General features: G+C 38.2%; 53 protein-coding genes, 2 rRNA genes and 2 pseudogenes (1 of these 57 cut by a window edge). 29 read left to right on the top strand and 28 right to left on the bottom strand.

The genetic code is table 11. The features are described from left to right. Both F960_RS03390 and rrf read left to right on the top strand, forming a co-directional pair. Window positions 1–2,430 (top strand): 23S ribosomal RNA (locus tag F960_RS03390); the annotation flags it as partial. 170 nt (window positions 2,431–2,600) lie between these two features. Continuing rightward, window positions 2,601–2,715, top strand: a 5S ribosomal RNA gene (rrf, locus tag F960_RS03385). A gap of 271 nt (window positions 2,716–2,986) precedes the next feature. On the opposite strand, the gene F960_RS03380 is transcribed toward rrf, so the two are convergent. Then, window positions 2,987–3,949: an IS30 family transposase gene (locus F960_RS03380; protein ID WP_004854881.1), complete on the bottom strand. Its 963-nt coding sequence runs from the start codon at window positions 3,947–3,949 to the stop codon at window positions 2,987–2,989. A gap of 317 nt (window positions 3,950–4,266) precedes the next feature. Here F960_RS03380 and F960_RS03375 point away from each other — a divergent pair. The 5 genes and pseudogenes from F960_RS03375 to F960_RS03355 form a co-directional block, all read left to right on the top strand. Continuing rightward, window positions 4,267–5,145 (top strand): annotated as a pseudogene (locus F960_RS03375) (MFS transporter); the annotation flags it as partial. Window positions 5,146–5,199: 54 nt separating this feature from the next. Beyond that, window positions 5,200–6,132 (top strand): IS5-like element ISAha3 family transposase, encoded by a 933-nt coding sequence (locus F960_RS03370; protein WP_004812228.1) that lies wholly within the window; start codon window positions 5,200–5,202, stop codon window positions 6,130–6,132. Between the two features lie 48 nt (window positions 6,133–6,180). Then, a pseudogene (locus tag F960_RS03365) lies at window positions 6,181–6,684 on the top strand (MFS transporter); the annotation flags it as partial. A 287-nt stretch (window positions 6,685–6,971) separates the two neighbouring features. Continuing rightward, entirely contained in the window at window positions 6,972–8,135 is a 1,164-nt protein-coding gene (locus F960_RS03360) for an acyl-CoA dehydrogenase family protein (RefSeq protein ID WP_004857497.1), read from the top strand. Between the two features lie 202 nt (window positions 8,136–8,337). Further along, complete coding sequence (locus F960_RS03355) at window positions 8,338–9,378, top strand: IS481 family transposase (protein WP_004857494.1); 1,041 nt, start codon at window positions 8,338–8,340, stop codon at window positions 9,376–9,378. Window positions 9,379–9,449: 71 nt separating this feature from the next. Here the strand turns inward: F960_RS03355 and F960_RS03350 are convergent, their stop codons facing one another. Next, window positions 9,450–9,893, bottom strand: coding sequence for a ribonuclease E inhibitor RraB (locus F960_RS03350; RefSeq protein WP_004857493.1), 444 nt, complete (start codon window positions 9,891–9,893; stop codon window positions 9,450–9,452). Window positions 9,894–10,083: 190 nt separating this feature from the next. Further along, entirely contained in the window at window positions 10,084–10,689 is a 606-nt protein-coding gene (locus F960_RS03345) for a TetR/AcrR family transcriptional regulator (RefSeq protein ID WP_004857490.1), read from the bottom strand. Window positions 10,690–10,909: 220 nt separating this feature from the next. Here F960_RS03345 and F960_RS03340 point away from each other — a divergent pair, with 220 nt between their 5' ends. The 7 genes from F960_RS03340 (at window position 10,910) to F960_RS03310 (ending at window position 20,135) form a co-directional block, all read left to right on the top strand. Then, window positions 10,910–12,706: an acyclic terpene utilization AtuA family protein gene (locus tag F960_RS03340; RefSeq protein ID WP_004857487.1), complete on the top strand. Its 1,797-nt coding sequence runs from the start codon at window positions 10,910–10,912 to the stop codon at window positions 12,704–12,706. 109 nt (window positions 12,707–12,815) lie between these two features. After that, window positions 12,816–13,739, top strand: coding sequence for an SDR family oxidoreductase (locus F960_RS03335; RefSeq protein WP_004857484.1), 924 nt, complete (start codon window positions 12,816–12,818; stop codon window positions 13,737–13,739). Next, window positions 13,736–15,349 carry an acyl-CoA carboxylase subunit beta gene (locus tag F960_RS03330; protein WP_004857482.1) on the top strand — a complete coding sequence of 538 codons (1,614 nt, stop codon included), beginning with the start codon at window positions 13,736–13,738 and terminating at the stop codon, window positions 15,347–15,349. Before F960_RS03335 ends, F960_RS03330 begins: the two co-directional genes overlap by 4 nt. Before the next feature lie 105 nt (window positions 15,350–15,454). Beyond that, complete coding sequence (locus F960_RS03325) at window positions 15,455–16,615, top strand: acyl-CoA dehydrogenase family protein (RefSeq protein ID WP_004857479.1); 1,161 nt, start codon at window positions 15,455–15,457, stop codon at window positions 16,613–16,615. 39 nt (window positions 16,616–16,654) lie between these two features. After that, window positions 16,655–17,482 carry an enoyl-CoA hydratase/isomerase family protein gene (locus tag F960_RS03320; protein WP_004857476.1) on the top strand — a complete coding sequence of 276 codons (828 nt, stop codon included), beginning with the start codon at window positions 16,655–16,657 and terminating at the stop codon, window positions 17,480–17,482. A 64-nt stretch (window positions 17,483–17,546) separates the two neighbouring features. After that, entirely contained in the window at window positions 17,547–19,499 is a 1,953-nt protein-coding gene (locus tag F960_RS03315) for an acetyl/propionyl/methylcrotonyl-CoA carboxylase subunit alpha (protein WP_004857474.1), read from the top strand. Between the two features lie 204 nt (window positions 19,500–19,703). Then, window positions 19,704–20,135, top strand: a complete 432-nt coding sequence (locus F960_RS03310; protein WP_004857472.1) for a GIY-YIG nuclease family protein — start codon at window positions 19,704–19,706, stop codon at window positions 20,133–20,135. 82 nt (window positions 20,136–20,217) lie between these two features. Here F960_RS03310 and F960_RS03305 read toward each other — a convergent pair whose 3' ends face one another. The 7 genes from F960_RS03305 to F960_RS03275 all read right to left on the bottom strand — a co-directional run bounded on the left by F960_RS03305 (window position 20,218) and on the right by F960_RS03275 (window position 24,912). After that, a complete protein-coding gene (locus F960_RS03305) occupies window positions 20,218–20,649 on the bottom strand; it encodes a hypothetical protein (RefSeq protein WP_004857469.1) in 432 nt (143 codons plus the stop codon). Window positions 20,650–20,902: 253 nt separating this feature from the next. After that, a complete protein-coding gene (locus F960_RS23285) occupies window positions 20,903–21,145 on the bottom strand; it encodes a DUF7079 family protein (protein ID WP_051069876.1) in 243 nt (80 codons plus the stop codon). 804 nt (window positions 21,146–21,949) lie between these two features. Continuing rightward, entirely contained in the window at window positions 21,950–22,201 is a 252-nt protein-coding gene (locus F960_RS03295) for a hypothetical protein (RefSeq protein ID WP_004857465.1), read from the bottom strand. 245 nt (window positions 22,202–22,446) lie between these two features. Next, window positions 22,447–22,971 carry a hypothetical protein gene (locus F960_RS03290; RefSeq protein WP_004857464.1) on the bottom strand — a complete coding sequence of 175 codons (525 nt, stop codon included), beginning with the start codon at window positions 22,969–22,971 and terminating at the stop codon, window positions 22,447–22,449. Continuing rightward, window positions 22,971–23,648, bottom strand: coding sequence for a hypothetical protein (locus F960_RS03285; RefSeq protein WP_004857463.1), 678 nt, complete (start codon window positions 23,646–23,648; stop codon window positions 22,971–22,973). Before F960_RS03285 ends, F960_RS03290 begins: the two co-directional genes overlap by 1 nt. 8 nt (window positions 23,649–23,656) lie before the next feature. Continuing rightward, on the bottom strand, window positions 23,657–24,586 hold the full coding sequence (locus F960_RS03280) for a hypothetical protein (RefSeq protein ID WP_004857460.1): 930 nt from the start codon (window positions 24,584–24,586) through the stop codon (window positions 23,657–23,659). A gap of 2 nt (window positions 24,587–24,588) precedes the next feature. After that, window positions 24,589–24,912 (bottom strand): hypothetical protein, encoded by a 324-nt coding sequence (locus tag F960_RS03275; RefSeq protein ID WP_004857457.1) that lies wholly within the window; start codon window positions 24,910–24,912, stop codon window positions 24,589–24,591. An 84-nt stretch (window positions 24,913–24,996) separates the two neighbouring features. Between F960_RS03275 and F960_RS03270 the strand changes: the two genes are divergently transcribed. Further along, window positions 24,997–25,701, top strand: a complete 705-nt coding sequence (locus F960_RS03270; protein WP_004857454.1) for a hypothetical protein — start codon at window positions 24,997–24,999, stop codon at window positions 25,699–25,701. Between the two features lie 174 nt (window positions 25,702–25,875). Here the strand turns inward: F960_RS03270 and F960_RS03265 are convergent, their stop codons facing one another. Genes F960_RS03265 through F960_RS03255 form a run of 3 tightly spaced genes read right to left on the bottom strand, consistent with a single transcriptional unit; the run spans window position 25,876 to window position 27,660 of the window. Then, window positions 25,876–26,538 carry a hypothetical protein gene (locus F960_RS03265; protein ID WP_004857451.1) on the bottom strand — a complete coding sequence of 221 codons (663 nt, stop codon included), beginning with the start codon at window positions 26,536–26,538 and terminating at the stop codon, window positions 25,876–25,878. 17 nt (window positions 26,539–26,555) lie between these two features. After that, window positions 26,556–26,984, bottom strand: coding sequence for a ClpXP protease specificity-enhancing factor (locus F960_RS03260; RefSeq protein ID WP_004857449.1), 429 nt, complete (start codon window positions 26,982–26,984; stop codon window positions 26,556–26,558). 22 nt (window positions 26,985–27,006) lie between these two features. Next, window positions 27,007–27,660: a glutathione S-transferase N-terminal domain-containing protein gene (locus F960_RS03255; protein WP_004857447.1), complete on the bottom strand. Its 654-nt coding sequence runs from the start codon at window positions 27,658–27,660 to the stop codon at window positions 27,007–27,009. A gap of 131 nt (window positions 27,661–27,791) precedes the next feature. Between F960_RS03255 and F960_RS03250 the strand changes: the two genes are divergently transcribed. After that, window positions 27,792–28,028 carry a hypothetical protein gene (locus tag F960_RS03250; protein WP_004857444.1) on the top strand — a complete coding sequence of 79 codons (237 nt, stop codon included), beginning with the start codon at window positions 27,792–27,794 and terminating at the stop codon, window positions 28,026–28,028. A 156-nt stretch (window positions 28,029–28,184) separates the two neighbouring features. Here the strand turns inward: F960_RS03250 and rpsI are convergent, their stop codons facing one another. Both rpsI and rplM read right to left on the bottom strand, forming a co-directional pair. Further along, window positions 28,185–28,571: a 30S ribosomal protein S9 gene (gene rpsI, locus F960_RS03245; protein WP_004857443.1), complete on the bottom strand. Its 387-nt coding sequence runs from the start codon at window positions 28,569–28,571 to the stop codon at window positions 28,185–28,187. 12 nt (window positions 28,572–28,583) lie between these two features. Continuing rightward, a complete protein-coding gene (gene rplM / locus F960_RS03240; RefSeq protein ID WP_004857442.1) occupies window positions 28,584–29,012 on the bottom strand; it encodes a 50S ribosomal protein L13 in 429 nt (142 codons plus the stop codon). A 252-nt stretch (window positions 29,013–29,264) separates the two neighbouring features. Here rplM and F960_RS22220 point away from each other — a divergent pair, with 252 nt between their 5' ends. The 6 genes from F960_RS22220 to F960_RS03215 all read left to right on the top strand — a co-directional run bounded on the left by F960_RS22220 (window position 29,265) and on the right by F960_RS03215 (window position 33,441). After that, window positions 29,265–29,438: a hypothetical protein gene (locus F960_RS22220; protein WP_004857440.1), complete on the top strand. Its 174-nt coding sequence runs from the start codon at window positions 29,265–29,267 to the stop codon at window positions 29,436–29,438. A gap of 96 nt (window positions 29,439–29,534) precedes the next feature. Next, window positions 29,535–29,693 carry a hypothetical protein gene (locus F960_RS03235; protein WP_154650720.1) on the top strand — a complete coding sequence of 53 codons (159 nt, stop codon included), beginning with the start codon at window positions 29,535–29,537 and terminating at the stop codon, window positions 29,691–29,693. A 60-nt stretch (window positions 29,694–29,753) separates the two neighbouring features. After that, window positions 29,754–30,722 carry a 4-hydroxythreonine-4-phosphate dehydrogenase PdxA gene (pdxA, locus tag F960_RS03230; protein WP_004857439.1) on the top strand — a complete coding sequence of 323 codons (969 nt, stop codon included), beginning with the start codon at window positions 29,754–29,756 and terminating at the stop codon, window positions 30,720–30,722. Window positions 30,723–30,785: 63 nt separating this feature from the next. Further along, on the top strand, window positions 30,786–31,598 hold the full coding sequence (gene rsmA, locus F960_RS03225) for a 16S rRNA (adenine(1518)-N(6)/adenine(1519)-N(6))-dimethyltransferase RsmA (RefSeq protein ID WP_004857438.1): 813 nt from the start codon (window positions 30,786–30,788) through the stop codon (window positions 31,596–31,598). Then, window positions 31,599–32,444, top strand: a complete 846-nt coding sequence (locus F960_RS03220; protein ID WP_004857436.1) for a symmetrical bis(5'-nucleosyl)-tetraphosphatase — start codon at window positions 31,599–31,601, stop codon at window positions 32,442–32,444. 136 nt (window positions 32,445–32,580) lie between these two features. Next, complete coding sequence (locus F960_RS03215) at window positions 32,581–33,441, top strand: hypothetical protein (RefSeq protein WP_004857433.1); 861 nt, start codon at window positions 32,581–32,583, stop codon at window positions 33,439–33,441. Window positions 33,442–33,604: 163 nt separating this feature from the next. Here the strand turns inward: F960_RS03215 and F960_RS03210 are convergent, their stop codons facing one another. Genes F960_RS03210 through hflX form a run of 3 tightly spaced genes read right to left on the bottom strand, consistent with a single transcriptional unit; the run spans window position 33,605 to window position 36,035 of the window. Then, window positions 33,605–34,273 (bottom strand): LrgB family protein, encoded by a 669-nt coding sequence (locus F960_RS03210; protein ID WP_004857431.1) that lies wholly within the window; start codon window positions 34,271–34,273, stop codon window positions 33,605–33,607. 9 nt (window positions 34,274–34,282) lie between these two features. Then, the gene (locus tag F960_RS03205) at window positions 34,283–34,654 is read right to left on the bottom strand and encodes a hypothetical protein (protein ID WP_004857428.1); all 372 of its coding nucleotides are present in this window, start codon (window positions 34,652–34,654) and stop codon (window positions 34,283–34,285) included. Window positions 34,655–34,703: 49 nt separating this feature from the next. After that, entirely contained in the window at window positions 34,704–36,035 is a 1,332-nt protein-coding gene (gene hflX / locus F960_RS03200; RefSeq protein ID WP_004857426.1) for a ribosome rescue GTPase HflX, read from the bottom strand. A 407-nt stretch (window positions 36,036–36,442) separates the two neighbouring features. Between hflX and F960_RS03195 the strand changes: the two genes are divergently transcribed. Next, a complete protein-coding gene (locus tag F960_RS03195; RefSeq protein ID WP_020847012.1) occupies window positions 36,443–37,246 on the top strand; it encodes a lysophospholipid acyltransferase family protein in 804 nt (267 codons plus the stop codon). 259 nt (window positions 37,247–37,505) lie between these two features. Here the strand turns inward: F960_RS03195 and F960_RS03190 are convergent, their stop codons facing one another. Then, window positions 37,506–39,083 (bottom strand): phospholipase D family protein, encoded by a 1,578-nt coding sequence (locus F960_RS03190; protein ID WP_373854964.1) that lies wholly within the window; start codon window positions 39,081–39,083, stop codon window positions 37,506–37,508. A gap of 155 nt (window positions 39,084–39,238) precedes the next feature. Here F960_RS03190 and F960_RS03185 point away from each other — a divergent pair, with 155 nt between their 5' ends. Beyond that, complete coding sequence (locus F960_RS03185; protein WP_004857417.1) at window positions 39,239–40,249, top strand: metallophosphoesterase; 1,011 nt, start codon at window positions 39,239–39,241, stop codon at window positions 40,247–40,249. A gap of 39 nt (window positions 40,250–40,288) precedes the next feature. On the opposite strand, the gene F960_RS03180 is transcribed toward F960_RS03185, so the two are convergent. The 3 genes from F960_RS03180 to trhA all read right to left on the bottom strand — a co-directional run bounded on the left by F960_RS03180 (window position 40,289) and on the right by trhA (window position 43,371). Further along, entirely contained in the window at window positions 40,289–41,155 is an 867-nt protein-coding gene (locus F960_RS03180) for a ribosomal protein L7/L12 (RefSeq protein WP_004857415.1), read from the bottom strand. A gap of 118 nt (window positions 41,156–41,273) precedes the next feature. Further along, window positions 41,274–42,587, bottom strand: coding sequence for an MFS transporter (locus tag F960_RS03175; RefSeq protein WP_004857411.1), 1,314 nt, complete (start codon window positions 42,585–42,587; stop codon window positions 41,274–41,276). Between the two features lie 142 nt (window positions 42,588–42,729). Beyond that, entirely contained in the window at window positions 42,730–43,371 is a 642-nt protein-coding gene (gene trhA / locus F960_RS03170; protein WP_004857407.1) for a PAQR family membrane homeostasis protein TrhA, read from the bottom strand. Window positions 43,372–43,473: 102 nt separating this feature from the next. On the opposite strand from trhA, the gene F960_RS03165 reads away from it, so the two are divergent. After that, complete coding sequence (locus F960_RS03165) at window positions 43,474–44,709, top strand: class I SAM-dependent methyltransferase (RefSeq protein ID WP_004857404.1); 1,236 nt, start codon at window positions 43,474–43,476, stop codon at window positions 44,707–44,709. Window positions 44,710–44,831: 122 nt separating this feature from the next. Here F960_RS03165 and F960_RS03160 read toward each other — a convergent pair whose 3' ends face one another. The 5 genes from F960_RS03160 to F960_RS03140 all read right to left on the bottom strand — a co-directional run bounded on the left by F960_RS03160 (window position 44,832) and on the right by F960_RS03140 (window position 50,508). Continuing rightward, window positions 44,832–45,536 (bottom strand): hypothetical protein, encoded by a 705-nt coding sequence (locus F960_RS03160; RefSeq protein ID WP_154650719.1) that lies wholly within the window; start codon window positions 45,534–45,536, stop codon window positions 44,832–44,834. Window positions 45,537–45,733: 197 nt separating this feature from the next. Continuing rightward, window positions 45,734–46,585: a patatin-like phospholipase family protein gene (locus F960_RS03155; RefSeq protein WP_020847013.1), complete on the bottom strand. Its 852-nt coding sequence runs from the start codon at window positions 46,583–46,585 to the stop codon at window positions 45,734–45,736. A 6-nt stretch (window positions 46,586–46,591) separates the two neighbouring features. Further along, entirely contained in the window at window positions 46,592–46,846 is a 255-nt protein-coding gene (locus tag F960_RS03150; RefSeq protein WP_004857397.1) for a hypothetical protein, read from the bottom strand. 309 nt (window positions 46,847–47,155) lie between these two features. Then, window positions 47,156–49,291: a 3-hydroxyacyl-CoA dehydrogenase NAD-binding domain-containing protein gene (locus F960_RS03145; RefSeq protein WP_004857394.1), complete on the bottom strand. Its 2,136-nt coding sequence runs from the start codon at window positions 49,289–49,291 to the stop codon at window positions 47,156–47,158. Window positions 49,292–49,302: 11 nt separating this feature from the next. Next, on the bottom strand, window positions 49,303–50,508 hold the full coding sequence (locus tag F960_RS03140; protein ID WP_004857391.1) for an acetyl-CoA C-acetyltransferase: 1,206 nt from the start codon (window positions 50,506–50,508) through the stop codon (window positions 49,303–49,305). A gap of 312 nt (window positions 50,509–50,820) precedes the next feature. Between F960_RS03140 and F960_RS03135 the strand changes: the two genes are divergently transcribed. Together F960_RS03135 and F960_RS03130 are read left to right on the top strand one after the other, a co-directional pair. After that, window positions 50,821–51,429 (top strand): M17 family peptidase N-terminal domain-containing protein, encoded by a 609-nt coding sequence (locus tag F960_RS03135; protein WP_004857388.1) that lies wholly within the window; start codon window positions 50,821–50,823, stop codon window positions 51,427–51,429. Window positions 51,430–51,457: 28 nt separating this feature from the next. Continuing rightward, the gene (locus tag F960_RS03130; RefSeq protein WP_004857387.1) at window positions 51,458–51,853 is read left to right on the top strand and encodes a hypothetical protein; all 396 of its coding nucleotides are present in this window, start codon (window positions 51,458–51,460) and stop codon (window positions 51,851–51,853) included. Between the two features lie 45 nt (window positions 51,854–51,898). Here the strand turns inward: F960_RS03130 and F960_RS03125 are convergent, their stop codons facing one another. After that, complete coding sequence (locus tag F960_RS03125; RefSeq protein ID WP_004857384.1) at window positions 51,899–52,909, bottom strand: AraC family transcriptional regulator; 1,011 nt, start codon at window positions 52,907–52,909, stop codon at window positions 51,899–51,901. A 210-nt stretch (window positions 52,910–53,119) separates the two neighbouring features. Between F960_RS03125 and F960_RS03120 the strand changes: the two genes are divergently transcribed. Then, window positions 53,120–54,238, top strand: coding sequence for a CaiB/BaiF CoA transferase family protein (locus F960_RS03120; protein ID WP_020847014.1), 1,119 nt, complete (start codon window positions 53,120–53,122; stop codon window positions 54,236–54,238). Between the two features lie 125 nt (window positions 54,239–54,363). Then, window positions 54,364–54,479 carry the beginning of a carbohydrate porin gene (locus tag F960_RS03115; protein ID WP_004857378.1) on the top strand. 1,129 nt of this gene lie beyond the right edge of the window, so only the first 116 of its 1,245 coding nucleotides appear in the window; its start codon is at window positions 54,364–54,366; the stop codon falls past the right edge of the window.

Raw genomic sequence — 54,479 nt, 5'->3', positions numbered from 1 at the left:
AAAGGCGAAAAGAACCCCTGTGAGGGGAGTGAAATAGATCCTGAAACCGCATGCATACAAGCAGTGGGAGCCGACTTGTTCGGTGACTGCGTACCTTTTGTATAATGGGTCAGCGACTTATATTCAGTAGCAAGGTTAACCGCATAGGGGAGCCGTAGAGAAATCGAGTCTTAATAGGGCGTATAGTTGCTGGGTATAGACCCGAAACCGGGTGATCTATCCATGAGCAGGTTGAAGGTTGGGTAACACTAACTGGAGGACCGAACCCACTGTCGTTGAAAAGCCAGGGGATGACTTGTGGATAGGGGTGAAAGGCTAATCAAACTCGGTGATAGCTGGTTCTCCCCGAAAGCTATTTAGGTAGCGCCTCGGACGAATACCATAGGGGGTAGAGCACTGTTTCGGCTAGGGGGTCATCCCGACTTACCAAACCGATGCAAACTCCGAATACCTATGAGTACTATCCGGGAGACAGACTGCGGGTGCTAACGTCCGTAGTCAAGAGGAAAACAATCCAGACCGCCAGCTAAGGCCCCAAAATCATAGTTAAGTGGGAAACGATGTGGGAAGGCATAGACAGCTAGGAGGTTGGCTTAGAAGCAGCCACCCTTTAAAGAAAGCGTAATAGCTCACTAGTCGAGTCGGCCTGCGCGGAAGATGTAACGGGGCTAAAACTATGTGCCGAAGCTGCGGATTTGACTTTAAGTCAAGTGGTAGGGGAGCGTTCTGTAAGCCGATGAAGGTGTATTGAGAAGTATGCTGGAGGTATCAGAAGTGCGAATGCTGACGTGAGTAACGACAAAACGGGTGAAAAACCCGTTCGCTGAAAGACCAAGGGTTCCAGTCCAACGTTAATCGGGGCTGGGTGAGTCGACCCCTAAGGCGAGGCCGAAAGGCGTAGTCGATGGGAAATTGGTTAATATTCCAATACTTCTGTTTAATGCGATGAGAGGACGGAGAAGGTTAAGTCAGCCTGGCGTTGGTTGTCCAGGTGGAAGGAAGTAGGCATGCATCTTAGGCAAATCCGGGGTGCTCTATGCTGAGATCTGATAGCAAGCTAGTTTACTAGCGAAGTGGCTGATACCAAGCTTCCAGGAAAAGTCTCTAAGCTTCAGTTAAACAGGAATCGTACCCTAAACCGACACAGGTGGTCAGGTCGAGTAGACCAAAGCGCTTGAGAGAACTCTGCTGAAGGAACTAGGCAAAATGGTACCGTAACTTCGGGAGAAGGTACGCTGTTGTTGGTGATAGGACTTGCTCCTTGAGCTGATGACAGCCACAGAAACCAGGCCGCTGCAACTGTTTATTAAAAACATAGCACTCTGCAAACACGAAAGTGGACGTATAGGGTGTGATGCCTGCCCGGTGCTGGAAGGTTAATTGATGGGGTTAGCGTAAGCGAAGCTCTTGATCGAAGCCCCAGTAAACGGCGGCCGTAACTATAACGGTCCTAAGGTAGCGAAATTCCTTGTCGGGTAAGTTCCGACCTGCACGAATGGCATAATGATGGCGGCGCTGTCTCCAGCAGAGGCTCAGTGAAATCGAAATCGCTGTGAAGATGCAGTGTACCCGCGGCTAGACGGAAAGACCCCGTGAACCTTTACTGCAGCTTGACATTGAACTTTGACCTTACTTGTGTAGGATAGGTGGGAGGCTTTGAAGTGGTGACGCCAGTTGCCATGGAGCCATCCTTGAAATACCACCCTGGTAATGTTGAGGTTCTAACTCTGCTCCCTAATCGGGAGCGAGGACCATGTCTGGTGGGTAGTTTGACTGGGGCGGTCTCCTCCTAAAGAGTAACGGAGGAGTACGAAGGTGCGCTCAGCGTGGTCGGAAATCACGCGTAGAGTATAAAGGCAAAAGCGCGCTTAACTGCGAGACCCACAAGTCGAGCAGGTACGAAAGTAGGTCTTAGTGATCCGGTGGTTCTGTATGGAAGGGCCATCGCTCAACGGATAAAAGGTACTCTGGGGATAACAGGCTGATACCGCCCAAGAGTTCATATCGACGGCGGTGTTTGGCACCTCGATGTCGGCTCATCTCATCCTGGGGCTGAAGCAGGTCCCAAGGGTATGGCTGTTCGCCATTTAAAGAGGTACGCGAGCTGGGTTTAGAACGTCGTGAGACAGTTCGGTCCCTATCTACCGTGGGCGCTGGAAATTTGAGAGGATCTGCTCCTAGTACGAGAGGACCAGAGTGGACGAACCTCTGGTGTACCGGTTGTGACGCCAGTCGCATCGCCGGGTAGCTATGTTCGGAAGGGATAACCGCTGAAAGCATCTAAGCGGGAAGCCTACCTCAAGATAAGATTTCCCTAGGACTTTATGTCCTCTAAAGATCCGTTCGAGACTAGGACGTTGATAGGTTGGATGTGGAAGCACGGTGACATGTGAAGCTGACCAATACTAATTGATCGTGAGGCTTGACTATACAACACCCAAACAGTTGTATGTTTCAATAAATTCAATGCAAAATGCTTGATTTAGTTAATGCTAAAACTTAAAATTCAGACTTAAACAGCCCTCTGTTAATAACTCATTTGGATAGAGAGTAAGGAAGTAGCAAGACTACGTAAAACCCGAAATCACCATAACAGTTGTGCTGGCGACAATAGCAAGAGTGAACCACCTGATCCCTTCCCGAACTCAGAAGTGAAACCTCTTCGCGCTGATGGTAGTGTGGGGTTACCCATGTGAGAGTAAGTCATCGCCAGCTCATTATTCTAAAATCCCTCATCTAAATAGATGGGGGATTTTTTTATGGAAAAGTGCTAAAGAGCATTTTAAAAATTATAGAAAAATTTAAAATATAGTATTCGTTCAATTATTGAATCAAATATGAGTGAATTTTTATGTGAAATATTTCCATGTTTATTACAAAATAAGACTAAAGTTTTTGTATAAAAACCTATCAAAATTAAAATCAAGCTGTCTTTGGTCGTATTGTGGGTTGTTATTTTGTTAATCAATTGTTTTAATTGGCGGATTCAAGCAGCAAGTGCAACAGTATAAAAACCAGCCATAACTTCACTTGGCGTATACCAGCCTAGTGTTTTTCTAGGACGATGGTTGAGTGAAAATTCTATCTGCTCTATTTCATCGTTTGACACGTCATCAAACGATGATGATTTTGGCAGATATTGCCGGATTAAACCATTCGTATTTTCATTTCTAGCTCGCTGAATAGACTTGTAAGGATCAGCAAAATAAGTATCTATGCCGACATCAGTAATTCTTTTGTGTTCGGCAAATTCCTTTCCATTATCAAATGTTACACTATAAGCATGGCTCATTCGTAAACGATCTAATGCACAAGTAATCGTTTTAGAGGATGCTCTCGTTGACCCTAAATGAACAATATGTACGTACAGGCTCTTTCGATCAACGAGGGTTAATAAAGCTCCTTTATGATGTTTACCAATCACCGTATCACCTTCGAAATCTCCTAAACGTTGTCGCTGATCAATGACCTGGTCTCGGCAATGAATACTTGTTTTATCAATGATTTGCCCTCTACGATCCGTGTTTTTGTAACCTCGTTTTCGATATTTCTTCTGATGCCTTAAGTGTAGATGGAGGTTACCTCCTTGTGATTTATCTTGATAAATGTGCTGGTAAATCCACTCATGTGAAGGTACATCCAGCCAACCGCGTTGTGTTAAAGCACCTGAAATTTGTTCTGGTGACCAGTCTAAGCCAATTAAGTAATCAATATAAGCGAAGGCAAATGCTGTCATGGATGATGAAGGATGGTACCGTCTTTGACTTGCAAATTTCGCTGCCTGTTGAGCTCTATATCCACGTTGCCCAGTATTTCTTTTTAACTCACGGTAGATGGTTGATCGTGAACGCCCTAACTCCCGAGCAAGGCTAGCGATTGAACTTTTACTTTTCAAAGTAGCATAAATTTCGTATCTTTCATCTTGAGAAAGTTGGGTGTATTTCTTCATTGTGTGCTTTCCAATTGCGAGTTGAAAAAGTCTAATGATTCTATGAATACACCTAACTTTTTCAACTAACTACAAGTGTGTTGCACTTGGGATTTGAATCTGCGATTTAAAAAAATATATTCTATGAAATATTATTCTAAAAAATATGAGTTCATTGTAATGATCTAATGAGAAATACGTATACAAAATAATCCAAAAAACAATATTTATGCCCTAAAGGTATAAAAATATACCTTAATGGTTTTGGACAAAAACTGAACCTTAATTCATTTTTCATATTGTGAATTCTAAAAATCTCACAATTGGAGGTGAGAAAAATGTCAGCGAAGACAATAAATGTAAATTCGGTCATTGACCATTCTAAAGTCAAACCTTTCCACATGATCGTTGTTTTGTGGTGTTTATTTATCGTGATTTTTGATGGCTATGACTTAGCCATCAATGGTGTAGCTTTACCGTTATTGATGAAAGAGTGGGGATTAACAGCAGTTCAGGCAGGTATGCTCGCAAGTACAGCTTTGTGTGGCATGATGATCGGTGCGATTTCCTTTGGAATGTTGGCAGATAAAATAGGACGAAAAAAGGTCATTATTATTTGTGTCACATTATTTAGTGCATTTACTTTTTTGGGGGGATTTGCATCTAATCCAACTGAATTCGGTCTTTTACGCTTTATCGCTGGGCTTGGTATTGGTGGTGTATTGCCTAATCTAGTGGCTTTAACAGCTGAATATGCACCAAAAAAATTACGCAGTACATTGGTTACAGGTATGTTTAGTGGTTATGCTATGGGCGGGATCATGGCAGCACTTTTGGGGAAATGGTTGGCTGTCGATTATGGCTGGCAAATCATGTTTTTTATCGCTGGGGTGCCATTTCTATTTTTACCTTTAGTTTGGAAGTTTTTACCTGAAAGTGTAACTTTTTTGGTTAAGGCGGAACGTAATGAACAAGCCAAAGTTTTACTGAAGAGAGTCGCTCCTGAGCAAAATATTGATCAAAATACCACACTGATTTTAGATGAAGTGCAAGTGTCTGATGCTTCTTTGAAAGTTCTATTTCAAAACGGACGTAGCATGAGCACCTTACTTTTTTGGTGTAGCTTTTTTATGTGCCTATTGATGCTTTATGCATTAGGTAGTTGGTTGCCAAAATTGATGATTGCAGCTGGTTATTCAATGGGTACAAGTTTGATGGGCTTTGTTGCACAAAGCTATTCTTGAAGGCTTCTTCAGTAATATAATTTCCAGATGAAGAAGCCTACACCTAAAATCTATCGTACAACCAATTGGTCCTCGTATAACCAAGCTTTAATCAAGCGAGGAAATATTTCAATCTGGTTTGATCCTAAGACGCAATGGTATGCACAACCACAAGGCAAGCAAGGACGAAATCAAACTTATTCCGATACAGCGATTCAATGCTGTTTAATGATCAAATCTCTATTCCGTCTTTCTTTACGTATGGTTACTGGCTTTGTTCAAAGCCTGATTAAACTCTGTGGCTTGAATTGGACAGCACCAGATTACTCCACCCTTTGTAGACGACAAAAGCATATTGATATTGCGATAAGCTATCAGAAAAGTCATGATGGGTTACACCTACTTGTCGACTCTACGGGTTTAAAGTTTTTAGGTGAAGGCGAATGGAAGCGTAAAAAACATCAGCCTGAATACCGTCGGCAATGGCGTAAACTGCATATTGGTATAGATGCTGAAACACTGCAAATACGTGCCGTTCAGCTTACTACAAATAATGTCAGTGATTCACAAGTACTAGGTGATTTACTGGATCAAATTCCACTAGATGAGCGAATAGATTCTGTCTATACCGATGGCGCGTACGACACGAAGTGCTGCAGAAAAGTGATTTCAGATCGTCAAGCACATGCAGTAATTCCACCCAGAAAGAATGCCAAGCCCTGGAAAGATTCTAAAATAAGTTCAATAGAACGAAATGAGTTACTTCAAACGGTTAAACATTTAGGCAGAACCCTATGGAAAAAATGGTCGGGTTATCACCGTCGTAGTTTGGTGGAAACCAAGATGCATTGCATCAAATTATTAGGTGATAGGCTGACGGCAAGACATTTTCAAAGTCAGGTCAATGAAATTCATGCGCGTGTGGCAGTTCTGAATAGATTTACGGAATTAGGTAGACCTCGCACCCAAGTTGTGTCTTAAATTTGAATGGATTGGGGAGAACTCAGCTTTTGAATGTTTATGCAACAAAGCCGTTTGATGTTCTTATTGGCACTCAATATTGGTGCAGTGATTGGTACAGCTGGTGGCGGGATGTTGGCAGACAAGTTTGGTCTAAAATCAGTCATTATTTCCATGTTGGTCGTAGGTGCTTTGGCGCTGGTTGGATTGGGTTTCAATTCACCACAAATCGTATTGTATTTCCTGGTTTCATTGGCTGGTGCAGCATCAGTCGGTTGCAGTATCTTACTGTATAGCTATGTTGCTCAATATTATCCTTTGGCGGTTCGATCAACTGCAATTGGTACGGCTTCAGGTGTTGGGCGAATTGGCGCGATTGTAGGTCCAATTATGATCGGTTTCCTTTTGGGAATGGAGCTACCGCACAAATTGAACTTCTTGGCAGTCGCGGTTCCGGCAATTATTGGGGCAATTGCAATCGCCTTGATTCGTAAGCCGAAAGAAGAGATAGAAGCTGAAAAACAATTATCTAAAGATAAAAAGAATTTAGATCTAGAAGGTAGTTTAAGTTAATCATTTAAAATAAAAATCCCCAAGTTTTAGCTTGGGGAATTTTTTTATTTAAAGATCGAAAATGGGAAATAAGACATATTTAAAAGACGATTAGGTATTTTGCAGCTTTAAAAATGATTGCCAGTACAAGAGATCGCTCAACGCTTAATTTTGTATTTTCTAAAATGCGGCTTTAAATGGATCTTTGATCATTTAAGCAATTTATTTGAACGATTCTGCAAACTGATTTTAAAATTATTCTGTCAATATAAAGCCGAGAATATAAAAAATGATATGGAAATGTAATCATGCAAGCCAACCCAATTTACTATACAGAACAACATTTTGCATTTGCTGATTCAGTACGAAAATTTGTTGAAAAAGAAATTAATCCTTACATCAATGAATGGGATGAAGCAGAAACATTTCCACGTGAACTTTATCAAAAAGCTGCCGCAATTGGGCTTATCGGCATGGGTTTTGATGAAAAATATGGGGGCATTGCTGATACTGATGCCTTTCATGTGCTTTTGGCCTCAATAGAGTTAGCAAAATGTGGCTCAGGTGGTTTAGGGGCATCTTTGTTATCTCACTCGATAGGTGCCCCACCGATTAATCATTTTGCCTCAGAAGAAATTAAGCAAAATGTACTGACTAAAATACTGGCTGGAGAAAAAATTTCTGCACTGGCGATCACTGAACCAGGTGGGGGATCTGATGTCGCAACATTGCAGACTAAAGCGGTTAAAGAGGGTGATGATTATATCGTGACTGGTGAAAAAACCTTTATCACCAGTGGAATGCGTGCAGATTATTATACTGTGGCAGTACGAACTGACCCTGAAGCCAAAGGCGCAAATGGGATATCCATGCTACTTATTGATGCAAAGAGTGAAGGAATTACAAAATCAAAACTCGATAAAATGGGGTGGTGGTGTTCTGATACAGCGCATTTACATTTTGATCAAGTCCGTGTGCCTGTAAAAAATATGTTGGGTGCTGAAAATATGGGATTTTTGGTCATTATGAATAATTTTAATATGGAGCGTTTTTTCTTAGCGGCGAGTAGCTATGGTTTTGCCTTGACTTGCTATGAAGAGGCTTTGGAATGGTCACGTGAACGTAGAACTTTTGGCAAACGCTTAGTTGATCATCAAGTGGTTCGACATAAATTGGTTGATATGGCGACTCGTTTAACCACAACACGTGCTTTACTTGAAGATACAGCTTATCGTTTAGGTAAACCAGAACTTCAAGGCAATGAATTGATTGCTCAGATTTGCATGCTTAAAAATGTTGCGACGCAAACCATGCAATTTTGTGCCGATGCAGCAGTACAAACTTTAGGTGGGATGGGCTTTATGCGAGGAACGAAATCTGAACGTATCTATCGTGAAGTGAAAGTAAATATGATTGGCGGTGGGGCCGAAGAGATCATGAAGGATTTGGCTAGTCGTCAATTGGGGTATTGATTTTTATACCAATAAAGCTATTGAATTTACCAAATCAAAAAGTAATTCAATAGCATCATTTACTGAGGTGGATTGCTAGTTTGTGAATTAAATATAGTTTAGCTGTATTAGTTCCGACTTGATCTGACACAGGTCTTGAAAAAGAGAAAGTTACCCGTTTTGATAAAGGTGTCGAATCTAAACAAAACAAAGGTAACTTTCTATGATGCATACTAGCAATCAAATCATTAAACACAAAGTGGGCTTACTCAATTTAGCTGAAGAACTTCAAAATGTTTCCAGAGCTTGTAAAGTGATGGGCGTATCTAGAGATACATTCTATCGCTATCAAGAACTCACCGAATCAGGTGATATGGATGCATTGATCAATAAATCCAAACGTGTACCTAATTTAAAAAATCGAGTTGATGATCATATCGAAAAAGCCGTTATTGATTATGCCATTCAATACCCTGCATACGGACAACACAGAACAAGTAATGAACTACGTAAACAAGGTGTTTTTGTATCAGGCAGTGGAGTTCGATCTATTTGGCTTCGCCATGATCTAGAGAACTTTAAAAAGCGACTCAAGGCATTAGCAGCTAAAGTTGCTCAAGAAGGTATTCAGCTGAATGATCAGCAAATAGCTGCATTGGAGCGTAAACATGAAGATGATATTGCATGTGGTGAAATTGAAACAGCTCATCCAGGCTATTTAGGTTCACAAGACACTTTCTATGTCGGTAATTTAAAGGGCGTGGGGCGTATCTACCAACAGACATTTATTGATACTTATAGCAAGATCGTACACTGCAAACTTTACACAACAAAGACACCAATTACTTGCGCTGATTTATTAAATGATCGTGTCCTGCCTTTTTATCAGTCACAAGGTTTACCAATGCTTCGAATTCTGACAGATAGAGGAACGGAATATTGCGGAAAGATAGAACATCATGATTATGAATTATATTTAGCAGTCAATGATATAGACCATACAAAGACGAAAGCTGCATCCCCACAAACCAATGGTATATGTGAACGCTTCCATAAAACAATTTTACAGGAGTTTTATCAAATCACCTTCAGGAAGAAACTTTATAGTTCGCTGGAAGATTTACAAATAGACCTAGACGAATGGTTAAAGTTTTATAATACTGAACGAACCCATCAGGGCAAAATGTGCAATGGTCGAACACCATTTGAAACATTGCTTGATGGAAAACGAATTTGGGCTGAGAAGAATTTAGCTCAAATTTAAACTGACAGTCACTATTAAAAATGGGTAACTGTCAGATCAGGTCTGAGCTAGTACAGTTTAGCTACACATTTTTAATGTGTAGTCTGCACATCAGATACTAGTCCAACATCCATTCCATCATAAGATTCAATATTATTATTTTCCGCGAGTTGATAGAGATATATATTACGGTTATACAGGCTTTTAGGTGTATGAATTTCGACTTTTTCTACATGTAACCACCACAAATCAGGTTCATTAGGTGTATCTTTATCACTGAGATATATATCTACAATATCGTATCCATTCTTTTTTAATATTTGAGCTAAGTCTTCAAGCTTCTCTTTATGGTTATCTGTAAAGAAATAACCCCACAGCATTGGTTTCGACATATCCCAATCAGTATTTTTCTTAATATTATTAAACATTACAATCAGTGATTTTTTGGTTATTGGGTATTCTTGTGCTGTAGAAATTGTAGAAAATAATAAAGTAAATATGATAAGAAACTTATTGAAAAATCTTAAATTCATCATAATAAAACCTCTTTTTTTGTTTTAATTAGCGCTAAGTATTCTTTATATTCATTTATAAAGTGAATAAATGAGCTAAAAACATCATATTCAATTTACTCAAATAAATTGAATTTAATATTTTGTTGAATTCTATATTTTATACAAAACGAAAGGCGAAATAATTGTGGATAAAACTTAATTTGTCTCCATTCTACTTTTTGTTCATCGCCATATCCCAAACGGTATTGGTCAATTCATCCAAGGTCATTTTCCCATTTGGATTATACCAAGTCACTGTCCAAGCAATTGCACCACCTAATAACCTACGCCAAATAAATGCATCATATCGAATCTTGCCCAAATCACACAATTTTTGGATTACATTCAGCCAAATATCTTCATAATTTTTACGTAATTTTAATAGTTCTTTTTGCTTTTCCTCAGATAAAGAAAACCATTCATGAACCAGTACTGCCATAGCTGAGCCTGTATCTCCAGTGATAGAAATAAGCTCAGCTTGAATGAGTGATTTGAGTTGTAATTCAGGATCATCAAATTGATGAAGTGCCTCTTCTAAACGGGCATGATGGTAAATAATGGTTTCTTCCATGACATGTGCAAGGATGTCATCTTTACTTTTAAAATGGTGAAATAGGCTTCCAGACTGAATGCCAATAAACTGTGCCAACTCACGTACAGTGGTTTTATCATAGCCTTGTTTATGAAATAAATAAGCTGCACCTTGCAGTAGGCGACCACGTGCAGTGTCACTAAAGCAGGCGATATGTTCTATTTCTTCTATTGATTTTGCAATCATCTTGTCAAAATTTTCCGTCAAAGTAATATGAAGTTTCAAACAATTCTATTTTCTTTACTTTTCATTATTATTTGAAAATTAAAGGGATTATTATCCAGTTATTGCTAGATTTAATGACAATAACAGTTTTGCCAATTCAGCATAACATTTTGCACTTTACAAACCAAGCGCTTGCTTGGTATTTTAAGTTTATAAATTAAGCAAAATAATGAGAATAGAAATGGGTCAGGAAGAGAGCCGAGTAGTCAAGATTGGGTGTGCCTCTGGATTTTGGGGTGATACCAATACTGCTGCATTTCAGTTAGTACATTTATCTGACATTGATTATTTAGTTTTTGATTATTTATCTGAAATCACCATGTCTATCATGGCTAAAGCAATGATGCTCGATCCAAACCATGGATATGCACTCGATTTTGTGAGTCGGGTGATGACACCATTGCTTAAGAAAATTGCTGCAAAAAAAATTAAAGTGGTTAGCAATGCTGGGGGAGTCAATCCTTTGGCGTGCAAAGCTGCGCTCGAAAAAGTGATTCAAGATCAAGGCTTAGATTTAAAAGTTGCTGTGGTTTTGGGTGATGATCTCATGCCTAAACAAACTGAGTTGCAGCAACAAAAGATTAAAGAAATGTTTAGTGGTGAAGCTTTACCTGCACATTTAGCCAGTTGTAATGCGTACTTGGGGGCAATCCCGATTGGTGATGCATTAGACCAAGGCGCTGATATTGTGATCACAGGACGGGTGGTCGATTCAGCTGTGGTGCTCGGACCACTTTTACATGAATATCAATGGGCTATCGATGATTATGATAAGTTGGCGCAAGGCTCACTGGCAGGGCATATCATCGAATGTGGTGCACAGTGCACAGGCGGAAACTTCACCGATTGGCTATTGGTACAAGGCTTTGACAATATGGGCTTTCCAATCGTTGAAGTTGCTGAAGATGCTTCATTTATCGTGACTAAGCCAAATGGTACAGGTGGTTTGGTTTCAACAGCTACAGTTGCAGAACAAATTGTTTATGAAATTGCAGATCCGCAAGCCTATTTACTTCCCGATGTAACAGCAGATTTTAGCAATGTGGTTCTTGAGCAAGTCGCAGAGCACCGTGTCAAAGTCACTGGTGCTAAAGGCTGTGCACCAAAAGATCAGTATAAGGTGAGTGCAACTTATCCTGATGGCTATCGCGTGCAAGTGAGTTTTTTGATCGCAGGACGTGAAGCTGTTGAAAAAGCCAAAGTCATTTCAGATGCAATATTAAGTAAATGTGAACGTGTTTTAGCACTTCGTTCAGTTCCAGCTTTTAGTGAAAAATCAGTTGAAATATTGGGTATTGAAAGTACCTATGGAGCGCATGCACAAGACTTTAACCATAGCCGTGAAGTTGTGGTGAAAATAGCGGTTAAGCATTTATTTAAAGAAGCCTGCATGTTCTTTGCTTCGGAAATTGCACAAGCATCTACAGGCATGGCACCTGCACTGGCAGGGATTGTGGGGGGGCGTCCGAAAGCTTCTCCTGTGATTAAGTTATTTTCATTTTTGATCGATAAAGATCAAATTCAAGTTGAAACTGAGCTCAACGATCAACGTCAAGCGATTGATATTCTACGTGGAACGTCTGATCTATCTATACAAAAACATCCAATCGGTGAAGTTGCCAAATTTCAAGGCAATGAAATTGAAGTTGCATTGATCGAACTCGCACATGCACGTAGTGGTGATAAAGGTAATGCCAGTAATATCGGCGTGATTGCCCGTAAAGCCGAATATTTACCTTGGATACGTGCCAATTTAACGGAAGAAAATGTCGCGGCATATATGCAACATGTTTTGGATCCTGTACATGGAAAAGTGATCCGATATGAAATGCCTGCTTTAAATGCGCTTAATTTTGTCCTTGAAAATGCACTAGGTGGTGGTGGCGTTGCGAGTTTGCGTATCGACCCACAAGGCAAAGCCTACGCACAGCAGTTATTGGATATGAAAGTGAAAATACCTGAAGGATTACTCAAGTAAATGCTATTTGGGTGAATCTAAAAAGCATTTATTTCACTTAAAACTATATGGCAAAACAAACACTGCAAAATCAGTACGGAAAAACCAGAAAATAAATCGGAAATAACAAATGAAATATAACTCAATATTTAGATCAGATGCCTTTCAAGACCAAGTGATTATTATCACAGGTGGTGGCTCAGGGATTGGACGATGTACTGCTCACGAATTGGCATCTTTAGGTGCGCAAGTGGTGATTACGGGTCGAAAAATAGAAAAGTTAGAACATGTTTCCAAGGAAATCCTAGAGGATGGAGGCAAAGTTCATTTTATCGTTTGTGACAATCGGGAAGAACAACAAGTCAAGGATATGATTGCAGAAGTGATTGAAAAATTTGGAAAATTGGATGGGCTTGTAAATAATGCTGGCGGTCAATTTCCATCAAATTTAGAAAGTATTTCAGCCAATGGTTTTGATGCGGTTGTCCGAAATAATCTGCATTCTACATTTTATTTAATGCGTGAAGCTTATAACCAATGGATGGCAAAGCATGGTGGTAGCATCGTCAATATGACTGCCGATATGTGGGGCGGTATGCCAGGAATGGGACATTCTGGAGCTGCACGTTCAGGCGTGGACAACCTCACCAAAACAGCTTCTGTAGAATGGGGGCGTTCAGGTGTTCGAGTCAATGCAGTATCACCGGGGTGGATTGTTTCATCTGGAATGGACAATTATTCAGGTGATTTTGCCAAATTTATTATCCCAAGCTTAGCCAGTAATGTTCCGCTAAAACGTATGGGAACAGAATCAGAAGTTTCATCGGCAATCGTTTATTTACTTTCCGAGGCAGCAGGATTTATTTCTGGAGTTACGCTACGTATTGATGGCGCAGCTTCTCAAGGTACACGGATGTATCCACTCGCTGATGCAACCAATAGTTATTCATTCAATGGTTTCCATCGTGCATTTATTCCCGATGTATTAAAAGATGAGCTTGGAAAAGCAGAAAAAGAGAATGATAAATCAAATAAAAAAGGAGAATCAACATGAGTATTCTCCAATCAGAAATAGCAGTTGGGAGCGAACTTTTTGAGGAAAATAAACAAGCACTCTTAACTCAGTTAGATGAAATTCGGGCTGTGCAAAATAAAAGTATCGAGAAATCTTATGCAGCAAAGCCGAAATTTGATAAGCGTGGCAAAATTTTGCCCCATGAGCGCATTCGTCTAGTCCTAGATGCAGATTCGCCTTTTGTTGAATTATGTGGCTTGGTCGGCTTCAACATGCATGATGATAAAGATGGTTCTGAAGCAGGTGGAGGTATCATTGCTGGCATTGGCTTTGTCAGTGGTGTTCGTTGTTTGGTGAGTGCAAGTAATAGTGCAATCAAAGGCGGTACGATGTCGCCAATGGGTGTGCATAAATCACTTAGGCTTCAGCAAATTGCGCTTGAACAAAAACTTCCTATCGTGACCTTGGCTGAAAGTGGAGGGGCAAACCTCAATTATGCTGCCGAAGTGTTTACTTTGGGTGGTACGACATTTGCCAATCAAGCACGACTTTCAGCCGCAGGTATTCCTCAGCTTTCGGTTGTACATGGTAATGCGACCGCAGGTGGTGCGTATCAGCCGGGACTTTCAGATTATGTGATCACTGTTCGTAAACAAACGGAAATGCTGCTCGCAGGACCACCGTTATTGTTTGCTGCCACAGGTGAGGTTGCAACAGCAGAAGAATTGGGCGGGGCAGAGATGCATGCGCAAATCGCAGGAACAGCTGAATATTTGGCTGAAAATGATGCTGATGCAATTCGTTTGGCTCGGGAAATTTTTGATCATTTAAATTGGAAAGAACAAACTCATCCAATCATTGAAAATTATAAAGAACCACGTTATCCAGCCGATGAATTATTGGGAATTATTCCTGCAAATCCCAAACAGCCATTTGACATGAAAGAGATCATAGCTCGTTTGGTGGATGATTCTGATTTTCTAGAATTTAAGCAAGAATATGATGATTTAACAGTATGTGGTTGGGCAAAATTGGGCGCGATGCATGTGGGAATCATCACCAATAATGGACCAATTACCCCACAAGGTGCGGCAAAAACTGCGCAATTTATTCAGCTTTGTGAACAAACTAATCGGCCATTGGTGTTTTTGCATAACACCACAGGATTTATGGTGGGAACAGATGCCGAACAAAACGGCATTATCAAACATGGTTCTAAACTGATTCAAGCCGTTGCCAATTGCTCTGTGCCTAAAATTTCTATCGTTGTCGCAGGTTCATACGGAGCAGGGAATTATGCAATGTGTGGGCGACCTTTAGCCCCAGATTTTATCTTTGCATGGCCAAATTCACATGTGGCTGTGATGGGTGCGGCGCAAGCGGGTAAGGTTTTGCGGATCGTTGCTGAAGGGAAACAAAAAGCTTCAGGTATGGAACCCAATGAACAGATGTTGGATTTCTTAGAACAAAGTACAGCAATGAAATTGGAACAGCAGTCTACGGCTTTATTTAATACAGCCATGATGCATGATGATGGCATTATCGATCCACGAGATACTCGTAAGATTCTCATTTTCTTATTACAAACCATATATGAAGCTGAATATCGAATGCTGAAAGCATCGAAGTTTGGTGTGTCGAGATTTTAAGAATCTCCCTAACCTCCCTTTGAAAAAGGAATCAGTTTTCCCCCTCTTTTATAAAGAGGGGCAAGGGGAGATTCCAAAGAAACAGAATAAATCAGGAAAAACAAAATGAAATTTACTACCGAGCATGAAGCATTACGTCGTACCACTCGCCAGTTCGTCGAGACTGAGCTCAATCCATATATTCCAGAATCGGAGGCCAAAGGTCGTTTTCCTATCCATGACGTATTTAAAAAAATGGCAGACCTAGGCTTGCTCGGTATTTGTAAACCTGAAGAAAATGGTGGTTTAGGTCTGGATTATTCTTACAATTTGGTGGTTGCTGAAGAGTTGGGACGTGCTGCATGTGGCGGAGTGCCATTGGCAATAGGGGTACAAACCGATATGGCGACACCCGCATTGGCACGTTTCGGTTCAAAAGAATTACGTGATGAGTTTTTAACGCCAGCAATCAAAGGTGAATATGTCGCATCCATTGCGGTATCTGAAGTCCATGCAGGCTCAGACGTCGCAGCAGTAAAAACCACTGCAAAAAAAGATGGCGATGACTATGTCATCAACGGTAGCAAAATGTGGATTACCAACTCTTTGCAGGCTGATTTTTTCTGCTTACTTGCCAACACATCGGATGATAAACCACATTCAAATAAATCTATGATTATTGTTCCTGCTAAAACGGCTGGGATCAGTTTTTCTGAACCTTTAAATAAACTTGGAATGCGATCAACTACAACTGCTGAAGTTTATTTTGACAATGTCCGTGTGCCACAGCGCAACTTGGTGGGTGCAGAAGGGATGGGCTTTATGATGCAAATGCTGCAATTCCAAGAAGAAAGAATGTGGGCAGCAGCCAATGCCATTGGTGGGCTGGAAAATGTCATTAAACAGACCATTGCCTACACCAAAGAACGGACTACTTTTGGGCAACCATTGATCAATAATCAATATGTGCATTTTAGATTTGCAGAATTGATGACCGAAGTTGAAGCTCTGAAAGCGTTGACCTACCGTGCTTGCGATCTACATATTGCTGGAGAAAATGTCACGGAAATGGCATCTATGGCAAAACTAAAAGCTGGTCGTTTGACTCGCGAAGTTGCAGATAGTTGTTTGCAATATTGGGGTGGAAATGGATTTATGTGGGATAACCCCGCATCACAACTTTATCGAGATGGGCGTTTAGGCTCGATTGGTGGAGGTGCTGATGAAATTATGCTTGGGATCATTTGTAAGCTGATGGATATTTTGCCTAAAAAGCAAAAGGGCTAATGGTCTGATTATTTTAAAATCAAGTATAAGGTGATGATAATGCAAAATATTTCAGATATGCAACTTGATGAAAGTCTACAGCTTGAACAAGAAAAAGGCGTGATCACGATTTGGTTAAATCGCCCAGAAAGCCGTAATGCCATGAGTGTGAAAATGGTTGAAAGTATTCAACAAATTTTTACGGCAATTGAAAATGATACATCAATTCGAGCTGTGATTTTTCGTGGTAAAGCTGGACATTTTTGTGCGGGTGGCGATATCAAAGATATGGCAAATGTTCGTGCAGAGGCAATGGCCGCAGGCAATAGCAAGCCTTATGCAGACTTTAACCGAAAATTTGGAGCAATGATCGAGCAAGTTGATCAAGCCCCTCAAACGGTGATTGCTGTTTTAGAAGGGGCGGTATTGGGTGGTGGATTTGGTTTGGCATGTGTATCTGATATTGCCATTTGCCTTGAAAATGCCAAATTTGGTTTGCCTGAAACAGGATTGGGCATCATACCTGCTCAGATTGCACCTTTTGTAGTGAAACGTGTGGGACTAACTCAGGCACGCCGATTGGCTTTATTGGGTATGAAATTTGATGGAAATACAGCATTGAATATCGGTGTCGTACATGAAGTTGCTGAAGATCAAGCCGAGTTGGAACTGCTGCTAAATTCGACTATAGAACATATTCTTTTAACTGCACCGCATGCTTCAAGAGTGACCAAAGCCTTACTGCATCGTAGTTTAAATGAACCACTTGAGCAGTTGTTGGATGAAGCTGCTTTGCAATTTGCACAAGCGGTGGGGAGTGATGAAGGCATGGAAGGGACCATGGCTTTTATCCAAAAACGCAAACCCAAATGGGCAGATTTAGACTGATCAATTTTCAAAAATAATGATCATTTTAATTGATTTATCATTAAAAAAATTAGAAAGGTGAAAAATGGCATTTTCCAAAGTACTTATTGCAAATCGTGGTGAAATTGCAGTCCGTGTCATTAAAACGGCCAAAGCAATGGGTTATGCCACAGTTGCAGTATATTCTGATGCAGACCGCCACGCTCGACATGTGCAGTTGGCTGATGAAGCTGTGCATATTGGCGCATCTAAAGTTTCAGAATCCTACTTATGCATCGATAAAATTATACAAGCATGTCAAAAAACTGGCGCAGATGCGGTACATCCAGGCTATGGTTTTTTATCTGAAAATACCGAATTTGCTGCAGCTTGCCAGAAAAATGGCATATGTTTTATCGGTCCAAATGCACATGCAATTGAGTTGATGGGCAGTAAACGACTATCCAAAATTGCCATGCTAAAAGCGTGTGTCCCTTGTGTACCGGGCTATGAAGGTGAAAATCAAGAAATCGACTTTTTGGCTGAGGAAGCAAAGAAAATTGGTTTTCCAATCATGGTTAAAGCCTCTGCTGGTGGTGGTGGACGAGGCATGCGCTTGGTTGAGTCGGAAAATGATTTGATCGATGCACTGAAAACGGCACGCTCGGAAGCCAACAATGCCTTTGGTTCAGGCGAGCTGATATTAGAAAAAGCAGTGATTGCACCAAGACACGTAGAGATACAAGTTTTTGGCGATACACATGGCAACTATGTGTATTTATTTGAACGAGATTGTTCAATTCAACGTCGTCATCAAAAGGTGGTAGAAGAAGCTCCATGTCCAGTAATGACTGAATCTCTTAGACAAAGAATGGGAGAGGCAGCGGTTCAAGCAGCAAAGTCTTGCCAATATATTGGTGCAGGAACAGTTGAATTTTTACTTGATGCTTCAGGTGAATTTTACTTCTTGGAAATGAATACACGCTTACAAGTCGAGCACCCAGTGACTGAAATGATCACAGGTCAAGATCTGGTAGAGTGGCAACTTCGAGTGGCAAATGGAGAAAAGCTACCATTACAACAACATGAACTCAGTTTAAATGGGCATGCCATTGAAGTCAGACTTTATGCAGAAGATCCACGACAAAACTTTTTGCCTCAGACGGGTCAAGTTCTAAAATGGCAGGCGGCTGAAAATGCCAATGTACGTATCGATCATGGCATGCTGCCACAAGATGAGATCAGTCCTTATTATGATCCAATGGTGGCAAAAGTCATCGCTTACGGCAAAACTCGTGATGATGCAATTCGTTTATTGGCAAGTGCTGTCAATGATTGTGTCCTACTTGGTGTAAACAGCAATAAACAATTTTTGGTCAATTTATTACGTCATCCAATCGTCATTCAGGGTGATACCAATACCGCTTTTATTGCAGAACATTTTCAGACTGATGCAAGTTTACATTTGCAGAATATTAGTCTTGAACATTTAGCTGTTGCTACAGCACTTTTCACTCATAGCCAACATAAATCAGCATATTGGAATACGGGGCTATCGGGCGCATTTCCATTAAAACTTAAAGTTGAGGATCAAAACTTATTGGTATTGGCTAAACGAGATGCTGACCATGTTGTTGTTGAAACTTGTGGTCAGACGCAATCGGTGAATATCTTAGAACAAAGTATTGATCAAAATTCGGATCAAATCATTTATGAAATAGACGGTGTGCGACGTAAATTGAATTATATTTTGCGTGATCAATCACTTTATTTAGATATTAACAACGGCAATGTTTGTATTGAAAATACGACATTTGCAGCACCAGAAGTTGCCGATATTGCAGGGGATGGAAAAATCAAAGCACCGATGGATGGTGCAATTATCGAAGTGATGGTTGCTACTGGAGAACGTGTGCAAAAGGGGCAAACTTTGTTGATCTTGGAAGCAATGAAAATTCAGCAACAAATTAAAGCGGATGTAGATGGTGTGGTTGAAGAGGTGATCGGGGTGGCGGGTCAACAAGTGAAAAAGCGACAAGTGTTGATGAGTATAGGATGAGATTTTAAAAGTTCTATTTTTAAGATATTAGAACAATACTTAAATTTTAGCTGTAAAACGTAAAGAATCCATAAAAAGCCCAACTTGGATAAGTTGGGTTTTTTAGTGGGTTGTAAGATTTTGAAATAATTGAATTAAAGTATTGGATTTCGTATAAGGCGTATTATGTTAATTTTAAGGATATTAAATTTATAAAGTAAAAATATGCATCAAACATTTATTGAAAATTTAAAAGATCAAACTAATAATTTTTTCTCATTACATTGGAATAAGGATTTATTAGGTGATGCTCCCCAGTGGTCAGAAATTCATACAGATTTTAATAAATCTATTCCGAACTATGATAAACAAGGCGTTTATGCTTTTATAAAAGGAGAGGAGGTTATTTATATCGGAGTAGGGACATCTCGAGGATCTGGTCGCTATAAAGGTAATGGACTAAGTGCAAGAGTAATGAAGTATTGCCGATACATTGAAAAAGATACCTATGGTCCAGTGGATGAAAGACTAAAAGAAGCTGGCGCAATTATGACTATTGGCTTTGAACTAGAACATTCGTATATAGCCAATTCATTAGAAATATATCTAATCTCAAAACTAAATCCTCAATATAATTTTATAAAAGTCGGTATGTAAATTTATTTAATTATCATAAGGATAATCTTGTTTTTGAAATTTGGAATAGGCTGTATGATGATAATTTTGAAAATCGTAAATACTACTGACCAATTAATTTCATATCTTTTTCATCCCACCAATGTTGAGCATAAATAGTAGGATTAGTCGTAAGTATTTTATTCAAAATATTAGCGACGAATGTGAGCTGTTCTGATATATCAATTTTCTTAAAAAAACCTTTTTTGATTATTGGCTTAGATGGATTTATAAAAACTAAGAAACCATTTTCATACTCTTGATAATGATTGCACCCAATCCAAATATCTTTAAATTTTTCATCTGCCAAAGGGATCAAATATCCCCAATCCTCATGTGAAATATCCAATACATTTACACCATGTTTAGGAAGTTCTTCTGTTAAATATTTGGCTAGTGTATATCCCCATATTTGTCCATCCCATTCTTTTTGTTCTTCTGAAGTTTGAGGGAAGTTATCAGATCGGAACTCAATATGCGTTTTGAATAATCCCATAATTTTTCTTCTTTAATATAGGATTATTAAAATAAGCGTTTTTATCATAACTGTCTATCTTGCGAGCTATTTTTTTAAAGTGTGTTCCGAATTTTAGTATTTGATTTTATTACATTGTTAATTTTACATAATGGTTCTTATACGATTTTTTGATATAATTATTTAAAATCAAAATCTTATTGATTTGTTTTTATTGATGCCACTTTAGTGGAGATAGCTTTTTAATATATTCCAATCATTTCTATATTTATACCTATATAATGTTGCATATATTTTTCTTTATATCTTGAATTAGTTCAGTCCTATTGAAACCAGTCCATATCGTAGGTATTGTTTGTTCTATATTTGTCGAGCAGACAGGAGCAACATTGTAGAATAAATGAAATTCGATAGTATCAAGATCATAGGTTGATATTTCATTTGCTATGCTTTTATAGTCAATTTCATTATCAATAAATAAAAATGACAAAGAAAACCATAAATCTTCTATATTCATATTGTGACCATTGATTTAAAATTTGCTGCATAAGTTTCGCTCGAGTAAATGCTATGTTACTTTAATGCCTATTTGAAATAGCATTGTATGTAACGTGTTTATCAATATTATTCAATCTATTCAAAGAATGTACTTAAAAACCTCTACCTGTCTACAGTCAATAAGTAAAAAGAGGCAAGTGTTGATGAGTATCGGATATAATTTTAAATTACTTATTTAAATACCAAATAAAGGATTTATGGATAGGTCTAATTTTATGAAAAAAATGATTTTTTATTGTTTTCTTTGTTCTTTATCTATAAATTTTATTAGCTACGTATTTTATAGTCAGTATATTTTTTTATTGTGCTGTTTTCTTTTAATACCTTTATTCTATTTTGGTTTTCATACTGTATTAAAAAGGAAAAATAATTTACACCAATGGACACAAAATGAAAAAACAATATTATTAATTCTTTCAATATTTTGCATAATGTTCTTTATTTATACTCTTTATCTTGTAGGAAATAATATTTATGAAAAAAGCAGTTATGGTTATATTTTGAAATATAGAACGACCTATATCCGTGAGGCTACAGAAATAGAATATAATTTATATATGAGCCGTCTATCAAGGTTGTTTAGCAGCATCTTATTATTATTTTTCTATACATTTTGGGTTAAATCAAAAGATATTTGAAAATAATAGCTGTTAATGTATTAATGAAAATAGCCCTGTGAATTTGTAATTTTATATTCATTGCAACATTTTTCTTTTTTACTAATAAATTACACCCTGAAAATGTCAATACAGCCTAATTATAGTTACCAATATTGAGCTTCAGTGAGACTATCTACATGAATATCATTAATAAAGATTGTTCCTTTTGTTGAATTGGGTAAATAAATTACGATGATGCCACAAGCACTGTAGGGTGTTGTAATTTCTGCAATATTTATCAGTGATTCATAAATAATTTTAATTTCATCATTCGGTTTTAAAGTAAATTCATCTGTGGAAGGCTCAATAAAAAATTCAACTTCTTGAAGTGTTTCATTTATAAATCTGAAATTCATATTATGACCATTTATCTAAAATTAGCTGCATAAGTTTTCACGGGGATGTGGTGCTACTATTTTCTTTTGTGACTGTATTTTGCCTATTTATCTAGTAGGTATAGCTACCACCATGGCCAAGTTAATGTCCAGTTGATATTCCTACTTCCCAAGATTATATAGTCCTTTTGTCAATTCTTCTATACAAGCAAAGCAAAACTCGGATAAGGTTTGTTATAACTTTATTTTTAAGATTTTTAGAAAATCTATAATTTATTTAAATAAGAAAACATTTTTAGATCATGCTTGTTTTCTTTGAATTTTTCAATTTCTTGAAATGAGTTGTCAGCAATAGTTTGTGTGCTTGGGATAACAGTACTAGAAGATAAGTACTCAATTTCATTGAGAGAATTTATAAAAATATGAATTTTGGTTTCATTGCTTCCCATAACTAAAGGGTTTGTGTATTTCATTTTTGCATATTTATTTTTATATTGAGCATAAATATAATAATCACTGTACTTGTTTATGTCACTATCTTTATATTCTTGTATTTTTGCATTTTTATATAATGGAGTGTATTTTTCTGTTTCACCTATGTATATGCTAGGCTCATCACCTTTAATGATATAGCCATATGTGTTTAATATGATGACTACATCTTCTTTTTTGATTTTATCATCAAAACTAATATTAATTTGAGTTCCATTGTTTTTTGAAAATAATACTTTTGCTGATATAGTTATACCTATAATAATAGCAAATATACAAATTCGATTTTTCAATTTCATTATTCCATTGGCTTATTAAAGTATTTGGTATTGTGGATTTTTACTAATTCTATTTTTTCGTTATATGTTAATTGGTTGAGTTTAAATATATCCTTTGATTTGATTTTGCTCACAACCTTCAATTCATCAAATGATTTTGTTTTTAAAAATAGAAGACTTTCCTCTGTAATTTCAGTTATTTGATATTTAGTCGTTTTGGGGTTGTAATATTTTAAATCAATATTCTTCTCTAGTTTTGAATATTTTTCAGTTTCTGTATTTTGACTAAAATCTATAGTAGGATTCTCAGTTGCCCTAATAAAATCACTCCCAAATATATAATTAATTTTAAAATCTTCTTTACGTGCAAAGGTGTTGTCTAGTAGTTGACTGTTATAATAGAGCTGCTTTAACTTGCTCATTCCTTCTATCTGATATGCTAGAACATACCTTGACCCAAAGTCTGATAATATCATTCCTTTATCTATCACAGTGATCGTCTTGTAGTAGGAATACCATTCAGATGGTGCATCTGACTTCATGATAAATACATTTACTCTTAAATCATTCAAATGACTGTTTGGGCTAATATAAAATGATAAATTGACTTTATTTGTTTCTTGAAAGTCTGTCATGATTTTATAACTCAAAAAAATTAAAATAATTAATATGGAAAGACTAATAATAATTTTTTTCATTAGATTCTTTACTCATCTTTTGCATTTTCTATCCAAAATTTAACCATGTTTAACTCTGGACTACTCTGAGTATTACGAGGTTTTCTGTGATCATTAAATATCGATTGAAAATTTGTAGTAATAATAGATCCATTTTTATAAAAATTCATTGGCTTAGCATCAGTACCATTTTCAGACATTGCTTCGCTTCCTTTGTTAGGTAAACTGGATACCATATATATAGGTTGGTAATCGTAAGGAGCTGATATTCCTAATATTGCAATTTTTACTGAAATTTTTCTTTTATCCGGATAGAAAGATGGATAAGAAGATATGCTTTGACCTGAAACTATGACATTTTTGCAGTTTAAGTTTGTTGATATATTTTTGGCGAAATTATTTTTTTGCTCTTTAGTGTAAGGGTTTATTTCAGTATTGGCACTGTTACAGCCAAAGAAATTCAATCGAGTTTCTGTTCCCCAATAATAATTAATTTTTATCCATTCACTATATATTAACTGATTTCTTTTTTGTACGCCTGATGATGTTGTTCTATTAACAGGTAATAATATTTCAGGTGGATCAAAACGCCATGCATCATAAATTATTGGCCCATTTAATCCTGAATGTGAAAAAATACTTAACTCTTTCATTTCAACTTTATTTTGTCCACCATATTTTTTTATCCAATTATCAATCACAAGTTGAATTTGGGAAAAATGAGTAATATTAGGGCAATGTACCATATGAATATTAGGATCGTATTTAGGATCAGTTTTAATAATGACTAACCTAGTTTGAGCTGCTTCTTTGAAAACTCTTCTTGCTATTTCATCATTAGGTTCATCAGCATAAAACAAAAGAAATAGTTGTTTTTTTCTCGTAATTTTAATGTGTTGTATATGGTTTTTCTGGGCAGATGTTTTTGCTACGGATATTTTTTTTAGTGGAGTCCCCATTTTTATTCTAACTCCAAATGAATTTGTATATCTTTTTCTTCACTTGAAAAAAATGTAGACGAATAGCCATCTTGGTCAGTTATACCTTTAATTTCAGATCCATTCGGATAAGTTGCGGTATATGCTATATTTTTATATGGAATGCCATCATCATCAGTGAATAAATACTTTAAATTATAATGTGTACCTTCCGGAAGAAAGGGAAGTTGCATTGACACTTTTGTTCCACGTTTAAATAAATGTTGTCCAGCATTGACCTCAAATTTTGCAGGCGTAATAATGCGAATACCATTTTTATTGATAATAATTTGAGAGCCCCCAGCCATAAGCCACCTTTCTTATAAATTTCTAAAAATTTAGTTCAAAATGAACTAATATAAGTACTAAATAATTAATTTTTATATATTAATATGACGTTTATTATAGCCATACAGCTGAATGATAGCATTATTATTACAGCAGACAACAAAAAAGTTGTTTTAAAAGAAAATGGTAAAATTCATTTTAGTCCTGAAAAAGATTCCAAAACACATCTGTGGGATAAAGGTATCATTACTGGCACTGGTGAAGGTTATGTCATTAGCAAGGCAATTGAAATCTTTAAAAAACACACCCATTCAGATCTCAGTAAGCTTTCACAATGCTTGGATATTTCAAGGCAAATTCGGGAAGAAGAAATAGGGAAAGGGTATTTTCAAGTTGAAAATACTAAGCTTCTATGCTCTTGTTACAATGAAAGTGGGGCACAGCTATATAAAGTAGAACGTTTCGATCTAGAACAGCCGTATACACTGACTGCAATCCCTTCAATGGATATTACGGTTTGGTTATTTCATCCAAATATTGAAGCGATTTCTCAGGAACTAGAAAATCTTTATAAAGATCTAAAAGATTATTCTGTTTTTCTCAATCAAATAGAGTGGATTAATTACTATATTCGTCGCCTTGCGCCAATCTATCAGAAACAGAGCCAGCAAGATCCATTTATGAGCAAAAGTTTTGACATCTTTTTTCAGACTAAAGATGAATATATCTCAGGTCATATCCAAAATAGCCATCATAAACCATTAACATTTCAAGAGGTCACGACTGAGTTTTGCTTTGATCAAACATGATCATTATCAATTTTTATTTTGTTATTTTAATCAAAATTAACTGCTTATGCTTTTGTTGAAATGCAACAGACCGACTTTAGCATTGAGCAATTTCGCTCAGATTAATATTTTAGATCAAGCAGAAAGCCAAAATAAAGAGAACCTCTTGGTTCTCTTTGATATTGAGCTCAAAAATTAATGAAATACATATTTCATTAGGGCATCAAATAAAACCCAAAGTACCACAAGTGCTACAAGAGGCTCAGCAACTTTTGCCCAAGTAGGATTTTTTTGTGGGGCAACTTCAACTGTTGCATGCACATCATCATGTGCCGCATTTTGTGTATTCACCATTTGATTAAACTCCTTCATCGTTTCATCTAATGATATCTCTTCTTGATGAATAGGTTTAGAACCATGTAGTTCTGTTAGATCACTTGTTGTCCAAACCCAATCATCAGCTTGCCCTGATAAATGTTCAATTTGCCCTAAAATCAGCTCTTTTAGGCCTTCTTTACCAAAGTTTCCTGTTTGATCTAATTGTTTTAATTCATGAATTTGCAAGTTAAGCACTTCAGAAATGGCTTGTTCTAAATCAGGCTTATTGAGCGGTGATTGATTGTGCTTTGATGTCGTGAGATGGCGGGCAATTTCCTGCACATAAAGGTCATCAGGCTGGCTTATTTCCTGATACAAACGATTATCATCTTTTTTCCAAAGACTGACCAATTTAGCCAAAGTGAGAGCATTGATTTCAAGTAAATTTGATTTTCTATCCTCAGGATCTAACTGATTGAGGAGCTGAGGCTTTTGAATTTTAATCTGCTCAGCAAAGTATTGTACTAAATCAAAAGCCATATTTTTCTCCTAATGCATCAATCTAATATACGAAGACTCGGTTTTTTCTTAGGTGCTTCGGGATCTTCAGTTGTATTTGATTCTAAAGTATTTTCATCTACTTTGACATTGGCATATTCGTCAGGGTCAAAGAATAAACCTTGTCCATTTTCACGCGCGTATAGCCCTAAAACTGCTTGAATCGGAACATAAATATCCTGCGATACGCCACCAAATCGAGCAGAGAATGTCACAGCCTCATTACTCATATTGAGCTTATGTACGGCATGTGGAACGATGTTGAGTACGATTTGTCCATCATTAACAAACTGTTGTGGGACATCGGTATAAGGTATGGTCGCATCCACCAACAAATAAGGCGTTAAGTTGTTATCGCAAATCCATTCATAAATTGCGCGGGCAAGATATGGACGACTAGGAGTTAAGTTTAATTCTTGTTCAGACATCAGAAATTACTCATTTGATTTGCTAAGATTTGGGAAGAAGTGCGCCGTAGCGATTCTTTTCTTGAAATGTCATTGATTTCTGAAAAGCAGGGCGACTAAAAATGCGTTGGCAATATAAAAGTATTGGTCGGCATTGTTGTGCAGGCAGTTCAATTCCCATCTGTTTTAACCGTATGAAAATTGGCGCTAACATGCAATCTAAAATTGTAAAATTTTCCGACATAAAGTATGGAAAATGTTGAAATAATGGTGTTAATGAGATCAGTGTATCACGAAGTTGTTTTTGTGCTTTCTTTTTCGCATCGGCATTGAGGGTATCAGGATGGCAGAGCATGATATCTGCTAGGCGAAACCAATCTTGTTCAAAACGCCAAATATATTGTCTTTGTTCTGCGCGTGGTGCAGGAGCATCGGCATAAAGTTTATTTTGTCGATAACGATCATCTACATATTCAGCAATAATCGTAGTATTGAACAGTTTCAGGTCATTTTCTATCAACATTGGCAAACGATTATAGGGATTTAGACTTGCAACATCTTCGTCTTCATCTTCACTAATAATCAGATTGTGTTTAATTTGCTTTTCAGCAAGAATTAATCTAATCCAATGGGAGCGGAAATCATCTGCATGGCTATAAAGTGTAATTCCTTGAAGCGGGGCGTTTTCGACGGTCATATTCCAAAAACATAGCAGAGTGAATGGGCTATAGGATACTAAAAATGCGCCATAAAATCACGGATACTTTTTGAAGATGCATGATGAAATAGATATTTTCAAATTGACGAGAATGTAAGAGGGAAATGTATATGAAAAATAAGATTGTGTTATGTCTATTTTTATTTGGAATTTCAAGTTTTAGCTTTGCTGAAAATGCAGATGATGAAGCGGTCGATATTGCGACACATCCAATGACAGCAGGGACTGATATACCAGATGAGGATTACCAACCTGCGCCAAATAGCGATCCATGTGCGGGTATCGATAATTGTACTGTTGCTGTACCTTGTGCAGAGAATCCCGACGCTGATGCTTGTTATTACTGAGCATACAAAGGATTCAATCGATGCTGTTGCGACTCAAGATAATGATTAGCTTAGGGTCTGTTGACATTTCACAACTGAATTGCGTTGTCAGCTAAAATTCTCGCCCATAAAAAACCTCGGAAAATCCGAGGTTTTTTGTCCGATTCGGTAAACGAATTAACGTTTAGAGAATTGAGGACGTTTACGAGCTTTACGTAAACCAAGTTTCTTACGTTCAACTTCACGAGCATCACGAGTAACGAAACCAGCTTGACGAAGAGCAGGTTTTAAAGTGTCGTCAGAAGCGATCAATGCACGAGTAATACCGTGACGGATAGCGCCTGCTTGACCACCGATACCACCACCAGCAACAGTGATGTAAAGGTCATATTTTTCAGTAGCTTCTAAAAGCTCTAAAGGTTGACGTACAACCATACGAGCAGTTTCACGACCGAAATATTGCTCAAGAGTACGGTTGTTAATTACGAGTTTACCTGTACCAGCTGATAAGAAAACACGTGCAGTTGCGGTCTTACGGCGACCTGTACCATAATTAGTAGCCATGTGCTGTATCCCTTAGATGTCCAAAACTTGTGGCTGTTGAGCAGTATGTGGATGCTCGCTACCAGCGTACACTTTCATTTTCTTGATCATTGCATAACCAAGAGGACCTTTCGGCAACATACCTTTTACAGCACGTTGGAAGATTTCTTCAGGTTTATGAGCAACTAATTTTTCAAAGTTAGTTTCTTTTAAACCGCCTGGGAATTCAGTGTGGCGATAGTATTTTTTGTCAAGTGACTTGTTACCAGTAACTTGAACTTGCTCAGCATTGATCACAACGATATAGTCACCAGTGTCAACGTGAGGAGTATAAGAAGTTTTGTGCTTACCGCGTAAACGACGAGCGATTTCAGTCGCAAGGCGACCTAAAGTTTTGCCAGAAGCATCAACAACGTACCAGTCGTGTTGTACTTCAGCAGGCTTAGCGCTGAGAGTTTTCATTAACCACTACCTATTATAGTTGGTTTGGACGGTGGAATCTGTCCAAACAAAAGGAGAGCGAATTCTATCTGAATGTCGTTAGAATTACAATCGAAATACGTATTTCAAGCGAAATATTTTAATAGAATTTGGTCTTGTTTGAAAGGGAAGTGTGATTTGCTGTATTAAAAGGATGTTGTTGCTTGCTATTATGAGAATCAGATCACTTTTTTGATCAAAAATAATTGAATTTTTAAATAGAATGAGAAAATGATGCCAAATTTAGAATCAGAACAGAGCAAATTACCAAGCAATCAATTACAAGAAGAAAACTCGATGGACGCTCCACCGACACAGTATTCAAAAATAAATAAATTTTTTACAGGTTTTGTTGCCTCATTATTATATTTCACTGCATTCATATTTTTAATCACTGGCGCAATGTGAGGATATGATGCATTTATTGATGTCTTGATTATCGGTATATTTTCAGGAGGAGCAATACTCGTTTGCGTGATTCCTGTGATTGGTGGAATCGCATTTATGACTTTACCAAATGAGGATTACGCAAAAATGCATAAAAACTTATGGAAAAATATTTTCAAGTTTTGTCTGCTTAGCTTTGCGGTGATGAGTATTTCAGAGTTGTTGCATTATGTGGGATGGTTAGATTCTCATTTTCAACTTAACTGGGGACACTGATTTATCTTCTAGATGGATGTATAATTAGCTTAGTGCCAGTCTTAACTCTAGAGTCAATCAATGCTTCCTTTATATATCACCAGTGGTGAACCTGCAGGAATTGGACCTGATATTTGTTTAAGCTTAGCTGATCGTGTCGATGAACGCCCAATCGTGGTTCTCGCAGATTTAAATATGCTCAGTGATCGTGCTCAGATCTTAAAGCAAAATGTCGAATTGATTGAGTATAAAGGTCAAACTGAATCTTCAGGCAAAGGTCAATTGTATGTTGAGCATATTGCTCTAAATGAAGCTGTGGTTTTAGGTGAATTAAATGCACAAAATTCAGCTTATGTCTTGGAGCAATTACGCCGTTCAGCTGATTATGCGATGCAAGGCAAAAGCGTAGGTGTAGCAACTGCGCCTGTTCAAAAATCCATTATCAATGATGCTGGTATCCATTTTAGTGGACATACTGAATATTATCAGGAGTTTGCAGGCGTTGAACGTGTGGTCATGATGTTGGCGACCAAAACTTTACGTGTAGCGCTCGCAACCACACATTTACCATTAAGAGATGTGGCTGATGCGATTACTCAAGAGCGTTTGCATCAAGTGATTGATATTTTACTACTTGATTTAAAAGCCAAATTTAAAATACAACATCCTCATATCTTAGTTTGTGGCTTAAATCCGCATGCAGGTGAGGGCGGTTATTTGGGACATGAGGAAATTGATACGATCAATCCTGTGTTGGAAACTTACCGTGAAAATGGCATCAATTTGAGTTTAAGTTTGCCAGCAGATACGTTGTTTACCCCTGAACATTTAAAAGATGCAGATGCCGTTTTGGCGATGTATCACGATCAAGGCTTACCTGTGTTAAAATCACAAGGCTTCGGTGAGGCGATCAATATCACGCTCGGTTTGCCGTTTATACGAACTTCTGTCGATCATGGTACTGCACTGAGTCTAGCAGGAACAGGTCAAGCAAAAAGCTCTAGTCTGCATGTTGCAGTGGATCTTGCGCTAGATTTGGCTCGTCACTGATCGTCATTTTTTGAAAATATTTATTGTTATTCGTTGTTATTAGCACATCACGTTGGAAATTCTATGTATCAAATCAATGCCTTAAACCCAAAAGATGAAGGGCATCATACTCGTAAGCGTTTTGGTCAAAACTTTTTACATGACCAACGTGTGATTGCAAAAATTGTCCGCGCGGTGAGCCCGCGTGCAGGGGACAATGTGGTTGAAATTGGACCGGGTTTGGCTGCGCTTACTTCACCATTGATTGGTGAATGTGATGCACTGACTGTGCTAGAGCTAGACCGTGATTTGGCTGCAGGTCTGCCGGGTCGTGTGCCACATCCTGAGCGTTTAACCATTGTTGAAACAGATGCTTTAAAATACGATTTCAATCAATTGATTGAAGATGATCGTCCACTTCGCGTTGTGGGTAATCTTCCATATAATATTTCGACACCACTACTTTTTCATCTCTTGGAATTTGGCGACAAAATCAAAGACATGCATTTTATGCTACAAAAAGAGGTGGTTGATCGCATTACGGCTTCGCCAAATACGAAAGAATATGGTCGTTTGTCTGTAATGATTCAATACTTTTGCAAACCGACATTTTTATTTGAAGTTCCACCTGGATCATTCAATCCGCCACCAAAAGTGACTTCTGCGGTTTTTCGTTTAGAACCTTATGCAACAAAACCAATTGTGGCGAAAAATGAGAAAGCATTGGCACGTTTGGTTGGACATGTCTTTACTCAACGCCGTAAAACTTTGCGCAATAGTTTAAAAGGCATGCTGGTTGAAGACGGTTTTGAAAATGCGGGTGTAGATCCTATGGCACGTCCTGAAACCTTGACCCTCGCTCAATTCGTTGCTTTAGCAGATCAAATGGTGGCTTAAATGGCAGGGGACATTCGCTATAACTATGTGATTGGTGATGTTCAAGGTTGTTTTGAAGCCTTAAAAGCATTGCTCAAACAGATTCATTTTGACCCAGATCAAGATTTTATTTGGTTTGCTGGTGATTTGGTTGCACGTGGTGAAAACTCGATTGGTGCATTACGTTTTATCAAAAAAATGTGTGAGCGTGGTTCTGCTGCAACAGTATTGGGCAATCATGATCTCAATCTTTTGGCATGTGCTCGAGGCATCAAAGCGATTAAAGCCAAAGACAATACACAAGACGTGATAGATGCTATTGATAGTGATGAATTGATTGATTGGCTACGCAAACAACCTTTGTGTTTATATCCAAATGAGCAAACGATTTTAACGCATGCAGGTATTCCGTGTATTTGGGATGCCGAGCAAACATTTGCTTTGGCTGCGGAAGTACAAGCTATTATTTCACATGAAAATTATGATGTTTTAGATCATTTTTTACGTGAAATGTATGGGGCAGAACCCGATTTATGGTCGAATGATTTGACTGGCAATGAACGCTTACGTGTCATCACCAATTATCTCACTCGTATGCGTTTGACTGATCAACATGGGCGTTTAGAATTTAGCTTTAAAGACGCTTTGGATGAGCCAATGCCTGAAGGTTTTCAGCCGTGGTTTGAATTTGATTCTAAGGCAGCTCAAACTCATCAGATTATTTTTGGACATTGGGCGGCGCTACAAGGTAAAACCATCAATCCACACATTCAAAATGTAGATGGTGGCTGCGTTTGGGGGCATCAGTTGATCGCCTATCGCCTTGAAGATCAGCAAAGTTTTAAAGTCGATAATCCTTTATTTTAAGGGTCGTTCAAAAAAGCTCCGAAATGGAGCTTTTTTTATGGAAAATTTGATAAATAAATAATGCATTTTAATCAATAATTGTTAATGTATCTTTATTGAAAATACGCCTAAAAATAATAGATAGGAAAAATTTACGATGCTAGAGAAAGAACAACTAAAAGCAATGTATCCATTGATTGTGACACCTAGTCATGATGGAAAATTCTTTTTTAATTATGTGAATTCCCTATTAAATTTTTATCAGCAAGCACTGGCAAATGGTTTACCTGTTCAGTTCTTACTGATGCAGGGGGAGAGTCTGATTACCCGCGCGCGTAATAATTGCGTAGCGCAGTTTTTAGCAAATCCAGAATGGACTCATTTGGTTTGGATTGACTCAGATATAGGCTTTCAACCTGAGGCTATTTTTCGACTTTTACTATCAGACTATGATATCGCTGCGGGAGTTTATCCGCTGAAAACGGATCAATGGCCAGAGGGTGGATTACCAGAAGGCATGACGGCTCAGCAATTTTCAAATATGTATCAACGCTATACTGTCAATGCACGAAATAAAGATAATGCTGAAAAGTTAGAGTTCAATATTCAAGAAGATGGCTTTTTAGAGTTGAGTGAAGCACCGACAGGGATGATGTGTATCAAACGCGATGTTTTTTTACGAATGATGGCGCAGTATCCAGAATTGCAATATGTTCCTGATAATTTAGGACTTGTTGATCAAGGTTTACATTATCGCTTTTTTGATGTGATGGTCGATCCTGATACAAAACGATATTTATCAGAAGATTATTATTTCTGCCGTTTATGGGAAAATATGGGTGGAAAAATATATGTTGATGCCTTATCCAATTTGACCCATCAAGGAACAAAAGTGTATAGCGGCAATTTTGCTCAATCATTGCAAACCAATTTTGCATTGGCTATTCCAGCACCAGTGGGTACACCCTTGCAATTGAATGGTTTGGATCACTTACAGAAATTGCTTGAATCGAAATAAATATTATTGATCGTTCAAGTATTTCAACAGACCTTAATATTTTCATCGATTTTTTTGGAAAATGGGAAAGTTTTTTCCTCACTTTCTCAAGAGCAGTATATGAAAAGCCTTACTTTTTGAAGATGAAAAGTAAGGCTTTTGCTCTACAAATTTTATCAAATAATTATTTGATGAGTAACATAAAAGTAGGTAGCCAAATCGCGGTAAATACAGCATTAACAGCCATACCAAAAGCGGCATAACGACCTGCAACCGCACCACGTTGCCAAGCTTGGGCTGTACCGATGGCGTGAGCTGCCAAACCTAATGCTAAACCTGAAGCACGTTCATCATTGATATTTCTTAAAATAATTGATGAAAATGCTGAACCAATCACACCCGATAAAATCACGATCAAAATAACCAGTGATACAGGTGAATGCAGCAACGTGGCAATGTTGATCGCAATTGGTGTGGTCACAGCACGTGTTGCAAAAGCCATAATTGTCGGTTCAGACATATGCAGGATATAGGCAAGTGACATCGGTAAAGCAACAGCACTGATGCTGGCAAATACCAAGATTCCGACTACTGATTTGAGTGGTAAATCATCATAACGCATTGCCGCCAATGGAATGGCGAGTGCAACAGTCACATAGCCCAGCAAGTGGCTGAAAATTCCATTCATGTCCGCATTGTATTTTTCATAGGGAATTCTTAAAAGCAATAAAATTCCAATCACAAAAAACATCCCGATGACCAATAATGGCACTTGGGGAAAGCGTTTATTGACTGGTTTTGCAGCCAGATAGGCAACGAGCGTGATCAGGAAACCAACAAGAATACTAAACATGGTGATCTCCTATAACCATTTCTTTGCCATTTTGGCGTAAACCCAAAGTGGAATCAGTGTACTGACACAAAGGATGAATAAGAATAATGGAATTTCTTTGCCCATACTGACTAGCATTAACAATGAACCTGCACATATCGGCAAAAAGGCGAAGCCGCTTTCTTTCATGAGTTTATTGTTGGTATCGACCAAGCGTGCTGGCAATTTTTTAAATTTGCGCCAAATGCTGAGAAGGATCAATAAACTGATCAGCCCAACGAGATTTCCGAGTTCTGGATGATTGAATTTGCTCATCACCCAGACGGATGTTTCTCTAAAGATAATAATGATGGAAAGTGTTGCAATCCATGCCTGCCAATCAATGTGTTTTAGCCGTTCCATTTTCTTCAATTTTTTCTGGTAAAAACTTCTATAGCACTTTTTACCTGATCTAGCTTTTTATTTCAAATTCTTCGAGCGGGCGATGAAACTGTTTTGCTTTATCTCCAAGAATTTGATCGATTGGTAAATGTGCTTGTTTGATCAATTGCTCAAGCTTATGCGGCGCCATGCTTACAGACAAATGGAGATTTCCTTCATCATCATAATTTTCAGATTGAATGACATTGAGCGCATAGAGTTGTGTGCGGAGTTTGCCATAAGATGGCTTTAAAACGACATCAAAGGTTTGAATTTGCCCCATCAAGCATTCTTGGACAGCTTGCTTGAGTAAGTCTAAGCCTTGACCTGTATGGGCTGAGACGTAGACGCGATCTGGTAAATGCGGTTTCGCATAAATGATCTTGGCTTCATCGCCACTTTGATCAATTTTATTGTAAATACGTAATACAGGAACATCCGCACCGATTTCTTTGAGTACCGATTCAACTGCATCGATTTGTTCAAGCATGTCAGGGCTACTGCTATCAATCACATGCAACAACAAGGTCGCTTCCAAAGTCTCTTCAAGTGTCGCTTTAAAGGATTCGACTAAAGAATGAGGTAGATTGCGCACAAATCCTACAGTATCCGCCAAGACCAAAGCACCAATCCCATCCCAATTTAAACGTCTTAAGGTTGGGTCTAGTGTGGCAAATAGTTGGTTTGCTGCATAAACTTCGCTATCAGCCAATATATTAAATAAAGTCGATTTTCCGGCATTGGTATAACCAACCAAAGATACGGTAGGTACAGAAGCTTTTTGGCGCGCAGCACGACCTTGTACACGAGTTTGGCGTACTTTTTCGAGTTTATCTTTTAACTGGCCCATACGGATACGCAATAAACGACGGTCTGTCTCAAGCTGAGATTCACCCGGTCCACGCAAGCCAATCCCACCTTTTTGACGTTCTAAATGCGTCCAGCCTCGGACTAAACGTGATGATAAATGTTCAAGCTGAGCCAGTTCGACTTGTAACTTACCTTCATGAGTACGGGCACGTTGCGCAAAAATATCCAGAATCAAACCTGTGCGGTCTACAACACGGCATTGTAAAATTCTTTCTAGATTACGTTCTTGAGCAGGGGATAATGAATGATCAAAAATTGCCAATTCTGCTTCTAAACTTTTGACGAGTTCAGCTAATTCTTCTGCTTTACCTGAGCCTACGAACAATTTTGGATCGGGCTTGATACGAGAAGCATGTATATGTTCTAAAATTTCTGCACCAGCAGATTTTGCAAGTAAGCTAAACTCTTCGGCATCAAGATCGTCTAAAAGTTGCACAGAGACACTGACTAAAATCGCGCGTTCACCGCCTTGATGTCGATCAAAATATTCCACAGATAATCGTACTCTTTAAAATAGAAATAAAAGACTATTCTAATGGAAAATCGTCATACTTGCTTAGTTTATCTGAGTTAAGTGCGTTGCTTTAAATACGAAAATGTTTAGAGATAAATGATGTCGATCTGTATTTTTAAAAAAGTCTAAATTTTAAAATCGCTCACACAAAATTGTAGCCACAGATTTGGATTGATATTTTTTATACAAATATTTGATATATAAAATAAAATGATATCTTAAACAAAGCTAGGTTAAAGACGCTTGAGCTTTATAGGCTTTAGCAACTTAAAGGATAGATTGATACTGTCAATGCAAGACTTTGCATAAAGCGTTACAATAGTTTGCTTATCATGCATTGATAGCTTTAAAAATAAACCTAAGTAATGAATTTTTCAGTGGATTTTATGACTCAAGACACGAATACTACTTCTCAAAAAATGAGTGCTTTTGCCAAATTTTGGCTCTATTCTAAGAAAATATCAGTAGGCTTGGCAGTCGTCACGGAAGGTTTTTATTTGGTTTACCGCCATCGTTTATATAAAGATCCAAACAATCCTAAAAATACACGTTATGTACAATATTTTTGTCGCCGTTTGTGTGATGTTTTTAATATCGATGTACGCTTACATGGTGATATTCCAAGACAACCTGCGCTATGGGTAGGCAATCATATTTCATGGCTAGATATTCCTGTTTTTGGTTCGGCTGCACGCGTATTTTTTCTCGCAAAAGCTGAAATCTCTTCTTGGCCGATCGTTGGAAATCTGGCTAAAGGTGGCGGAACATTATTTATCAAGCGTGGTTCAGGCGACTCGATGCGGATTCGTGAAGAAATCGCTGGATTTTTAAAACAAGATATTCCTGTATTATTTTTCCCAGAAGCAACCACTGGCGATGGTAAAAGCATTAAAAAAGTACATGGTCGGATATTGGGTGCTGCGATTGAAGCGCAGAAACCTGTACAAATTATGTTGATTTGTTATGTGAATAAAGACGGATATTTAGATAACGTTGCGCCGTTTATTGGCGATATTACTTTTGTTGATCATGTCAAAGCTGTATTGGAAATGCCGAAAGTAACAGCACATATCCAAGCCTTAGAGGCGATCCCTACGGAAGGGCATGATGTTGATTCTTTAACCAAAGTTGTACAACAAGCGATGGTTGAAGGTTTGGCTGCATTACAAGAGAAAGTACTTAAAGTTTAATTGTTTAAAACGTAAGTGCTTAAAATCTGGGTGTTTGTAGTCTAGGTATTTAAGTGATGTAAAACTGCCCAATATCAGTCATGCTTAAAACTGATATTGGACAGTTGAAATTCTATTCAAAATGATTAATTTTAAAATACAAAAAATCTAGCATTATTTATTTAGCGCACATAAATTATAAAAATCCAAGCACCTCACCAACTGTTGATCAAGGATATTTTCCAACAATTGTTTAACGGCCGTTAAGCACATTTAAAATCTACATCATGCCTTCTATCGGTAGCCATGAAATCATCTTAATCCCTGCTCTTTGCCACCATTTCATCCGTGGTTCTTTATTATAAATTTTTGTGCCATTGGGTACGTTTTTAATCCAATTGATTTGATTATCTGGATTAAGCACCAATTTATATGCATATTTTTTTAGATTGGCATCCATCGTATTGTGCACTGCTCTTGCCAGAGGTGGGCTATTGAGGATCACACCGATTTCAGTGTTGAGATTGGCTGAACGGGGATCAAAATTGAATGAACCAATGAAGACTTGTTTTTCATCCAGAGCCATCAATTTTGCATGCAAGCTAGAACGGCTTAAACCTTTTAGACTGATTTTGACTGACTTAGAGATTTCTTCAGTATTTGAGTTGAGGTTTGCAGCATCTATTGCTGGTAAAAATTCATACAACTCAACACCATGTTTGAGTAGGTCTACTCGATATTTTTGATAAAAAGCATGCACTAAAAAAACATCATTGGCTTTAAAAGAGTTGGTCAATACACGAACTTGAACACCTTCTTGAGCGAGATCATTTAAGCGTTCTGCGCCTTTTTTTTCTGGCACAAAATAAGCTGAAATCAGATCAACGCTATGTTCAGGTTTTTCCAAATTTTTAGTCAATTGGAAGTTAAGATGCTCTTCTTTTTTGGCTTTTGCTCTGATTTTGTCAGGAGAATCTTTGACGATTTCTGCCTTAACCCAATCAAGTTGCACATTGTGCTCTAACCAATTTTCAAAATCATTGGATTTGTTGGATAAATTTAGATAATTTTGCGTGGTAATATCATCATAATTTTTTTCAAGTTGTTCTTTTAAATCATAATAACGTAAGCGATGTTTGTTTGAGTTGACGATATTTTGCACATTATAGGCATAGCTATTATTCCAATATTCATCAAAAGAATGTGAAATGTCATCTACCGCTTGACCGACCAACATCACGTCTACATCAGAAAATTGATAATTATCACTGGCATTATAATATTGATTAGTCATATTTCGACCACCGATCAGAGCCACCTGATTATCCGCAATAAAGCTCTTATTGTGCATGCGTCGATTAATACGTTTTAAATCCAGTACCATATCAATAGGGCGTACTGAACGAAAACGGTAGGGGTTAAACAGTTTTACTTCTATATTTTGATGCTGACTGAGGGCTAGATAGATGCCTTCCATGGATTTGGCATTATTATCATCAATCAATAAACGGACTTTTACGCCACGATCAGCCGCTTGTATGATTTTATACAATGCCAGAGCGCCAATCTTGTCGTTGTCCCAAATATAATATTGTAGGTCTAAAGTTTTTTGTGACTTTTCAATCAAATGGATACGCGCTGCCAAAGCCTCAAGTGGATCATATAAAACATGAAATCCTGTCAGATCAGAATTTTTCTCTTTGAGAGGCGTGACGATTTGTGCAAGTTCTGTATGTGAAGTGTCAGTGTCAAACGCATATTGTATAGGCTGCGGAGTTTGCTTTGGTAAAGTGCTGCAAGCAGGTAAAGTAAGTACAAGGCAGCTGCTGAGTATCAACGCTGCTTTTCGCTGCTGCACTTTGTTTCGCTCTTGTGCTGATTGAGTTTGTTTTAAAATTTGCGTTCGATCCATAATTTTTGACTTACAACACTTCTGGCTAGAGTATAATGACAATGTCATAAAAGATAAACATAGGGCAGACAGGGAAGAATTTCCTAAGTTTAGAGATTAATATGTGGACAACCCAATCTATCATTCTGTATTTTTACATTTGCTTTGCAATCGTGGCCGTTTGGGGCGTTGCTCAAGCTTGGGTAAGTCAATCTAGAACTGAAACAATTCATCCATTTAAGTCATTTGTCCATTTGCTTGCATTTTACTTATCTTATTTATTATTTCCGTTGTTATTTTTTAGCGTGTATGCGGGTTGGGTGGATTATTTTTCGACCCAAGAAAGCATCTTCTTGTTTTTATTAAGTTGTTTGTTGATCTATGCACGATTTATCGAGCCACATTTTGTCAAAGTTAAACATTTAAAATATAAATTGAGCCCCGAAGATGCTTTTCATCAACCTGTCAAAGTAGCTTTGATTGCGGATTTACATATTGGATTATTTTCAGGGCATGAACGCCAGCTTAAAACCATTGTCAAAAAAATAAATCAGGAAAATCCTGATATTGTCGTTGTTGCTGGGGATTGGACTTACGAACCTGAAAATAAGCTTTGTGAAGAATTGGCAGTGCTCAAAGAGATCCACGCACCGGTTTATTCGGTCAATGGCAATCACGATGAACAGTATCCAGGTCCACCGATCCAAGCTTTATTACATAACGCTTTAGAAAGTAATAATGTGCAGGACATTGAAGGCAAGATCGTTGAGTTTGATGGCTTTCGTTTGATTGGAATCGGGGATCTGTGGGCAGGTAAGACAGATATGCGCTACATGCCTGATCTCCCTCAAGACAAACCTTGGCTGATTTTATCGCACAATCCTGATACGGTGGATATGGTGCCAAAACTACCGACTCGTCCACTGATGTTATCGGGACACACGCATGGCGGGCAGGTTGAGTTGCCTTGGGTGACCAATTACATCATGAAAAAAGTTTCGATTTTGGGGCATAAACGCGGCTTGTATAGCCATGAAAATGCGGATGTCTTTGTCACAGTCGGGACTGGTATGGTCGGCGTGCCATTTCGTTTTCGTGTGCCACCCACGATTGATATTATTGAGTTGTCTTAACAGCATTTAAAAATGCATTTTAGTTATGCTCGTGTGTTATTAACGTAGCAAAAGACTGATCACCATACCGATCAGCATAAAAAAGATCACAATTTTAAATAAGCTTAAACCTGATTTATTCTTTTCAATGCCTTGCGTCTCAGGCGTTGATGAGGATTCAGGTTTTTGTGGATTTGAATGGCTTGAAAATGCACTTTTGTTTTTAGATGTATTATTGAAAGGCTGTTGCCAGTGATTTAAATTTTGCATTTGCTCCACGACATCTTTGGCTTCTTTTAAGCCCAAGTCAGAGTGATCTTTGACATATTTGACTGCTTCGATTTTCCGATTTTGTTGAATCAGGTCTTTGAGTTCTTGTAATTGTTGATCCTTAAAAGTGACTTTAGCACCGTTTATATGGATCGAAAATGTTTGGCTTGATTGAACTGAAGAAAAATTATTTTGTTTTGAATGATTTAAAAAATCTGAAAACTGAGCAAAATTAGAATTATTTTCTAAATTATCCAGCATTGCTTTGGCTTGATTTAAATCCATATTTGAATGATCTTTGATGTATTTAATCGCTTCTACTTGGCGATTTTCTTGGATCAATTGCATGATATTTTCAAAATCTTCATTGTTAAATGCATACTCGATCTGACTGGTCGAGCTAAAATTTTGGCTGTGTTGGGTATTTGAAAAAGCGTGATTGACTGATTCAAAAGAGCTTGCATCTGAGAACTTCTCATTTGAGCGCTCTGGGCCTGCATGCATGGATAATGCTTCAACCAAATCTTTGGCTTCTTTTAAGCCTAGACCTGCCTTATCTCTGAGTAATTTGATCGCTTCGATTTTTTGATCTTGCTTGATCAGATCTATTGCATCTATGAGTGTTTGATCTTGAAGATCATCTAGAAAATTGTTCATGTGAAATCACTTATTATTTTAATAAAAATCAGCATAAACAATTTTATGATAAATAAAATGATTTTTAACAAGAAAACAAAAAAGCCAGCAAAAGCTGGCTTTGATGAAAAATGATGCTTTAAATCTGGTTATTTACATCATCATTTTTAGTTTCACGGATTGCGATAAAGGCAAGCAATGAAAGAATCGATGCAGCAGTAAGATAATAACCAACTGCATAAAGACCATAAGTTGTTGCAAGTTTTGTCGCAATCAATGGTGCAAAAGATGCACCGAAAATGCCAGCAAGGTTAAATGTCAACGCAGAACCTGTGTAACGTACTGAAGTTGGGAACAACTCAGAAAGTACAGTCCCGATCGGACCATAAGTCATACCCATGATGGCAAGACCAATACACAAGAACAAGAATACAACGACGATACTGCCTGATTCGAGCATGCTAGAGAACACTAAACCGAATAGAGCAGAAACGATACATACCCCGATAGAGGTTGCACGACGACCAAATTTCTCAGCGAAAACTGCAGAAAGTGGAATAAATGCAGCAAAGCAAAGTGTTGCGAAAAGCTGTAATTCTAAGAACTGACCACGGTTATAACCGAGTTTGGTTGTACCCCAGTTGAGTGCAAATACAGTCGTCAAATAGAACACAACGAAAGTACAAATGGCAGCAATAGTACCTAAAATCAACATTTTCCAGTGTTTAGTCATTACTTCTTTAAACGGAATGTTGACTTCTTTTTGCTTATTTAACACTTTTTGAAAAGCAGGTGTTTCATGCAATTTTAAACGGATGTATAGCCCCACGATTACAAGTGCAGCACTTGCAATAAACGGAATACGCCATCCCCATTGCATAAACGCAGTATCAGACATTGCTGAGTTTAACAATAAGAATGAACCTGTCGCTAAAATAAAGCCAATTGGTGCGCCAAGTTGAGGGAACATACCGTACCAAGCACGTTTGCCTTCTGGTGCATTTTCAGTTGCAAGTAAAACGGCACCACTCCATTCACCGCCAAGTCCTAAGCCTTGACCTAAACGACAAAGCGCAAGTAATAATGGGGCAACAATACCAATTTGATGATAAGTCGGAAGTAGACCGATACAGACTGTAGAAATCCCCATGGTGAGGAGGGCAGCAACCAATGTGGCTTTACGACCAATACGGTCACCTAAATGTCCGAACAGCGCCGCACCGATTGGGCGTGCAATAAACGCAATAGCAAAAGTAGCTAAAGACTGAATTGTCGCAGTCGTTGGATCTGTACTTGCAGGGAAGAACAGATGCGGAAAAATAATAACGGCTGCGGTTGCATAAATATAAAAGTCAAAGAATTCGATTGTTGTACCGACAAGACTTGCAAATAAAACACGTGTTTTAGAATTGGTTTGAACTTCTGATGTTGCGGTAGATGATGATAACGCCATGGTGGACCTTACACTTTGTAAAATTAAAATTCGTTTTCTAAAGCGTAATCTTTTTAAAAAAGGCGTAATTTCTTAAAAAAACAACGGGAATAATAATCTAATTTCTCTCACTCAGGGTCGCTGATATTTAAGGTCGATTAAACTATATAACGTAAAGATAGATGGACAAAAATTGTGTTCCTGCACCAATCAATACAAAAATATGCCAGATTGCATGAGTATATCTTACTCTTTTTAGAGCATAAAACAATGCTCCTATCGTATATGCCAAGCCACCTATGATCAAAAGTCGTAAACATTCGGGGCTCAAATAATGTTTCATATCATCCATAACGAAGATCGCAAGCCAGCCCATGACCAAATAAGCGATTAATGAAATTTTATTAAAACGATTGATGAAAACTAACTTGAAAAGTGTACCAATTATGGCGATAACCCAAAGCGCGATTAGCAAATAATGTGCTTTGGCGGTTGGGATCGCGATTGCCAAAAAAGGCGTATACGTTCCTGCGATGAGATAGTAGATTGCGGTATGGTCCAATTTCTTAAACCAATAACGCTTATGTGGATCGGTTGCAAAATGGTAGAGAGCAGAGCTAGAAAATAACAAAATCATGCTGAATGCATACACCCATAAGCCGAAATTTTGACCTGCAGGTAGATAATGCCCCTTTAAAAGCATAAAAATACTGGCAATAACAGCCAACACTGCGCCAAGTGCATGACTTAGCGCATTAATTTTTTCTTCTCTCGGATCGTAAATGTCTAAATTTTGAGAAGTCATAGTTATAAATTTTCTTAAAAATACAACTGTATAATAATGTAAGTTTTACCTTTATGCGAAGAAGTTTTAAAATAAAAACGTAAATAGATTTGAGTTTAAAATATGTCATCAGTGGTCGATCTTTCAACACAAGAACAGCAATTTCTGCAAGAAGTTCAGCAAGCCATTGAAACTCAAAGTTTTGATCGCTTAGTTTTAAGTCAATATAAAGGCGAGTTGGCTGAGTTAGAGAAAATGAACTTTAGAGTCATTTTGCTACAAAATGAACAATTTTTAAGCTGCCTATATAAGTATAAGACCCAAGACATCACTAAAAATTATCCTATTGGTGAGGCATTGAACATCATTTCACCTCTATTGGCCGAATGTAAGCAAGCCAATTTATTTAGTCAGGATGCTGAGATTCAGCTCAAAAAAAATAAGAAAAAAGCCATGCTGAGTATTCATAAAAATCCAAACTCAAATAAAACTACGACGCAAAAAAATGAAGCGGTGATTGCTCATGACCGTGAGAAAAATCGTTATGTGGAACAACATCGTCCATTTCTTCAGCATTTAGGCATTACCGATGAAAAATCCAATATCGTGCCGAGCATGGCGCGAAAGTGGAAACAGATCAATAAATTTGTAGAAATTTTCTCCGGTGCTTTTGATCAAATCAATGCGGAACAGGATGAAATCAGAATTGTAGATTTTGGTTCAGGCAAAGGCTATCTCACTTTTGCTTTATATGATTATTTAAAAGAACAAAAACATAAAATGCCACATATTACAGGCGTTGAATTACGTTCAAATTTGGTGGAATTTTGCCAAAATATCTCGACAAAAGTCGGTTTTGAACATTTGGATTTTTTCCAAGGTGATGTGCGTACATATCATCCTGAACATTTAGATGTGATGATTGCCTTGCATGCATGTGATATCGCAACTGATTTTGCGATCCATACAGGCATTCGTTTAAATGCTTCAATGATCATGTGCGCGCCATGTTGTCATAAAGAGCTACGACCACAGTTGCAAAGCCCAGAAGTATTGAAGCCAATGTTGCAGTTCGGGATACATGCAGGGCAGCAGGCTGAAATGCTAACAGACACGATTCGTGCTTTATTGCTCAAAGCTTATGGCTATGACACTAAAGTTTTTGAGTTTGTGGCACTCGAACATACCAGTAAAAATAAAATGATTTTGGCTACAAAACGCAAAGATTTTAAAGCTCCAGATCAAAAAGTTTTACAACAAATTGCAGCACTGAAAAGCATGTATGGTATCCAAAAGCATAGCTTAGAATTGTTACTCAACGATCAACTTGAAATCCAAGATGTAGGGTGTAAATGTTAGATTTGGCTGTTTGATATCGAAGCTTGCTATATTGGGTTGTTGCACATTTCAAAAACGATAAATGAAAAAAAGCAGTCAATTGACTGCTTTTTCTTTAATAAAAGTAATCTGATTTTAAATGCTTAATCAGCAGCATCTTCACCTTGATCATCCATAGATGGCTCTTCCGAATCGTCTTCTGCACCCATCATTTTTGCTAAAGAGCCAGGGAAGTAACGACGATCATCCATCTCAGGTACAAGCTGTTCGTCTTCTTTGTGCAGTAAAATTGCAGTATCAAATGCTTGGCTTGGAGATGTTTTTAGAAGTGTTGCTGTCCAATTCATCAATTTAGCAAAAGTGACGGCTTTGCTTTCCTTTTCATTCACCTCAGGTTTTTTCACGCTATCCCAGTTGATATTTGGAATCTTACATTTCAAAGGAATGTTGTAACTATTGGCATCGGGTTGGGTGACTTTTGGCTGGACTTGGCAACTACGCATAATATCGCTTTGCGCATTGATAAAATTATCAATTGCACTACCCACAAGTTTTTGATCTTTTGGATCGGTGATTTCTTCAAATACACTGGCTTTTAGTTGTTCTGCAGGCGTTGGAATAGATGGTGATTCTTGTAGTCTTTTCGCTGCTTCAGCATTGGAAATATTGGCAATTGCTGCGGTAAATTTGATGATATTGTCTTTACTCTCATTTTGTTTTGGACTAAGTGCAAGGATCATATAGCTCGCCAAGCTTTTCGCTCGATTGATTTCAGCTTGATCTGCATGCGCAAAAGAGGTACCAAGTAGGAAGGTCAAAGGTAAAATAATTTTTGTCAGTTTTTTCATCGTGGTTTCGTCATTGAAAGCATTTTTTGAATGAGAATAAACTAACATATTTCATTTAGATTGGTTTAATTTTTTAGTTTTTTTAATGTTTATGCATTTGCATTGATATTTCATCAACCAACTCAAGATCACGTAAATATCAGGATTTAAGAGGATTGACTGAAATTAGTCTTAAATGAAAAGAAATAACCCGAAAGTTATTTCTGATGCCATTTTTCAATTGCATTTAACCCAGTTTCTAAACCGACTTGATAACTGTACTGTAGTTTTTTCGGGTCTTTACAGAGTCTTCCTGCCAGTTTTTTGTCATCAGGTGGGCAGATTTCAATGATGCGTTGTTGCTGATTTTGTCGAATAAAATCAACAGCTTCATTATAACGATCGCATCGGGTTTGCAAACTTTGCGCAAAGCCTCGATTATTTTTATACAAATACTTTGCTAAAAATTGATCGCCTTTGCTACCAGCCTTGAAATAATTTTCAGGGCGAGTACGAATCACCATGACATTTTCGACGTCTTGCTGACTAGCTGCCCATTTCACTGGCAAAGCATCGGCAACACCACCATCAAAGTATGGCTCACCCATAACATCAACGGCATGGCGTGTCAGGACAGGAATCGAACTCGAAGCACGTAGACCATCAATGATATTGTCTGAACCCGCACGAAGATATTCGGCTGAACCTGTTCTAGCATGGGTCAATACCATATAAAAATCAGGGTTTTGCTCAAATAAAGTGTGTTGATCAAGTGGAGTTTCTTGTTCAACAACATTCCACATCCATTCTAAATCAAGTAGATCACCGCCTTTTAGAAAACGTCCATAACGTATAAATTCGGGACGTAGAGAGTGATCTAAATAAAAATTGATGGTACGACCTTTTTGCTTGGCAAGATAATTTGCCATATTGGTTGAGCCCGAAGATACACCCACAAAAACATCGAATGGATTGAAATTTTCAGCCAAAAAGGCATCCAATACGCCACAGGTAAATGACCCGCGCATACCGCCGCCCTCAACGATGAGGGCATTTCTAGATATTTTCATTGCAGATTATTTGTGTGCGTTTTCGCCGTCGTGTTGCATATTTTTCATTTCAGCATCAGACATTTGCATATTTGAATGCTGAGTTTGCTCTGATGAACCATTCATTTGATGAGTAGCCGTTTGTTTGTTTTTTTGACTTGGCATATAGTCCGGTTCATTGGTCATTGCTAAGTAGAAAAAGCCCAAGAAAAAACAGCTAAGAATCGTGGCAATGAGAATCGCTTTCCAACCTTTTTTCTCTGAAGAAGTAATACTACTCATAAGATGGACCTTTCAGCTTTACAATGGAAGATAGTGTTACTTTATATCATAAATCCAAGCAAAATCGGATTAAAATATTTTAAAAGACGTATTAAAATTAAGTGTATTTTTTATAAGCAATTATTTAACTATCATGTGAATAGTATTTTATATATCAGATGAATTTAGTATTTTCCCATATTAAATATTTGATTTTTATCATGAATGTTCTTGTTAATTCGCAATAAATTATGTGTAAAGACCACAAACCTTAAAAAATGCCTAATCAGTTGATTAGGCATTTTTAATATTGATGGTTTAATTGGCTGATTATTTGATTGGCTGATTTGAAGCAGCAGCATCTTTTAGCTTTTGTGGTGCTTTAAAACGCTCGCCATATTTTGCTTCAAGCTCATTGGCACGTTTCAGCGCATTTTCTAAACCATATTGATTTAAAAATTGTAGTGCACCGCCTGTCCATGGCGCAAATCCAATACCAAAAATAGAACCGACATTACCATCGACCACAGATTCTAAAACACCTTCTTCTAAGCAGCGTAAAGTATCGAGTGATTGAACGAAGAGGAAACGATCAATCATTTCTTGTTCAGCGATCGGCGTGTTTTTATTCCAGTGGCTTAAGCCATCCCATAAATGTTTTTTGCCATTTTCAGGATATTCATAAAAACCTGCACCTGCCGCTTTACCTTTACGATTGAACTGGTGAATCATGCTTTCAATCACGTCATCAGCTCCTGAACGTGGCAGATCTTTGCCTTCTGCTTGGAGTGCTTCACGCGTTTCTTTTGCAACATGCTCAGATAGCGTTAGAGATACTTCATCTTGAATCGCAAGTGGACCGACAGGCATACCTGCTTTAAGTGCTGCCATTTCGATTTTGGCAGGATGTACGCCTTCTGAAAGTAGACGTAAACCTTCTTGAACGAATGTTCCAAATACACGGCTGGTAAAGAATCCACGGCTGTCATTCACCACAATCGGTGTTTTACCAATTTGTTGCACATAGTCATAAGCTTTCGCTAGTGTTTCAGCAGAGGTATTTTTACCTTTGATGATTTCTACCAATTGCATTTTGTCTACAGGGCTAAAGAAATGTAAGCCGATAAAGCTTTTATCATCTTTGCTGGCTTTGGCTAAACCTGTGATTGGCAGGGTAGAGGTATTTGATGCAAATACGCCACCTTCAACCAAATATTGTTCTGCTTCTTGTGTCACTTTGGCTTTAAGCTCATGATTTTCAAAGACAGCCTCAATGATTAGGTCTACACCTTTTAAATCTTCTGCATTTGCAGTTGGGGTGATTAAACTTAAAATCTGATCGCGTTTTTCAGCCGTCATACGACCTTGAGAAACTCTTTTATCAAGTAGTTTTTGGCTATAGGCTTTGCCTTTTTCTGCATTTTCAAGCGATACATCTTTGAGAATGACAGGGATACCTTTGATCGCCGTAGAATAAGCAATACCCGCACCCATCATGCCTGCACCAAGCACAGCAACTTTAGTCGCTTGCCATTTTGCAACATCTTTAGGTCGACTTGCGCCTGACTTGATTGCATTTAAACCATGCCAGAATGTACCGATCATGTTTTTAGACACTTGACCTGTCGCAAGTTGAGTAAAGTAGCGATTTTCGATACGAAATGCAGTATCTACATCAACTTGAGCACCTTCAACTGCTGCTGACATAATCGCTTCAGGCGCAGGGTAGCAACCTTTGGTTTTGTCGCGAAGCATGGCAGGTGCAATCGCAAGAACTTGAGCAACTGCAGGAGTTTTCGGATCTCCCCCCGGAATTTTGTAACCTTTGACATCATAAGGTTGTTGTGACTTTGGATTGGCTTTAATCCAAGCAACTGCTTTGTCCAGCATATCTTGTTCAGAATCTGCCAATTCATTGACAAGTCCTAAAGATTTGGCTTTTTCTACACCAAATTGTTTTCCTTCCATCAAAAATGGAAATGCATTTTGCAGACCAAGCAAACGCACCATACGAACCACACCACCACCACCCGGTAGTAGACCTAAAGTCACTTCAGGCAAACCAAGTTTGGTTTTAGGGTCATTCAGTGCGATACGATAATGGCAACTCAGCGCAATTTCCCAACCACCGCCTAAAGCCGTACCGTTGATTGCAGCAACAACTGGTACGCCTAAGGTGTCGATGGCACGTAGATCAGCTTTGAGTTCTGCTGTCATGTTGAAAAATTCTGTTGCTTTATCTGGCGTCGCCAAAATCAGCTCATCCAAGTCACCTCCAGCAAAAAAAGTTTTTTTCGCTGAACGGTAAATTACGCCTTTAAGATCTGTTTCTGATTTGAGTTTGCTGACCACATTTTCCAAAGCTACACGGAAGTCTGCATTCATGGTGTTTGCAGATTGGTTGGGTGAGTCCATGGTTAAAATAACAATGCCATCACTATTTTTTTCGTATTGAATTGCGCTCATTGTTATTCTCCTTATACCAACTCAATGATGGTTGCGATACCCATACCACCGCCAACACATAGTGTTGCTAAACCACGTTTTTTGCCTTGACGCTCAAGCTCATCGAGCAATGTTCCTAAAATCATCGCGCCAGTCGCACCTAGTGGGTGACCCATTGCGATTGCACCACCATTCACATTGACTTTTTTCGGATCGACTTTGAGTTCATTGATAAAGCGCATCACAACCGCTGCAAATGCTTCATTGACTTCAAAGAGATCAATGTCATCAATCGTTAAACCTGCTTTTTCTAGTGCTTTACGAGCAGCAGGTGCAGGGCCAGTCAACATAATAGTTGGGTCAGTACCGACCAGTGCCGTTGCTAAAACTTTGGCACGTGGTTTTAAGCCTTGTTCTTTGACCGCTTTTTCAGATGCAAGTAGTACCAGTGCAGCACCGTCAACGATACCAGACGAGTTACCTGCATGATGCACGTGATTTATTTTTTCAGCTTCTGGGTATTTTTGCAGTGCAACAGAGTCAAAGCCCATTTGCCCCATCATTTCAAAGCTAGGATTGAGTTTTTGCAAACCTTCAACGCTTGAACCTGCTTTGATAAATTCATCTTTTTCTAAAATCATCACGCCAGAATGATCTTTTACAGGCACAACTGATTGATCAAAATAACCATTGGCTTGGGCTGCAGCAGCTTTCTTTTGAGAATTGACTGCAAACTCGTCTACATCTTGACGACTATAGCCATCTAAAGTTGCAATCAGATCAGCACCGATGCCTTGTGGTAAAAAATGCGAAGCCAAGTTGGTTTCAGGGGCAAGTGCCCAAGGACCGCCATCTGAACCCATCGGGATACGTGACATAGATTCTACGCCACCTGCAACAACCAAATCTTCCCAACCTGAACGTACTTTTTGTGCAGCCAAATTCACTGCTTCAAGCCCTGAAGCACAGAAACGGTTGATTTGAACCCCTGCAACGTCATCATTCCAACCTGCAGCAATAGCAGCAGTTTTGGCAATATCCCCACCTTGATCGGCAACAGGTGTCACACAACCTAAAACGATATCATCTACTTTCGAAGTATCGAGATGATGGCGATTTTCTAATTCATGTAATAAGCCAATCAGTAAAGAAATAGGTTTCACCTCATATAGTGAACCATCTTTTTTCCCTTTTCCGCGTGGCGTGCGAATGGCGTCAATGATATATGCCTCGCTCATACGATTTCCTTTTTATTCAAATAAATTTGTTATGGTGTTTTTGAGTCTAATCATTCGGTGCTGAAGTGCAATGACGAGAACGGATGGGTCAAGTGATATTTTTGGTCAATTGTGATGAGACAAATCTTTCGAGTGAATCATTTCAACTCTAGCTCAAACATTTTACTGTATTGCTGTTGTGTGCTTTTTGTTCAAAAAAAAGCCGAATAAATAAAAATGGGATAGGGTGAAAGTGAAGCATTGATTGATTAAAAAATTATTTTTCGAAATAAATCCTAAATCTCTTTCTAAGTAGAAATAAGGAGCCAAAAATTGTCTGAACAAATCGCAAAACAGCAGATCGGAATATTACATGGTGTTGAAATCGCCTTGGTGGCTTGGGATGGTGTAGATGCAGAAGTTGATTTGTCTTGTGCCTGTATGTTTAGTCATGAATTAGGCAAAGCAGAGCCTATCGGAGGCTTAGCACATTTAAATCAAGCTTTAGACAATGCATTGCTTAACTTACGTCAAGGCGGTCAATTTAAGGCTGAAAAAGGAGAAACCCTTTTCATTACTTTGCCTTCGTCAGAAATCAAAGCCAAATGTTTGCTTGTTATTGGTATGGGAAATCCAGAACAATGGTCAGTTCAATCTAGCGCAGATGCCGTTGCAGTTGCTTTGAGAACTGCCCAACAACATCAATTTCGGAGTGTTGCTTTTGCACCTAGCCTTTTAGACAGCGGTGTTGAAATCCAAGGAGATTTGGATGCTGCCATGTTAAAAGCATTGAAAAAAGAACTCGAAGCTCAGATTCGTATCAGTGAATTAGGCTTAAATCCATACCTAAAAATTGAGTATTGGTCTTTTGATGCTGGTCTAAATAAATTTGATGAAAAAGCACAACGTTTTAAGCAGGCTTTTGCAGATTTAAACAAATAAACAAAATATCTTAGATTTGGAGTAAACGATGTCAGCAGAACACGATCAATTGATAAAAGCTCAGGAAATACATTTAGTTGATGAAAAAGGTCAAACTCGAATGGTTTTATCAACGGCAAAAGGTTTTCCATCATTTCAACTTTTGGATCCATCTGGAAATATAAACTTAGATTTAAAGCTAGATGAGCAAGGATTTCCAGCAATTGTGTTGAATAATCCCAATCAGCAATATGCGTCAACCAAGCTTGAAGTCGACGCTAAAGGCACGCATCTCAAATTTGATCATGCTAATGGTGCATCAAACTATTTATTTTTAAATAATGAGGGAACTTCAGGGCTTGTGATGCTTGATCGGGATTCAGAGCGACGTTTTAATATTTTGGTTGATGAAAATGGTGAGTTAACTATGACGAAAGATCAGTAAAAAAGCCTAGGATCAACTAGGCTTTTTTATTTCAAAGATCATTTTTTAGTGATAACCATGCAACTGACGATATAAGCCAGGTGTTACACCAGTCCATTTCTTAAAGGCACGGTGGAAAGTTGAAGTTTCACTAAAGCCTACTTGTTGAGCGACATCTTCCAACGTCAAATCTGGATTTAACAATAGGTGAATCGCAGCATCACGACGTAAGGCATCTTTGACACCTTGATAGCTTTTACCTTCCGCAGCTAAGCGACGACGTAGCGTTTGTGGAGATAAATACAACATTGAAGCGACATCATTCAATGTTGGCATTTCCTCACCGATTTGACTCTTCAAGACTTCACGAATACGTGAAGTGAGAGAGTTAGTATTTTTAAACTTCACCAATAACTGTGCAGGTGCAGCCTTTAAAAACTCTTCTAAAGATGCATCATCTTGGCGAATCGGTAAATCTAGATAGTCCGCAGCAAAAGTGATCTCTGTACGAGGCATATCAAACTGCATCACAGGTGCAAAGAACAGGGCATCATATTCATCTGCATGATTGGGTCTAGGATATCCAAAATGAACACGCTCAAGTGGAATACGACGTTCAATTAACCAAGAAGCCAAACCATGCCAAATCATCAACATACTTTCAGTGATGAAATGATCAGGGTCCATGGTTTTTGGAATCAGTGGAACAAGACGTGCTTCGTGTTTATCACGCTCTAAAGATACGGACCATTCATCGCCGAACAATTTATAAAATTGCGATGAAAGCTCCAGTGCATCCCCCAAAGTTTTTGCGTGAATAATCAACTGACACATAATGGCAAAACTGCCCAAACGACGTGGTTGAATATCAAAACCCACGTGTTCATCTTGCGTCACCATCCATAACATTTTCACAAAGCGAGTATATTGTTCTGGTGAAATACGCGCCTTAGGTTGACGAAGAAGCTCAGCCTCAATCCCTACGTGTGATAATAATGTTTCAACATCCATGCCTAGATGCTTAACGCCTGTGAGGGCAGCATTCACGAAATGGATACTAATCGTATCACGGCTCATGTTTAATCCTTCAGTTTCTTTTGTGTTCACTCGCATTGACCTAAATGACGCATAAAAAATATAAATTGGCAATTTACAGCAAGGTAAATGCTCTTTTTACATCATAAATTGCCGAAATGATCAAGGTAAATGGCTGAACATGACATTGTTTTAAGAGATTTATATTTCTATTATGGGGTAATAATCAACATAAAATTGGTAAAAATAAGTATGACAACAGCTTTAAATGGATTGAAAGTACTCGATTTTTCAACTTTATTACCGGGACCTTTTGCGACGATGTATTTGGCTGATATGGGTGCCGAAGTCGTGCATATCGAATCTCCGACTCGTCCAGATCTCATTCGAATCATGCCACCGTATGCAAATGGGCAGGCAACATCGCATAGTTATTTGAACCGCAATAAACAATCTATTGCATTGGATTTAAAGGATCCAAACAATGTTGAATTGGTTAAACAAAAAATATCAGAATTCGATATCGTCGTGGAACAGTTCCGTCCGGGGGTGATGCAACGTCTAGGACTTGATTATGCAACTTTGTCTGAAATTAACCCTAAACTAATTTATTGCTCGATCACGGGATATGGTCAAACGGGAAGTTTTAAAGATAAAGCGGGTCACGATATTAACTATATTTCTTTGTCAGGCATAGCAGGGCATTGTGGACGTAAAGCCAGTGGTCCACCGCCGATGGGTATCCAAATTGCTGATGTTGCAGGAGGTTCATTGCATGCTGTGATCGGGATTTTAGCGGCAGTAGTGGAACGACAAACGAGCGGTTTGGGGCAATATATTGATATTTCCATGACGGATTGTGTGGTGGGCTTAAACAGTATGGCTGCCTCTGCAAGCTTGGCGGGTGGTCAGCTACAGCAAGCTGAAACTGAAGCATTAAATGGTGGAACATTCTATGATTATTATGAAACCAGTGATGGTCGATACCTCTCTATTGGTAGCTTAGAGCCTCAGTTTATGTCTGGGCTAGCCATGGCATTGGAGTTGCCTATTTTATTGGAAAAAGGAGCTTCTTTTGATCTCGACGATCGTCAAGCAGTTAAGCAGGCGATCGCTGATAAAATTAAGAGCAAAACATTGAATGCTTGGAAAAAGCTGTTTTCTAGTTTAGATGTGTGTGTAGAACCTGTCTTGAAACTCGAAGAAGCACTTGATTCTGAATTGTCTTCGGAGCGTGAATGGGTCGCTCAAGTTCCACTTAAACTTGGCTCCCCTGAAACCGAAGCTCAGTTGGCATTTCCGATCAAATTTTCTCGTTCAAATGCCGAGTATAAGTTTGTTGGTCAAGCTTTAGATGAGGGAAAATGGTGATTATCTCCGCACTATTAAGCTAAAATTACAATTTAATCATAAAAGTAACAATTTGTATGAATTGTTACTTAATAATAAAGCGTAACATAATAAATAATTACAATAAGATATAAAGGTTAGCAATCATGAAGAGATTAAGTAGAAATCAATGTCTCTATATCAGTCTTGTATCTCTTGGTTTATCCAGTTCCGTTTTCGCAGCAGATGCCTTTGATCCAAATAGTCAATGGATGTTGGGCGA

It is taken from the genome of Acinetobacter gerneri DSM 14967 = CIP 107464 = MTCC 9824 (assembly GCF_000368565.1).
Taxonomy (GTDB): domain Bacteria; phylum Pseudomonadota; class Gammaproteobacteria; order Pseudomonadales; family Moraxellaceae; genus Acinetobacter; species Acinetobacter gerneri.
Note: the sequence above shows the minus strand (reverse complement) of the source record. Positions and strands in the feature narration are given on the sequence as shown.

Excerpts from the sequence above, each read along its gene's own strand:
- F960_RS03380 (WP_004854881.1), bottom strand. The coding sequence starts at position 3,949 with ATGAAGAAATACACCCAACTTTCTCAAGATGAAAGATACGAAATTTAT.
- F960_RS03370 (WP_004812228.1), top strand. The coding sequence starts at position 5,200 with ATGAAGAAGCCTACACCTAAAATCTATCGTACAACCAATTGGTCCTCG.
- F960_RS03360 (WP_004857497.1), top strand. The coding sequence starts at position 6,972 with ATGCAAGCCAACCCAATTTACTATACAGAACAACATTTTGCATTTGCT.
- F960_RS03355 (WP_004857494.1), top strand. The coding sequence starts at position 8,338 with ATGATGCATACTAGCAATCAAATCATTAAACACAAAGTGGGCTTACTC.
- F960_RS03350 (WP_004857493.1), bottom strand. The coding sequence starts at position 9,893 with ATGATGAATTTAAGATTTTTCAATAAGTTTCTTATCATATTTACTTTA.
- F960_RS03345 (WP_004857490.1), bottom strand. The coding sequence starts at position 10,689 with ATGATTGCAAAATCAATAGAAGAAATAGAACATATCGCCTGCTTTAGT.
- F960_RS03340 (WP_004857487.1), top strand. The coding sequence starts at position 10,910 with ATGGGTCAGGAAGAGAGCCGAGTAGTCAAGATTGGGTGTGCCTCTGGA.
- F960_RS03335 (WP_004857484.1), top strand. The coding sequence starts at position 12,816 with ATGAAATATAACTCAATATTTAGATCAGATGCCTTTCAAGACCAAGTG.
- F960_RS03330 (WP_004857482.1), top strand. The coding sequence starts at position 13,736 with ATGAGTATTCTCCAATCAGAAATAGCAGTTGGGAGCGAACTTTTTGAG.
- F960_RS03325 (WP_004857479.1), top strand. The coding sequence starts at position 15,455 with ATGAAATTTACTACCGAGCATGAAGCATTACGTCGTACCACTCGCCAG.
- F960_RS03320 (WP_004857476.1), top strand. The coding sequence starts at position 16,655 with ATGCAAAATATTTCAGATATGCAACTTGATGAAAGTCTACAGCTTGAA.
- F960_RS03315 (WP_004857474.1), top strand. The coding sequence starts at position 17,547 with ATGGCATTTTCCAAAGTACTTATTGCAAATCGTGGTGAAATTGCAGTC.
- F960_RS03310 (WP_004857472.1), top strand. The coding sequence starts at position 19,704 with ATGCATCAAACATTTATTGAAAATTTAAAAGATCAAACTAATAATTTT.
- F960_RS03305 (WP_004857469.1), bottom strand. The coding sequence starts at position 20,649 with ATGGGATTATTCAAAACGCATATTGAGTTCCGATCTGATAACTTCCCT.
- F960_RS23285 (WP_051069876.1), bottom strand. The coding sequence starts at position 21,145 with ATGAATATAGAAGATTTATGGTTTTCTTTGTCATTTTTATTTATTGAT.
- F960_RS03295 (WP_004857465.1), bottom strand. The coding sequence starts at position 22,201 with ATGAATTTCAGATTTATAAATGAAACACTTCAAGAAGTTGAATTTTTT.
- F960_RS03290 (WP_004857464.1), bottom strand. The coding sequence starts at position 22,971 with ATGAAATTGAAAAATCGAATTTGTATATTTGCTATTATTATAGGTATA.
- F960_RS03285 (WP_004857463.1), bottom strand. The coding sequence starts at position 23,648 with ATGAAAAAAATTATTATTAGTCTTTCCATATTAATTATTTTAATTTTT.
- F960_RS03280 (WP_004857460.1), bottom strand. The coding sequence starts at position 24,586 with ATGGGGACTCCACTAAAAAAAATATCCGTAGCAAAAACATCTGCCCAG.
- F960_RS03275 (WP_004857457.1), bottom strand. The coding sequence starts at position 24,912 with ATGGCTGGGGGCTCTCAAATTATTATCAATAAAAATGGTATTCGCATT.
- F960_RS03270 (WP_004857454.1), top strand. The coding sequence starts at position 24,997 with ATGACGTTTATTATAGCCATACAGCTGAATGATAGCATTATTATTACA.
- F960_RS03265 (WP_004857451.1), bottom strand. The coding sequence starts at position 26,538 with ATGGCTTTTGATTTAGTACAATACTTTGCTGAGCAGATTAAAATTCAA.
- F960_RS03260 (WP_004857449.1), bottom strand. The coding sequence starts at position 26,984 with ATGTCTGAACAAGAATTAAACTTAACTCCTAGTCGTCCATATCTTGCC.
- F960_RS03255 (WP_004857447.1), bottom strand. The coding sequence starts at position 27,660 with ATGACCGTCGAAAACGCCCCGCTTCAAGGAATTACACTTTATAGCCAT.
- F960_RS03250 (WP_004857444.1), top strand. The coding sequence starts at position 27,792 with ATGAAAAATAAGATTGTGTTATGTCTATTTTTATTTGGAATTTCAAGT.
- rpsI (WP_004857443.1), bottom strand. The coding sequence starts at position 28,571 with ATGGCTACTAATTATGGTACAGGTCGCCGTAAGACCGCAACTGCACGT.
- rplM (WP_004857442.1), bottom strand. The coding sequence starts at position 29,012 with ATGAAAACTCTCAGCGCTAAGCCTGCTGAAGTACAACACGACTGGTAC.
- F960_RS22220 (WP_004857440.1), top strand. The coding sequence starts at position 29,265 with ATGCCAAATTTAGAATCAGAACAGAGCAAATTACCAAGCAATCAATTA.
- F960_RS03235 (WP_154650720.1), top strand. The coding sequence starts at position 29,535 with ATGACTTTACCAAATGAGGATTACGCAAAAATGCATAAAAACTTATGG.
- pdxA (WP_004857439.1), top strand. The coding sequence starts at position 29,754 with ATGCTTCCTTTATATATCACCAGTGGTGAACCTGCAGGAATTGGACCT.
- rsmA (WP_004857438.1), top strand. The coding sequence starts at position 30,786 with ATGTATCAAATCAATGCCTTAAACCCAAAAGATGAAGGGCATCATACT.
- F960_RS03220 (WP_004857436.1), top strand. The coding sequence starts at position 31,599 with ATGGCAGGGGACATTCGCTATAACTATGTGATTGGTGATGTTCAAGGT.
- F960_RS03215 (WP_004857433.1), top strand. The coding sequence starts at position 32,581 with ATGCTAGAGAAAGAACAACTAAAAGCAATGTATCCATTGATTGTGACA.
- F960_RS03210 (WP_004857431.1), bottom strand. The coding sequence starts at position 34,273 with ATGTTTAGTATTCTTGTTGGTTTCCTGATCACGCTCGTTGCCTATCTG.
- F960_RS03205 (WP_004857428.1), bottom strand. The coding sequence starts at position 34,654 with ATGGAACGGCTAAAACACATTGATTGGCAGGCATGGATTGCAACACTT.
- F960_RS03195 (WP_020847012.1), top strand. The coding sequence starts at position 36,443 with ATGACTCAAGACACGAATACTACTTCTCAAAAAATGAGTGCTTTTGCC.
- F960_RS03185 (WP_004857417.1), top strand. The coding sequence starts at position 39,239 with ATGTGGACAACCCAATCTATCATTCTGTATTTTTACATTTGCTTTGCA.
- F960_RS03180 (WP_004857415.1), bottom strand. The coding sequence starts at position 41,155 with ATGAACAATTTTCTAGATGATCTTCAAGATCAAACACTCATAGATGCA.
- F960_RS03175 (WP_004857411.1), bottom strand. The coding sequence starts at position 42,587 with ATGGCGTTATCATCATCTACCGCAACATCAGAAGTTCAAACCAATTCT.
- trhA (WP_004857407.1), bottom strand. The coding sequence starts at position 43,371 with ATGACTTCTCAAAATTTAGACATTTACGATCCGAGAGAAGAAAAAATT.
- F960_RS03165 (WP_004857404.1), top strand. The coding sequence starts at position 43,474 with ATGTCATCAGTGGTCGATCTTTCAACACAAGAACAGCAATTTCTGCAA.
- F960_RS03160 (WP_154650719.1), bottom strand. The coding sequence starts at position 45,536 with ATGAAAAAACTGACAAAAATTATTTTACCTTTGACCTTCCTACTTGGT.
- F960_RS03155 (WP_020847013.1), bottom strand. The coding sequence starts at position 46,585 with ATGAAAATATCTAGAAATGCCCTCATCGTTGAGGGCGGCGGTATGCGC.
- F960_RS03150 (WP_004857397.1), bottom strand. The coding sequence starts at position 46,846 with ATGAGTAGTATTACTTCTTCAGAGAAAAAAGGTTGGAAAGCGATTCTC.
- F960_RS03145 (WP_004857394.1), bottom strand. The coding sequence starts at position 49,291 with ATGAGCGCAATTCAATACGAAAAAAATAGTGATGGCATTGTTATTTTA.
- F960_RS03140 (WP_004857391.1), bottom strand. The coding sequence starts at position 50,508 with ATGAGCGAGGCATATATCATTGACGCCATTCGCACGCCACGCGGAAAA.
- F960_RS03130 (WP_004857387.1), top strand. The coding sequence starts at position 51,458 with ATGTCAGCAGAACACGATCAATTGATAAAAGCTCAGGAAATACATTTA.
- F960_RS03125 (WP_004857384.1), bottom strand. The coding sequence starts at position 52,909 with ATGAGCCGTGATACGATTAGTATCCATTTCGTGAATGCTGCCCTCACA.
- F960_RS03120 (WP_020847014.1), top strand. The coding sequence starts at position 53,120 with ATGACAACAGCTTTAAATGGATTGAAAGTACTCGATTTTTCAACTTTA.